We start from the raw sequence: 57008 nt of genomic DNA on the forward strand, positions 1-57008 counted from the left end.
TGCTGCAAAATTTTTCACAAGGCGTCGCCCGAGTCAAGCAACCGCTGCGTTTAAATCTCCCGCCAGGAGCTTGCCGGCCGGGGCCGAATTGGGCCGCGCTAGCCAACGGGCAAGAAACAACACCGACTATGCGCATTTAAAACGTTTGCAATTTGGATTGGACGCATTACAAACGTTTCAAACTTCGTTCGGGAGAAACGATGCCGGCCCGCGTTACCACCCTCAAGGAACTTGCTGCGCAGCTCGGCCTGTCGATTACCACCGTTTCGCGCGCCCTTGCCGGCCACGTGCAGATCGCCTTGAAAACGCGCCAACGTGTCGCCGAGGCTGCGCATCAGGCCGGCTATGTGCCGAACACCGCAGCCCGCACGCTGGTCTCCGGCCGCAGCGGCTTTGTCGGCATGGTGCTTCCGATCCGCGGCCCCAATCTGGTCGACTCCTTCCTCGGTGAATTCGTCACAGGCTCGGCGAAGGGCTGGTTTCGCACGGCTCCGACCTGATCCTGGCCGCAGCGGCGCAGGGCCAGTCGGAACTTTCCGTGCTTCGCCATGTCGTCGAATCGGGCCGCGCCGACGGGGTCGTCGTCACCCGCATCGCCGAGGTCGACGAGCGGCTTGCCTATCTGCGCCAGCGCAATTTCCCGTTCGTCGCGCATGGCCGGCTGCTCGACGGCGACTTTGCCTACCATTGGCTCGATACCGATGGCGCGCATGCTTTCGGCGAGGCCTTCGACATGCTCTACGATCTCGGACACCGCCATTTCGGCCTGGTGACGATTTCGGAGCCGATGACATTTCGCCATCTCAGGCAGGACGGGCTCGCCGCCGCGATCGCCCGCCGGGGCGATCCGTCCGTCAGTCTCGATGTGGCGACGGCGCCGCGTTTCGATCGCGGTGCCCGCATCCAGGCAATCAACCGGCTTCTGCACGCCACCGAGCGGCCGACGGCGATTATCGCACTGTTCGACGAGCTGGCGCTGACTGTGATGGAAGAGGCGGGGCGCGCCGGACTTGCCATTCCTCGCGACCTTTCGGTGATCGGCTTCGACAACATAGCCGCCTCCGCCTATGCGCCGCCGGGGCTGACCACTTTCGACGCCTCGATCCGCCAGTGCGCGCGCGAGATCGGCGAGATGCTGCTGACCGTCATCGGCGACAGGCCGGACGCGCCACTGACGCGGCTGGTCCGGCCGACACTTGTCTTGCGGGCAAGCCATGGCCCGGCACCCACAGGACGGAACTGACGCCTTAGCGGCGCACAACCAGGGAGGAAGACGACGATGAATGCGTTGAGGACATTGGCAGGTGCGGTGCTGGCGTTGTCGCTTGCTGCCGGCGCAGCACAAGCCCAGCAGGTGTTGTTCTGGTCGACACAGGCGCGACCAGTGGAAGAGACACAGAAGATGCGCAGCGAAGTGCTGAAGGGGTTTGACGGCCAGGTCGACTATCAGGTCGCCGAGGACGGGCCCTGGCTCACCCGCCTTCAGGCCGAACTGCAGGCCGGCGCCGGCACCATAGGCGTGCTCGGCGGCCTGCACGGAGACTTCTCCACCGTCGGCGCGAACCTTGTCGATCTCTCTGGCGTCGATCTCGGTGGCGTCAAGGTCAACGAGACCTACAAGAAGCTCGGCATGCTCGGCACCGGCGAGCAGAAGTACCTTCCATGGATGCAGGCCACCTTTCTGATGGCGGCCAACAAACAGGCGCTGCAATATCTGCCGGCCGGCACCGATCTCAACACCATCACTTATGACCAACTGATCGAGTGGGCGAAAAACATCGCTGAAAAGACCGGTTCGCCCAAATTCGGTTTTCCGGCCGGCCCGAAAGGGCTGAAGCACCGTTTCTTCGAGGGTTTTCTCCTTCCATCGTATACCGGCTCGATGGTGACGAAGTTCCGCTCGGCGGAGGCCGAAACGGCGTGGAACAAGTTCAAGGAATTGTGGCAATACACCAACCCGAATTCGACCAACTATGCCTTCATGCAGGAGCCGCTGCTGACCGGCGAAGTCTGGGTGGCATTCGATCACGTGGCGCGCCTCGCCGACGCCTTCAACCAGAAACCCGATGACTTCGTCGCCTTCCCGGCGCCGGCTGGCCCGTCAGGCCGCGGCTACATGCCGGTGGTGGCCGGCGTCGCTATCCCGAAGACCTCGCCCGACATGGACAAGGCCAAGGCGCTGGTCGCCTATATGCTGAAACCGGAAACCCAGATCGCGACGCTGAAGGCGACAAACTTCTTCCCCATCGTCGACGTCAAGCTGCCCGACGACATGCCGGCCTCGGTGAAGGCCTTCAGCCCAGTGATCGCCACCATGACCGGAGCTCCCGATGCATTGCCGGCGCTGCTGCCGATGGGACTTGGCGGCCTCGGCGGCAAGTTCAATCAGATCTACACCGACAGCTTCGAGCGCATCGTGCTCGGCGGCGAGGATGTGCACGGCGTGCTCGACGAACAGGCGACGGCGCTGAAAGCGATCATCGAACAGGCGAAGGCGCCGTGCTGGGCGCCCGACAAGCCCTCGCAGGGCGCCTGCCCGGTCGATTAAGAATCCTCCCGGGCGTCCGGATTTCCAGCGCGCCGGGCGCCCACCCCTTTTGAAGCTTCGAATAGAGAGCGCTCCATGCACAGCAAGGCCCTGCCCTATCTGCTGCTGACACCGGCGACGCTGTTCCTCTGCGTCTTCTTCCTCTACCCGTTCGTGTTGGTCGCCTTCGAGGCGTTCACCCGCGACGGCGGCTTTACGCTCGACAATTTCCGCACCATGGCGGGCAGCTGGAAGTTTCCGGTCACTGTCCGCAATACGCTACTGCTGAGCGTCGTCGTCGTGCCGATTCAGTTGGTCATGGCACTGCTGATGGCAACCGCGGTGTCGCGGCTCGAAACGGGACGCAGCGCCGCGCTTTATATCTTCGCCATTCCGCTCGGCATCTCCGATCTGGCCGCCGGGCTGATCTGGCTCGCCATCTTCGACCAGTCCGGCTTCCTGAACACCTTGCTCTCCAATCTCGGCGTCATCGACAGCCCGGTCATGTTCCTCGGCTACCAGAGCAAGCTGACGATCTTCATCGCCGTGGCGCTGGCCGAGATCTGGCGCGCGACCGCCATCATGATGGTCATTCTGGTCGCCGGCATGGGGCTGATCCCCCGGGAATACTACGAGGCGGCGGAGGTTTTTGGCGCTAGCCCGTGGAAGCGCTTCATCAAGATCACGCTGCCTCTGCTGCGCCCAAGCCTGCAGACGGCGATCATCCTGCGCGTCATCCTTGCCTTTGAGGTCTTTGCCGTGGTTGCAGCACTCGGCGGCACCAATCTGCCGGTGCTGATGGGCGAGACCTACAATTGGCAGTTCACGCTGCAGGACCACAATGTCGCCGCCGCCATGGCGCTGTTCATCCTCGCCATCTCGATCGGTTTCACACTGTTCTTCCTGCGTGTGCTGCGTGTGCCGAAGGAGGCGCGGATATGAGCACCGTCGCGGAGCTGTCGATCGCCGCGCCTGCGGCCCGCAAAGCCGGCAACTGGCTGCTGGTCGCAACGGTCATCCTGCTTTGCGTCTGGGTGCTGCTGCCGATCTATCTGCTGATCGTCAACGCGCTGTCGTCGCCGGAAGAGGTGACCGCCTTTCCCAAGCGCTTCTTCCCGTCATTCGATTTCGGCAGCCTTTCTTTCTTCATCAATTTCGCCGGCGTCGCCAAGGCGCTGTGGAACTCCGTTCTCGTCGCCACGCTGACGATGCTCCTCTCGATCGGCTTCGGCGCACCCGCGGGCTACGCACTGTCGCGCTTCGATTTCCCAGGCAAGGAAACGTTCCGTTTCCTCGTGCTGATGACCCGCGCCTTCCCGCTGCCGCTGCTGGCGCTGCCGCTGGCGGTGATGTTCATCCGCACCGGCCTCGACGACACCGCGATCGGGCTGGCGCTGGTCCACACCACGCTGGCGCTGCCGTTTGCGGTGCTGATCACCTTCTCGCTGTTCTCCGGCATTCCCGTCGAGTTGGAGGAGGCGGCCTGGACGCTCGGCTGCACGAGATTGCAGGCATTCCGAAAAGTCATTCTGCCGCTGGCGCTGCCGGGCATCGCGGCGTCCGCGGTGTTTGCCTTCACCATCTCCTGGAACGAGGTGTTTGCCGCCGCCGTGCTCACCATCGAGAACCGGACGCTGACCGCCTTCCTGCTGCAGAGCCTTGGCGAATCGCCGCTCTACCTCAAATTCACCGGCGGTGCTGCCTTGGTTATCCCGGCACTGATCTTCATTTTTGCCGTCCGCAAATATCTGTTCGCCATGTGGGGGATCGCCAATCGATGACGCGCACAAAAGAGAACGCCGATGGCTGAGATCGTCATCAAGCAGGTGGCAAAACGTTTCGGCGGCTTCACCGCGCTGCATTCGATCGACCTGACCATCGCCGACCAGGAATTCATGGTGCTGCTCGGCGCCTCGGGTTGCGGCAAGACCACGCTGCTGAGGATCGTCGCCGGGCTGGAAACGCCAAGCCAGGGCGAGGTCTGGATCGGCGGCCGTCGCGTCGACCATCTGCCGCCGCGCGAACGCGGCATCGCTATGGTGTTCCAGAATTACGCCGTGTTTCCGCACCTGACGGTATTCGAGAATATCGCCTTCGGCCTGCGCATGAAGAAGCTGCCGCAGCAGGAGGTCGACGGGCGCGTCAACCGCACCGCCGAGCTAATGCATATCGAACAGCTTTTGAACCGCTATTCGGGCCAGCTTTCCGGCGGTCAGCGCCAACGCGTGGCTGTGGCCCGCGCCCTGGCGATGGAGCCTGACGTGATCTTGATGGACGAGCCGCTGTCCAACCTGGACGCGCTGCTGCGGCTCGAAATGCGCGCCGAGCTCAAAGGTGTGCTCGCGGCGTCCAAGACCACCACCATCTACGTTACCCACGACCAGGTCGAGGCGATGAGCCTTGCCGACCGCATCGCCGTCATGCATCAGGGCCGTATCGTCCAGGCCGCCTCGCCGGTAGAGGTCTACCGCAATCCGGCGGCCCGCTTCGTCGGCTCCTTCATCGGCAACCCGCCGATGAATTTCATCCCGGCGACGAAGACGGCCGACGGCAGTTGGACCGTCGCCGGGCTGACGCTGCCCGGCCCCAAATCGGACAAGCAGACGATAGAATTCGCCATTCGCCCCGAGGATGTGGACGCCGGCAAGGAAGGTATTAACGCCACCGTGCGCGTTGTCGAGCCGCTCGGACCGCACACGCTAGTCACCTGCGACGTCGAGGGCGGCCTGTTCCGCGCCATCCTCGAATCGAATGCCACGGTCGCCGTCGGCGATCACTTGCGGCTTTCGCCCAAACCCGATCGCATCCGCTGGTTCGATCCCGAAACCACCAACGCCCTTTGATCCCCTTCGATTCTGAAAGTACGAACGCCCCGATGATATCTCTTGCTGTCGACGAAACCATCGCCCGCGCCGTCGAGGTGCTCAGGGAAAATGACCAAGGCACCTACACCATACCGACCAAGGGCCTCTACCCGTTTCAGTGGAACTGGGATTCCTGCCTGACCGCGCTCGGCCTTGCCCACTATGACGAGGCGCGCGCCTGGACCGAGATCGACACGCTGTTCGCCCACCAATGGCCAGACGGCATGGTGCCGCACATCGTCTTCCATGTCTGGAGCGACGGCTATTTCCCCGGGCCGGAGGTCTGGCGAACCAATCGCCCGACTGCCACCTCCGGCATCACCCAGCCGGCGGTCGCCGGCTTTGCCGTGCGCCGCTTGTTCGACCAGGCCAAGGACAAGACCCTGGCGGCCGAGCGCGCCCGCGCGCTGTTGCCGAAAATCGACGCCTGGCACCGCTGGTTCTACGAAAATCGCGACCCGGACGGCGAAGGGCTGGTCGCCATAATCCACCCATGGGAGTCCGGCCGCGACAACTCGATCGACTGGGACGAGGCGTTCGAGCGCGTGCCGACCGAAGGCGTCGAGCCCTACACCCGCCGCGACATCCTGCACGCCGATCCGGCGCATCGTCCAACCAAGGCACAGTATGACCGCTATGTCTGGCTGTTGCAGCATTTCCGCGGGCTTGGCTGGGATAATGCCCGGCTGCACGATGCCTCGCCATTCCAGGTCGTCGATCCCGGCTTCAACGCCATCCTGATCCGTTCCGCCGCCGACCTTGCCGATCTCGCCGAGGCACTTGGCGAAACCGAAATCGCAGAAGCCAATCGCGCCCGTGCCGAAAAGGGGCTTTCGGCAATGGAACGGCTGTGGAGCGACGCGCATGGCCAGTACATTTGTTTCGACCGAGTGGCCGGAAAGCATGTTGACAGCGCGTCGGTCGGCGGCATTCTGTCGGTATTTTCGGCCATCCCGGAAAGCCGGGCAGCGACCATCGCTGCAACGATCGAGCGCATCGCCGGCAAAGCGCGTTACATCGTCCCGTCGCACGATCCTGAGGATGGGCGCTTCGACCCAAAGCGCTACTGGCGCGGCCCGGTCTGGCTGGTGGTCAACTACATGATCGCCGACGGCCTTGCCGCCGCCGGCCACAGCCAAATCGCACAACGCATCACGCAATCCAGTCTCGAGCTGATCGCCGAGAGCGGTTTTGCCGAATATTACGATCCCCTCAACGGCGAGCCGCTCGGCGGCAATCGCTTCACCTGGACCGCGGCAATGGTGATCGAGTTCCTGAAGGGCAGAGCCTGAACGCTTCCGCCTAGGCCGCCGGCTACCAAAGCCCGTTCTGTCTGCCGAATAACAGTCGACCCCAGTTGCGTCTGAGGCATGTCCTGGCCCCATCAAAACAGGGCCAAGGCATGCCAATCTTCACCATGCCAGAGCTATAATAATTCTTCACAAACCGCTATCTATACTGCGTCGGGGCGGGGAGAAGCGCGGCTTGGAATTCGATCTGAAAACCATCGTCTACGCACCATGGATAGACTGGCAAGCAAGCATGAACGGGGAAGGCTTGCCCCACAAATCCCACTTCGTGCTAATCACCGACCTCTATGAAGGCGGCAATGGCCAGGAACTGCTGCGGCGGCTGGCGGCGCTGGTTCGATCCGGCGTCAATGTAGTCGTGCTTCTGGCGCTGACCGATCAGGGACGGCCCGGCTACGATCAGGTAAGCGCTTGCGGTCAAAGGTTTGACAAATAGCCGGCCGCGCCTATGGTCGACCTGTTACAGGAGCGACGCATGGCGAAGACAACCGGCTGTATTCTTGGCGGGTTTTCCGCACATTTGCTGAACAGTAGAAATCAGCCACGGCCGCTTTCACAGCCCTTGCCCTTCCCTCTCCCGGCCGCGTCGATGCGCCCGGGCCGTTCATGTCCTTGAGCTACATGTCGCGGAAAATTGCCGAGCTTCTGTCGCGGCTGGAAAAGCGGCTGGACAGGTCAGCGATTGTCTCGGCTGAGGAGGCCGGACCACGCTACCGGGAAGATCCCGATGGCAAGGACGGCGCGCCGCCGGCGATCGTCTTGCGTCCACGCACTGCCGGCGAGGTGTCGGACATTCTGCGCCTGTGCAACGAGGCCGGGCAGAGGCTCGTCGTCCAGGGTGGCCGCACCGGTCTTGCGGGCGCGGCGCGCATCCAGCGCGGCGAAGCGGTGCTGTCGCTGGAGCGCATGACTTCCGTTGAGGCTCTCGACCGCGAGGCGGCGACCATCATCGCCGAGGCCGGCGCGCCGCTGCAAGCGGTGCAGGAAGCCGCCGATGCGGCCGGCTTGCTGTTCGGCGTCGACATCGGAGCGCGCGGCACGGCCACCGTCGGCGGCAATGTCGCCACCAATGCCGGCGGCATCCGTGTGCTGCGCTACGGCATGTACCGGGCGCAGGTGCTTGGGCTGGAAGCGGTGCTTGCCGACGGCAGTATCCTGACCTCGCTCAAGGGTTTGGCGAAGGACAACTCCGGCTACGACCTCAGCCAATTGTTCATCGGCAGCGAAGGCACGCTCGGCGTGGTCACGCGCGCATGCCTGCGGCTGCATCCGAAGCCGGCCACCGAGATCAATGCCTTCTGCGCGCTTGCTTCGCTGGACGCGGCGATCACGTTGCTTGCGCTGCTCAGGCGGAAGCTCGGGCCCTTGCTATCGGCCTATGAGGTGAATTTCGCACCGCTCTATGGCGCCATGATCGCCGGCATGGAGGCGCCGGCACCGCTGCCGGTCGGCTCGCCCGTCTATGTGCTGGCCGAGATACAGGGCAGCGAGCCCGACCGCGACCGCGAACGTTTTGCCGCGGTGCTGATGCAGGCGGTTGAAGATGGCGTGATCGACGACGTGGTCGTCTCGCAATCGCCGCGCGAATTCCGGGCGCTCTGGGCGGTGCGCGAGGAGGCCAACCGTTTCCTGTTTTCGATGGCAGGCCTGATCGGCGTCGATATCAGCATCCCACTGGCGAGAATGGCGACTTTCCTGGGCGAAACAGAAGCCGTCATCAAGGCCGTCGACCGCAGCGCCGACATCTACGTCTTCGGCCATCTTGGCGATGGCAATCTGCATTATCAGGTTCGCACCGGGAATCCGGCGGCCGCATACGACATCGTCTACCGGCGCGTGGCCGCGGCTGGCGGCGGCGTCTCGGCCGAGCATGGCATCGGCCTGGACAAGAAGGAATGGCTGCACCTTGTGCGCAGCGACGCCGAGATCGCGGCCATGCGGCGCCTGAAAGCGGCCTTCGACCCGAACAACATCCTCAATGCCGGGCGCATCTTCGACCTCGCGCCGGGCTGAAATCGAAGGTGCGTAGCGCTGGCCGGGCGCTGTCTCTATCTGGTCGCGCCCTTCAATTCCGCATGCGCAACCGCGATGCGGGCAGCAAGCGCGGCGTTGTTGCGGACCAGCGCGATGTTGGCCTTCAGGCTGCGGCCTTGCGAAAGCTCATTGATGCGTGCGAGCAGAAACGGCGTCAGTTCCTTGCGCCCGATGCCGCGCTTCTCGGCCTCAGCCACGGCCGCTGCGATCGTGCCGTCGATGAACGCCGGATCGAGCGCGTCCGCTTCGGGAATAGGGTTGGCGACGAGAATGCCGGTGCCGGATTCCATCTCGTCATGCAGCAGCATGGCTCGCGCGATCTCGTCGGGCGTGTCGAGGCGATGATCGGCCTTGAGCCCGCTGGAGCGGGTGTAGAAAGCCGGAAAATCATCGCTCCCATAGGCGATCACCGGCACGCGCTGAGTTTCCAGATATTCCAGCGTCTTCGCAATATCGAGGATCGACTTAACTCCGGCGCAGACGACGGTCGTGCCGGTTTGGCCGAGTTCGGTCAGGTCGGCGGAGATATCGAAAGTGGCTTCGGCGCCGCGATGCACGCCGCCCACGCCGCCGGTCGCAAAAATGCCGATCCCGGCTAACGCGGCGATCCGCATCGTCGCCGAGACGGTGGTTCCGGCCGAGCCGCCGCGCACCATGATGGCGGCGAGATCGCGCCCGGAAGCCTTGACCACGCCCTTTGCCGCTGCCAGCTCTTCCAGCTCACGGTCGTCGAGGCCAACCTTGATCTTGCCGGCGACCACTGCGATTGTGGCGGGCACGGCGCCGTTTTCACGCACCACGGTCTCGACACCACGGGCAGTTTCCAGATTGGCCGGATAGGGCATGCCGTGGGTGATGATCGTCGATTCCAATGCCACCACCGCGCGGCCTTCATCAAGCGCAGCAGCGACTTCATCGTTCAGGTGGACAAGGAAAGGTTTCATATCATCTCGCTTTCAGGCAGGAATGCGGTACGTGCCGGCGGCAAGGAAGCGCGGCGACAGATCGGGATGGACGCTGGCTTCGCTCTCGGTGGTCAGTGTGGCAAGCAGCGCGCCGGTGCGCACGGCATGAGCGACCGGCTCACCCGAAAGCACCTTGTACAGAGTGCCGGCGATCATCGCGTCACCGGCGCCGGTGATGTCGACGGGCTTGGCCGGGACGGAGTGCATGGTCGTCACACCGCTCTCGGTCGCAACGGCAAATCCATGCGCGCCCACGGTCACGATCACCTCGCCGGCGCCGGCCGCGCGCAGCGCTGCCGCTGCTTCCTCGGGCGTCAGCCGCCTGTCGGCATCCGTCATGCCGAGCATCGTAATGGCCTCGTCATGATTGGTGAACAGAAGATCGATGCCGGTCAGGTCCTTCGGCAGGCGCGCTGATTTCGGCGCCGATACCGTGTCGACTGCGAGCTTGAAGCGCGCACCCTGCTTGCGCGACATCAGTGCTGCGAGGGTCGCGGCCGGCAGATTGCAGTCGATGAACACCCATGTCGCCGAAGCCAGATGCGGCCAGAAGCGGTCGAGATAGGACGACGAAAACAGATCGAAGATCTCCATGTCGGCAATGCCGAGCACGAGGTCGTTGTTGCGGTCGAGGATGGCCGCGTATTCCGCCGTCGGCCGTTCCGTGGTGGTGATGACCTGGCTGACATCGGCGCCGAGGTCGCGCAGATGCCGCACCAGTGAGCGGCCGGTTTCATCGTCGCCGACGATCGAGACGAAGCTTATGTCGACGCCGAGGCGGGCAAGGTTTTCGGCGACGTTGCGGGCAACCCCGCCGAAGCTGCGATAGCCGTCGACCGGGTTCGACGTCTCGAAAATCAGATCCTTCTTGGCGTGGTATTTGCGGTCGAGCACCGCGCCGCCGACGCAGACCATGCGCTTGGACGTCGGCAAGACGTAACCACGGCCGAGAATGTATCCCTTGTTGACGAGTTGCACGATGTGGGCCGCGACCGTCGAGCGGGCGATGCCGAGCACCGTTGCTATGTCCTGCTGGCCGGCGAATGGGTTCGCCGCAATGAGGTCGAGAACCGCTTGTTCCTGTGCTCCAAGGTCGTCCATTGTCTCACCCGGCCGTCAAATTCGAAGCTGAACGCTTTCGCAACAACAGATGACATTGTCAACATTTGTTTCGACCGGCGGCATTTGACCAATCGGCGCTCCCGCGACTCTCTGCCAGCCGGACGAAGAAAGCGGGTGAGCACATTGAAGAAAGCTATTTCACCAAGGAGGACGAAAGTTGCTCTTCGCGGCGTGCAGCGCCAGGGAGGAACTGAGGCCTTAACGCGAGACTGCGAACACCACTAAGCCTTCAGCACCGAGACGGCCAATTCGCTGTTGTGGACGTATTCGTTGGCGTCAGGCTGCTTCTGCACGAGCAGGATGAACAGCAGGTCGGTCAGTGTCAGTTGTGCATCACGCGCAGTTATTGATGACGAGCGCGCGCGCTCTTCATCGGCGATCGTGTGGAGGCGAATGTCGGCAACCCGGCTCAGCGGATTGTCGCGAAGTCCGGTGACGGCGATCACGGTGGTGCCGCGATTGCGGGCAAGTTCAGCTATCCGCAGGGTTTCGATGCTCGCCCCGGAATAGGAGAGCGCGAACAGCACGTCACCTCGTCCAAGCGTCGAGACATTGGCCATTTGCACATGGCTGTCGCTGTCGTGCAGCACGTTGCGGCCGAGCTTCATCAGCTTGTAGGAAAAGTCGCGCGCCACCAGCGAGGATGCGCCGACGCCGGCCAAATGAATGCGGCGGGCACCATTCAAGGCCTCGAGGACCTTGCCGATTTCCTGCTCGGTGTTGGCGGCGACGGTCTGTTGCATCGACAAAAGCTTGCTGCCGATCAGCTTGCGCAGGATGACCAGATAGCTGTCGCCGACCTCGATCGAACCGTGGATCATGCCGGCCGGCACGTGCCATTCCTGCGACTTGGCCTCACTGACGGCGAGCTTAAGCTCCTGATAGCTGGAATAGCCAAGCTTCTGGCTGAACTTGACGACGCTCGACTGGCTGCGGCCGATCTCGGCGGCAAGCGCCGCCGTCGACAGGCGGAGCATCTGGTCGGGGTTATCGACGATATACCGACCGATCTCGCGGTCGCCGGGCGCCATGACTTCGAGCTTGGCCTCGATCTTCTTCAGGATGGACATGCGTTCCTCCACTGCCTGTCATCGACAATGCCAAGCCAAGGAATAAATTATTCCGTCTCTGATTGACAGCCAAGAATGAACCATCAAATCTCGACTGGTGCGGTTGCGGCCCAGCCTTCGGGCATGTCGACGATTCGGACATCAAAGATCGTAGACTCGCCGACAGCTCGGGATTAGGTCAGAGCCATGGACAAATTGCGGATCGTCGGCGGGCACAGGCTTGAGGGCGCGGTGACGATCTCCGGCGCCAAGAACGCGGCCTTGCCGCAAATAGCGGCGGCGTTGCTCAGCCCCTATCCGCTGCAGCTGACCAACCTGCCTGAGGTGACGGATGTCGATAACATGCTTGGCGTCGTCGGCCTTCATGGGGCCGAAGTCACCAGATCGGCCCATGCCGCCACAATCGATACCAGTGCTGCCGTCTCCAGGGAGACAAGCTACGATACAGTCAGGCGCATGCGCGCGACGGTGCTGGTTCTCGGCCCACTGCTTGCCCGCTTCGGCCATGCCCGGGTCTCGCTGCCTGGCGGCTGTGCGATCGGCGCACGGCCGGTCGACATGCATGTCGCCGCACTTGCCGCACTTGGCGCCGATATCGCGATCGAAAACGGACTGATCGTCGCGTCTGCGCCGGGCGGACTGAAAGGCGCGCGCATCGTTTTGAGCTCGCCGTCGGTCGGCGCGACCGAAACGGCTATGATGGCGGCGACGACGGCAAACGGCGAGACCGAGATCCTCAACACGGCCCGCGAGCCGGAGGTGGCCGATCTTGCAGCCTGCCTGAACGACATGGGCGCGCGGATCGAGGGCGCCGGCACGCACCGCATCCTGATCGGGGGCAGCACAGACTGGCGCGCCGCCACGCACGACATCATTCCGGACCGGATAGAGGCTGGCACCTATGCCGTCGCAGCGGCCATCACCGGCGGTCAGCTCGAGCTGACCCACGCGCGGCTCGAGCACATGGCATCCGTCGTCCAGCTGCTCGAAGCAGCCGGTGTGAAAATATGGCCGGGCGACCGCGGGCTGATCGTATCGAGAGACGGGCCGCTCAAGGCGGTCGACGTGACGACGGAGCCCTATCCGGGCTTTCCGACCGATCTCCAGGCGCAGTTCATGGCGTTGATGTGCTGTGCCGAGGGCGCTTCGCTGTTGCGCGAGACGATCTTCGAGAACCGCTTCATGCATGTGCCTGAACTGATGCGGCTCGGCGCCAATATCAAGCTGCAAGGCACCATGGCGCTGGTGCGCGGAGGCGAGAAGCTGAAGGGCGCGCAAGTGATGGCGACCGACTTGCGCGCCTCCGTCTCGCTGGTGCTGGCAGCGCTGGTGTCGGAGGGCGAGACGACGATCAATCGCGTCTATCATCTCGACCGCGGGTACGAGCAGTTGGACCGCAAGCTCCGGCTGTGCGGCGCCCAGATCGAACGAATAAGGCAATGAGTGCCGGTGGGGCGTCTCCGCATTATTTCCTGGGCGTCGATGGCGGCGGAACCGGCTGCCGGGCGCGTATCGAAGACGAGGCAGGAACCGTGCTCGGGCAAGGCCTGTCGGGCCCGGCGACAACGCGACTCGGTATAGAGGTGGCCTGGGCCTCGATTGCCAAAGCCTTTGGCGCGGCGATCGAAGAGGCAGGGTTCGCGGCGGCGGAAATCGCCAGGATCCGCGCGGGTATCGGTGTTGCCGGCATCGGCCGTAAGGGTGCGCTCGAGGCGTTTCATGGCATCGAACAACCCTTTGCGAGCATCGACTTCGTCAGCGACGGCGTCGCGGCTTGCCTTGGCGCGCATTCGGGTCAAGACGGCGCCATCGTCATAGCCGGGACCGGTTCGATCGGGCTCGGCTTTGTCGAAGGGCGCAACCTGCGCGTCGGCGGCTACGGTTTTCCGATTTCCGACGAGGGCAGCGGCGCCGATCTCGGACTGAAGGCAGTGCAGCTTGCCTTGCGAGCCCATGACGGCCGGCATGAGCGGACGGCGCTGCTGGCCGAGGTGATGCAGCGCTTCAAGGACGATCCGTTCGAGGCGGTGGCCTGGATGGACCGCGCCAGCGCGACGGACTATGCCGCCATGGCGCCGATGGTGATCCGCCATGCCGACCAGGGCGATCCGGCCGGTCGGCGGATCGTGCAAGGCGCTGCCGAGCAGATCGACACCTTCGTGCGGGTGCTGTTCGAAAAAGGCGCGCCGCGGGTTACGCTGCTCGGAGGGTTGTCCAGCCCGCTTGAGCCATGGCTCGCTCCCGACGTCCGCCGACGGCTGAAGCCGGCCGACGGCGATGCGGTTTCGGGAGCCATAATCCTGGCCAGAAAATCCGTCTGCCGCCAGTGATGCCTTGCTCGGCAAGGAATATAATATTCCTACTTTCCGTTGACAGAGGGAATATCGAATTCTAAAAAGTTAACGAAACAGAACCGGCGCAGGCCGGTACGGAGCCGACGGCCAGGTGCAGGCACTGGACGCCGCTTGCCGCGGGCATCACAGTCCTGCTCGCAGTCGCACTTGAAAGTAAGCGAAGTGGTCGAACAAGGGTTGATGTCGGAGCTGGAGCGGCTGGTTTCCGAGGACCGGAACCCGAAAACCATGGACATCGATCTGTTGCCGACCCTCGAGGTGCTGCGCAAGATCAATGACGAGGACAAAGGCGTTGCGGCAGCCGTCGAGAAGGTCATCCCCGATATTGCTGCGGCCGTGGACCGGATCGTGAGCGCGTTCCAGAACGGTGCACGCCTTGTCTATATGGGGGCTGGCACCAGCGGCCGGCTCGGCGTCCTCGACGCCTCGGAATGTCCGCCGACCTTCGGCGTACCCGAGGACATGGTGGTGGGCCTGATCGCCGGCGGCGTCGACGCGCTGATGCACTCTGCGGAAGGCGCCGAGGACGATCCGAAACAGGGAATAAAGGCGCTGCAGGACATCAAGCTGACCGCTGGCGACGTGGTGGTCGGCATCGCTGTCAGCGGACGCACACCTTATGTGATCGGTGGCCTGACCTATGCCAAGGAAGTGGGAGCCACCACAGTTGCGTTGTCCTGCAATCGTCGATCAATCATTGCCGGCATTGCCGATATTGCCATCTCTCCGGTGGTTGGCCCGGAGGTCCTCACCGGCTCGACCCGGCTGAAATCGGGAACCGCGCAAAAGCTGGTGCTCAATATGCTGTCTACCGCCAGCATGATCCGCATCGGCAAGAGCTATCAGAACCTGATGGTTGACCTCAATCCAAGCAACAAGAAGCTTGTCGCAAGGGCGGTCAGGATCGTGATGCAGACGACCGGCTGCGCGGCACAGCAGGCACGACAGGCACTCGACCAGACCGGCAATGATGTAAAACTGGCAATCCTGGTGACGATCACCGGCATGGGTGTCGAAGAAGCACGTAAGGCGCTTGCCAACGCGGGAGGTTTCCTGCGCAAGGCGATAGGCGAAAAGACGGTGTAAAACCGCATGGATACTGGGCCGATGTTCCGGGGCGTGTGTCCCTTTGAAGCGGTCCGGGGAACTGCAAGGCATCTGGTTTAACAATAATGGGAGACGACAATGGTACGGCACATTGGCAAGAAACTGCTTTCCGGCATGACGCTCGCGGCAATGGTTGGCATCGCCGCGCTACCGGTGCAGGCGAGTGCGGCGACGCTGCATATGGCGTGGTCGCAGGACGCCACCGGTCTTGATCCGCACAAGCAGACGGCATTCTCCTCACTGCGGCTGCTGGAGCTGATCTACGAACCGCTGGTGCGGCTCGACGCAAACCTGCAAATCACGCCCGCGATTGCCGATTCATGGCAGTTCTCGCCGGACGGCAAGGAGCTGAGCTTCAAGCTCAATCCGAAAGCAAAATTCCAGAACGGCGCCGCCGTGACCTCGGCCGACGTCAAGGCATCGTTCGAGCGCATACTCGACGAGAAGACGGGTGCTGCGGCGCGCGCCAACTTTCTCTCGATCGCCAGCATCGACACGCCCGATCCCGCCACCGTCGTGTTCCACCTCTCGCAGCCGGACGTGCCGATCCTGACGGCGATGAGCGACGTCAATGCGGCGATCGTCCCGGCAAGCGAAATCGCGGCCGGCTCGATCGGCACGACAACGATCGGCTCGGGTCCGTTCAAGCTCGAAAAATGGGATCCGAATTCCAAGGAAGTGCTTGTCGCCAACAAGGACTGGGCAGGCGGCGCGACCGGCGTCGACGGCATCGAAATCAGCGTGCTGCCGGACGAGACGGCGATCCTGGCGGCGATGCGCACCAAGCAGATCGATTTTGCCCTGCTCAACGATCCGCTTGTCGCCACGCTGGTGCCCAAGGAAGCCAGCCTGCAGTTGAACCGCGTGCCGGTGCTTGCCTATCACGTGCTGCAGCTCAATCCCTCCCGCAAACCGATGACCGAACTCAAGGTGCGTCAGGCGATTTCCTGCGCCATCGACCGGCAGGAAGTGCTGGACACCGCCTCGCTCGGCGAAGGCAAGGTCACCGGCCCGCTGACCATCCCGGCACTGGCGACCGATCCGAAGCAGTTGTTCTGCTATAAGCGCGACATTGAGAAGGCCAAGCAGTTGATGGCCGAAGCCGGGTATGCCGACGGCTTTTCGGCGACCGTGATCGGCGCCACCGGCGAGCCGCCGACGGCAGCGGCGGAAGCCCAGGTCATCCAGTCGCAACTCGCAGAAATCGGCGTCAAGCTCGACATCAAGATGATGGAGCTCAACGTCTATGTCGACGCCTGGCTGAAGGGCGATTTCGACATGGCCGTCGCGCTGAACGGCGGCAGGGCCGATCCCTACACTATGTACAACCGCTACTGGACCAAGACGGGCAATCTGCAGAAGGTGGCGAACTATGTCGACGACACGCTGGACAGTCTTATGCAGAAGGGCCGCACCGAGACCGACCCGGCAGCGCGCAAAGCGATCTTCGCCGACTTCGAGAAGCACATCACTGAGATGTCGCCCTGGATCTGGCTCTACACGTCCTACAGCTACACGGCACAGCAGAAGAATATCGCAGGATTCGAACCGGTGCCGACAGGTTCGCTGTTCAGCCTCGCCAAGGTGACGATCCAGTAGCTGCTTTGATGCCGGACGAGAGGATATTCTTCGCGTGAACTATCTGATGCGGCGACTGGCGACCTTCCCTCTCGTCCTGCTTGGCGTGTCCATCGTGGTGTTCCTGGCGATCAGGATGGTTCCGGGCGATTCGATCACGGCAATGCTGGGGACCGAAGCCGGCCTGCTGACGCCGCAGCAGCGCGATGCGCTTGCAGCTTATTTCGGCATCGACCAGCCCTGGTTCATCCAGTACTGGCGCTGGCTGCTTGGTCTTTTCCAAGGCAATCTCGGCCTTTCGTCCACCTATGGCAGGCCGGTGCTCGACGTCATCCTCGAGCGTTTCCCGCTAACGTTGGAACTCGCCCTGCTGTCGATGGTCATCGCCCTGCTTGTCGGCATGCCGGCGGGGATCTTTGCCGCCACCCATAACGAAAAGCTGTCCGACCTCGGCGTGCGCGTTGTCGCAATGATCGGGCAGTCGACGCCGAACTTCGTCCTTGCCCTGCTGATCATCTACACGCTGTCGGCGGGGTTTGGCGTTTTGCCGGCGATGGGCGAGTTTTCGCCGCTGTGGCAGGATCCGCTGCGCAATCTCGGCCAGCTGTTGCTGCCTGCGGTCACGCTTGGATTTGCCTTCGCGGCTTCGGTGACCCGCATATCGCGTTCGGCTATGCTCGATGTGCTCAGCGACGACTATGTCAGGACGGCGCGCAGCAAGGGCGTTTCGGCGCGCGGCGTCATCTGGCGGCATGCCTTGCCCAACGCGCTCATCCCGGTCGTGACACTGAGCGGCATAGAGTTCGGCTACCTCCTGGGCGGAGCTGTCATCGTCGAGCAGATTTATGCGCTGCCCGGTCTCGGCCGCATGGTGCTGGATGCCATCCTGCAGCGCGACTACGCGCTGGTGCAGGGAAGCGTGCTGTTCATCGCCTTCAACTTCATGATCGTCAATCTCCTCGTCGACCTTGCCTATGTCGCGCTCGACCCGCGTATCCGGCTAAGCGAGCACTGATGGCGACATTGCGGGCTATATTTGCGCATCCCAGTGGCCGCATCGGTGGTGCGATCGTTGCGCTTTATCTGCTGCTTGCCGTGCTTGGCATGCTGGGGCTGACGCCGCACAATCCGCTGACGCAGCACCGGGTCGAACGGCTGCATGCGCCTGACGGCACCTACTGGATGGGCACGGACCTGTTCGGCCGCGATGTCGCAAGTCGGCTGATGACCGGGATCGGCCAGTCCTTCATCGTGGCCTTCTTTTCGGTCGCCGTCGCGACACTGGCCGGCACCGTGCTCGGGCTGGCGGCAGCCTGGTTCGGGCGCCGCTGGGACGGCCTAGTGATGCGCATCATGGACGTTGTGCTGGCGTTCCCGGCGATCCTGCTGGCGCTGCTGATCGTCGCGGTTGCGGGACCGGGAACCTCGACCAGCGTCATTGCCATCGCCATCGTCTACACACCGATCTTCACGCGCGTCGTGCGAGGTCCGGCTCTGTCGCTCAAGGCGCGCGAATTCGTCGACGCGGCCCGCACGTTCGGCAGCAGTGCGGGCTATATCGTAACACGGCATCTGCTGCTCAATCTGGTGGCGCCACTGACGGTTCAGGTGACGCTGGCGCTGGCCTGGGCACTGCTGACCGAAGCCGGCTTAAGCTTCCTCGGGCTCGGCACGCAGCCGCCCGCCGCGTCGCTCGGCCTGATGCTGAGCGACAGCCGCAATCTGATGGAGACAGCTCCCTGGCTGATGATCTTCCCGGGCGTGGCGATCATGATCGGCATCCTCGGTTTCAACCTGCTCGGCGATGCGTTGCGCGATGTCCTCGACCCGAAGATGCGGAGATCGATCGCATGATCCCGCTGCTGTCCGTCAGCGGATTGCGCGTCGGCTTCGGCCGCAACCCGCAAGCCAATGAGGTCGTGCGCGGCGTCAGCTTCGATCTCGCCGACGGCGAAACGCTGGCCATCGTCGGCGAAAGCGGCTCGGGCAAATCGGTTACGGCGCTGTCGATCAATCGCCTTGTCGATTATGGCGGCGGCCGCATCACCGGCGGGTCGATCAAGCTGAGGCGGGCCGACGGCAGCACCTTCGACCTGACAGCCGCAGCCGAGCCGCAATTGACGAAGATCCGCGGGGGCGAAATCGGCATGATCTTCCAGGAGCCGATGACCTCGCTCAATCCGGTGCTGACCATTGGCTGGCAGATCGAGGAATCGTTTCGCCTGCATCGCGGCCTGACCGGACGACAAGCAACGGCGGCAGCCAAGGACGCGCTCGACCGCGTCCGTATTCCCGACGCAGCGAGGCGGCTGAAATACACGCCCAACCAGCTGTCGGGCGGCATGCTGCAGCGGGTGATGATCGCCATGGCGATTGCGTGCAACCCGCGCCTGCTCATTGCCGACGAGCCAACGACGGCGCTGGATGTTACGGTGCAGGCGCAGATCATGGCGCTGCTCGCCGAATTAAAGCAGGAAACCGGGATGTCGATGATCTTCATCACCCACGACATCGGTCTGGTTGCAGGCATCGCCGACAAGGTGATGGTGATGCAGGGCGGAGAAGCTGTCGAGCAGGGCGCATTGAACCAGATATTGGACGATCCGCGGCATCCCTATACGCGGCATCTGCTTCATGCGGTGCCGCATTTCGCCGGCGGCAGTGCCGCACGCAAGGACGTGCAACGCGAAACGCAAAAAGCTGCCGACCCGGCGCTGAAGGTCGATGGCCTCGTAGTGCGGTTTCCGGTCAAGGCTGGGTTTTTCAGCCGCGCCAGCGGTGCCGTGCACGCGGTGGACGGGGTGGATTTCGAGCTAATGCCGGGCGAGACATTGGCGGTCGTCGGCGAGAGCGGTTCCGGAAAGTCCACTACCGCCCGCGCGATTCTGGGGCTGGTGCGCCCGACGCACGGCACAATCTCGGCCAGCACGCGCAAGCCCGTCGCCGGGCAGAGCGCCCTTCCCATGCAGATGGTGTTCCAGAATCCCTATGGCTCGCTCAATCCCAGACTCACCATCCAAAGCATCCTCGCAGAGCCTGTGATCGCTACCGGCGGACGGATAACTGCTGAAACGCGGGCGAAAATGGCCGCGCTGCTGAAACGCGTCGGCCTTCCGGAAAACAGCCTGCAGCGCTATCCGCACGAATTCTCCGGCGGCCAGCGGCAACGCCTGTGCATCGCTCGCGCGCTGATGCTCAATCCTTCGGTTGTCGTCCTCGACGAAGCGGTTTCGGCGCTCGATGTGTCGGTGCAGGCCAGGGTGTTGGAGCTTTTGATCGAGCTGCAGCGTGAATTCGGGCTGGCCTATCTGTTCATCTCGCATGACATGGCTGTCGTCGAGCGGATCGCCCATCGCATCGCGGTCATCTATGCCGGCCAGATTGTCGAGATCGGCGATGCCAGATCGGTGCTCTCGGAGCCGAAGCACTCCTATACCAAACAGCTTATCGCGGCCGTTCCTACTATAGACCGGCGGCATGAACGTTTCGAGCTGGACACGCGCCAAGTCCCCTCGCTCGTGCGTCCGCTGGGGTTTGAGCCGGGGCCGGCCAATTGGCAGCAATTCGGGCCGGATCATAGGGCACGGGTGGAAGCGTGATGATTGTCGCTCGAAAGCATGCAGAGTCAGACGGACAGCCCCTCGCTGCCTTCCAAACGGAGGCGTAGTTGATCGACCATGATCTCCTCTCCCGCGCATTCGCCCCGCTCGAAGCGGCCGTAGCCGCATCGCGCATTCCGGGCGGCGTGCTCGGCATAGTTGACGGGGACGGCGAACGCATCGTCCGGGCAATCGGTTGGGCTCAAACCGTGCCCAAGATACGGCCGATGCATGTCGGGACATGGTTCGACCTGGCCTCGCTGACCAAAATCATCTTCACCACGTCGCGTATCCTGGCACTGGCGGAAGAAGGCGTCATCGACCTCGACGCGCCGCTGATTTCCGTCCTGCCCGACCTTCGCCAATATGACGAAAAAGCCTGGGAACGGAACGTAACGTTTCGTCAGTGTCTCGGCCATCAGACACCGTTTCCCGCCGTCGCGCCGATCTACACCTATGGCCACGATCCGGACCTGCTGCGCGCCTTCATCCTGCAGCGCGAATGGCAGGCTGGCGAGCCGGTCTATTCTGATATCAACTTCATCCTGCTCGGCTTCGTCCTGGAGCGCCTGTCTGGCAAGACCATTCGCGACATAGATCCCGGTCCGGGCTTCGCGTTCTCCGCCGAACCGGATCAAGCGGCGGCGACCGAAGACTGCACATGGCGCCATCGCGTGCTCTGCGGCGAAGTCCACGACGACAATTGCTCGGCCTTGCAAGGTGCCGGTCACGCTGGCCTGTTCGGAACGGCGGCTTCGGTCCTCGACTTTGCGCAAGGGCTGCTGGACGGGACCGGCGCGTCGCAGCGTTCGATCGCGCTAATGCGCACGCCCTTGTCGGCAACCCGCACCCATGGCTGGGAGCGACCCTACGAAGGCTGGTCCGGCGGCCGGTTATGCAGCCCCGAAACCATCGGGCATACCGGCTTTACCGGTGTCGGGCTGTGGGTCGACTTCGACAAAGGCAGAGCCTGGACCTTGCTCACCAACCGGATCCATCCGACACGTCATTTCAACAGCGGGATCGCAGCGCTTCGCCAAGCGGTCGGCGATCTCGTCAACGGAGCCTGACAACCATGAATCCGAAAAATGGCGGACCCATGTGGGCCGTCGGCCTGATGACCGGCACCGTGCTGGACGGCAATATCGATGTCGCGCTGATCAAGACCGACGGCGAACGGATTGACGACTTCGGCATCTACACGCTGGCCCCCTACCCGCAGTCGATCCGGACCTTGCTGGAAGAGACGCTGCGGCAGGCAAGGAGCTGGAATTTCACAGGGCCGGAACCGGCAATCTTCCACGAGGCAGAGGAAGCGCTGACGCGCGCCCAGTCCGCGGCAGTCAAGGATCTGGTCGAAAGCCACGGGCTGACGATGGCCGATATAGGGGTCGTCGGCTTCCACGGCCAGACCGTGCTGCACCGTGCCCCGCAAGTGGGCCGACTGGGCCAGACCCGCCAGCTTGGCGACGGCGAGCTGATGCATGCCATCCTTGGCACCAGGGTCGCCTATGACTTCCGCTCGGCCGACATGCGCGCCGGCGGCCAGGGCGCGCCGCTGTCGGCCGCCTATCACGCCGCGCTGCTGCGCGAAGCCGACGCCACCGGCGACACGGCGGTGCTCAATCTCGGCGGCGTCGCCAACATCACCTGGTGGGACGGCACGGACAATGTTGTTGCCTTCGACACCGGGCCCGCCAACGCACCGCTGAACGATTTCATCAAATCGAAGGGGCTCGGCGAAATGGACCGCGACGGCGCCCTTGCCCGCGCCGGCACGGTCGACGAGGCACGGCTGGCCAAGCTCCTGCAGCATCCGTATTTGACCAAACCCTATCCGAAATCGCTGGACCGTTTCGATTTCGGCGCCTCGATGGCGGACGGAATGAACACCGAGGATGGCGCAGCCCTGCTGACGGCCTTCACCGCGGCCGCCGTCGGCAAGGCGCTCGATCTTCTGCCGCGCCGGCCGAAGCGGCTGGTGGTCAGCGGTGGCGGTCGACACAACCCAACGATCATGGCCATGCTTGCCAGCCGCGCTGGCGTGGAAGCGGTTCCGGCCGAGGCGCTTGGCTGGAAGGGCGATGCGGTGGAGGCGGAGTGTTTTGCGTTCCTGGCAGTGCGCGTGCTCAGGGGCTTGCCGATCAGCTTTCCCAGTACGACCGGCGTGCCCCAGCCGATGCGCGGCGGACGCCTTGCCGGCTAACTAAGCCAACAATTTCTTCTGCAGGAAGATACGGCTGCGGCCAATGGGGAAATCGGCAAGCACGCCGAAGGGCAAATAGCCCTGGCGCTCATAGGCCTTGGCGGCCTTGGGATTGAACGTGTCGATCCAGGCGCCGTGACAGTCGCGCGCGATCGCCTCCCTCTCGGCCGCCTGGAGCATCCTGCCGGCCATGCGGTGACCGCGCAGTTTTTCATCGACCCAGAGCCATTGCACATAGAGCCAGCCCCAGGCTGTATATCCCGAGATGCCGGCGACAATAGCGCCGTGCTCATCGCGCACGAACACGGCCAATGCCTTCCTGCAGGAGGCGCCGACATCACTGTCGTTGAACGCCGCAAGCCGCTCTCCGAGAAAAGCCAGCTCGTGCGGCAAGGGGTCGGCGGTTGTCTCAAGCGTTGTATTGTTCATCCGCCAAGCATCTATCGAAGGACGGGCCCGAGAAGCAAGCCTTGCTGCGCTATAGCTTCGGCGAACGCCACGCCGCTGCCGCAGCAGCGATCAGCATGAGCAAAGCTGCAATCACCGCCGATGGTGCAAAACCGAACGTGGAATAGAGCGGTCCGAACGCCGTGGTGCCGACGAACACCGCAAGATAGGTCACCGCGCTGTTCAAACCCATGATCGTGCCGCGACGCGCAGGGTCGAGCGCCGACAGGCGCATCACCAGGACGTTCAGCCCGAAATGATTGGCAAGGCCCCAGACGGCTATCACCACTATGGTCAGATGAAAACTACTGCTTGCCGCGGCAATCACTACATAGACGACCGCGACAAGCAGATAGGCAAATGGCATGACACGCCGCGCGCCTAAGCGGTCGATAACGCCGTCAAGAAGTGCCGCCGCGCCAAAGCCGACACCATAGGCGAGCGCGGCCAGCCCGTTGGCACTGACCGGCCGTCCCAAGCCGTTGTGAAGGTGATCGCCCAGATAGCCGTAGATGCCGTAGAACGCGGTCATGAAGGCCGCGCAGGCGACCAGCAGCGGCACTATGCCCGGAACGGCCAACGCACCCAGCGGCGTCGGTGCCGGACCGCTCTTCCTGACATCGCTGAGCGAGGTCAGCGACAGGCTGGCCAAGGCGAGTGCTGAGAGCACCGCGACCGCAGCGAATACGGCGCGCCAATGCACCAGATCGGCAAGCACGGCCGACAGCGAAACCCCGGCGACCATGCTCAGCGTCCAGCCGGTCAGCACGACGCCTATGGTGCCGCTTTCGCGGCCGGGCGGCGCAATCGCGGCGGAGCTGGCATAGATTGCCGGCATGGCGACACCTGCAGCGATGCCGGCGAGAAGCTGGGCCGCGACCAGCGCCGTCACGGTCGGCGCAGCGGCGCTGGCGACGAGCGCTATCGCCAGCAGCAGCAACGCCCCTTGCAGCATGCGGCGGGCGCCAAGCCGATCGATATAGCGCGCCAGGAACAAGGCGCTTGCCGACGTCCCGAGCCCGAACGCGGCCGACGCGATCATAACCGCCGGCACGCTTGTGCCGAAGGACGCGGCCACCGCCGGCGCGATCGGACCGAGCACCAGCGAGTTCGAGCCGATCACGGCAATGCACCCCGTCAGCAGGTAAGCGAGTGCCGGGATTGGCGGCCTGGGCGCCGCTGCGAATGTGACGACTTGATCAGTGTTCGACATATGGCAATAATGGCCGTATTAAATTCTGCATCAATCGGGAATTTTAATATGGATGAAGAAACAGATGGCATTCCGCAGAACAGGCCCGCCGCCCGCGATATCGATGCAACCGACCGAAAAATATTAGGCGTTCTGGTGGACGACGCCACGATCAGCTATGCCGAGCTCGGCGACCGCGTCGGCCTTTCACCGCCGGCAGCCCATGAACGCGTCAAGCGCCTCCGGCGCAGCGGCGCCATCCGCAACACCGCGGTCATCATCGATCCCAAGGCGGTGCACAAGCCGCTGCTTGCCTTCGTCCATATCGACACAAAGGGGTGGGGAAAGACGCCGGAGCTGATGGCAATCTCCGAACACCCCGAAGTCGAGGAGATCCATTCGGTGGCCGGCGACACATGCATGCTGATCAAGGTCCGCACCGAGGACACGCGGGCGCTCGAGGGCCTGCTGTCGCGCCTCTACGAAACACCCGGCGTCACCTCGACCCGAAGCTATGTGGTCCTGTCGACCTATCTCGAGCGGCCGGTGCAGCCGGGGATAACGACGGAATGGCCGACCCCCCGGCATATGGCCAAGCCGCTTTATTAGCTCAAATGGTCCTCACGCTTATCCAAAGTCGAACCGGAAACGTCTCAGGCAAGCATCCTGTGGTCATCCGTCGGGCCGGTTCGTTTGCGCCGGTTCTTGGATCCGACTGGATGCCTGTTGCGCAACCGGAGACACGCGATGAGAAAATTGATCGTGGGCAGCTTCATTTCGCTGGACGGCGGGCCAGGGCGCGGATCGCGCCATCGAGCGGCTGGTGATCCATCTGCCGCCCAAGGAGCGCGCCTGCGTCCTGCTCAAGGATGTCTTCGACTATTCGCTGGAAGAGATTGCCGATCTCGTCGGCTCGACCGTGGGTGGTGTCAAAGCTGCGTTGAACCGAGGCCGCTCTGGGCTGGTGCGGTGGTCGTTTCCAGGCCGGCCTGACCGGCAACAGGACATGCAAGTGTCCGGCATCAAGCTCAATGGAATGGGATCGATGCCGGACAAGACATAGGCGGCTTACTGAAGCTTCGCCTGCAAGGCGTTGACGTCATCCGTCGTCATTTCGCCGTCGGTCGTCACCTTGCCGTCGACGATCTTCCAGAGGCGGAACGGGCCGGTGATGTCGCCGTATTTGTCGAAGGCGACCGGGCCGATGACGCCTTCGTAGCGGATCGGCTTGCCATCCTTGATCAGGCCGAGCGCCTTGGCGAACTCGTCCTTGCCGGCATAGATCGGCGTGCCGGCCGGGTCGACCGCCTTGTACATCGCCTCCTTGATCTTGGCCGGATCCTCGGAGCCCGCAATGGCGATGGCCAGGCCGACGATGGCGCCGGCATCATACGACCGGTCGGCCGCCGGGTTCGACGGTTCGATGCCCGAAAATTCCTTATAGTTCTTGGTGAAATACTCGGTCGATGCGGTCGGGCTGGTGCCGGAGGAAGTGCCGTACGCATCCTTCAGATAATCCGCGCCAACGGATTCGATGAAGTCCGGGCTGTTCATGCCGTCATTGAGCAGGAATTTCTGGACACCGCCCTGCGAAATCCAGGTGCGGGCGATGGTTGCGCCGTCGACAGGCGTGCTGACGAGATAAAGCCCGTCGGGCTCGCCGGCCATCGCCGCCGTCACTTCCGAGGCATAGCTCGACTGCTTTTCATTGTAGGGCGTGTCGGAGACGATGGTGCCGCCGAGTGCCTTATAGGCGCGCGAAAATTCCGCCACCATGTTGACGCCGAAGTCGTTGTTGACGTGGATGACCGCCAGCTTCTTGAAGCCTTTGTCGATGGCATATTTGGCGGCGGCGACGCCCTGCAGCGCATCAGATGTGATGGTGCGGAAGAAGATGCCGTTGGTCTTGCCGTCGCGCCCGAGCGCCGTCAGCGTCGGCGACGAGGAAGCAGGCGACACCTGGACTATCTTGGCCGGAGCGGTGACCGAGGTCAGGATCGGGATCGACACCGAGGAGATGATGCCGCCGACGATCACTGGCACCTTCTTGACCTGCACGAGTTGCGTCGCGGCGTCGACCGCAATGTTGCCCTGGCTCTGGCTGTCGCGCGTGTCGGTTGCGAGATCGCAGCCGCGGACGCCACCCGCATCGTTGATGTCGCGGAAGGCCATCTCGACCGATTTGGCGCCGGCCTGGCCGTACTCGCCGGCCGGGCCTGTCAGTTCCATGACGAGGCCGACGGTGATCTTGCAATCGGCGGCTTGCGCTGCGCCGGCCGCTGTCAGCAGTGCGAGCGCGGTGGTGATCTGAAGTATGGTCTTTTTCATTGTTGTTCCCCTTTCGTTACACGACTCTCATTGATGTCTTGAGCCTGTTCAGCCTTCCGGCATCTGCAGCCAGGTTTCATGCAGATATCGCCATTCGACGCCGTTGGGCGCCGATGAACTGGTGGTGAAAACGGCACTTGAGCGGCGGCGGCTATGCTTGCCGGCGCGCTGCTGCGCTTCGATGTAGCTGACGACGATCGTGTCGCCTTGTTGCCAGCCGGCCCGGATTTCCTCGATCGAGATGGTGAAATTGCCGTCACAAGTGGCGCGGCTTGCCCTTACATGGTCGAGCACCGCGTCACGATCGAGGACCTGGCCATCCGGCACAACCATGCGGAAGCCTTCGCCCATGACGCGTTCGAAGCGCCTGAAATCTGAATTGTCCGCACTCGCCGCATTGAACCAGTCGACGAAGAAGCGGTGGAGATCGACCACCTCGGCGCTGGCGCGGGAAAGCAAGGAGGGCTTTTCGTCCATGGCCGCGTTCATTTCCTGCCTGCATTCAAATTGTAATGCATGATCGAGCCGTGGCGGCCGTGACGGTCGCGTTCCAAAGTGTAGACGTCGCCCAGCGGCCCACGGCTTTGCGCGATCACGGCAGCGATCCTCGCCCGGTCGTCGGCATCGAGCGCGACGTCCATGATTCTGGCATTGGCAAGGGCGTGCGCCTGGTTGCGAGCGCCGACGATGACGGCCGCCACTTGCGGCTGCTCCAGCACCCAGGCGCTGGCGATGGTGGCGATATCGACGCCGTGGCGGTCGGCGACGGCCTTCAGTGTGCGAAGCAACTCCTGGAAAAGCTCCCAGCCACCAAAGTCGTCAATGATCAGCTTGTATTTGACCAGCGATCGGTTTTCGAGCGGCGTCTGCGGCTCGGCAGCGCCAAGCCATTTTTCGCTGAGGAAGCCGCCCGCCACCGAACCGTAGCAGAGGAAACTGACGCCGTGCCGGCTGGCGAGCGCTGCAAGGCTGTTGGCTGGCCGCTGGTCGAGCACCGAGTATTGCAATTGCTGGCTGACCAGCGGCACACCGGCGGCCAGGATCTCGGCCAACCGCGGCGTGTCGAAGTTCGTGGTGCCGATGTTGCGCACCTTGCCTTCCCCGCGGATTTCGTTGAGCCAGCCCATCGCTTCGACATAGCCGGGCAGCGCATAGTCCCACCAGTGGAACTGCACGAGATCGAGCCGCTCGGTCTTCAGCCGCCGCAGCGACTGCTCGACGATGCTGCTGATGTAGTCGCGGCTGATCGTGGAAAGCCGTTCGAGGTCAGGCACTAGCTTGGTGTGCACCTTCATCTTGGCGGCAGCATCAAGGCCACGCTCATTGGCAAGGCGCAGGCGTGCCGCGCCGATCAGCTCCTCGACACCGGTATAGATATCGGCGCAATCATAGGTCCTGATGCCGGCGTCGAAGGTGGCGATCAGGTCGGTTACCGCCTGTTGGCGGTCGATCGCGCCGTGCCCGCCGGCAAGCTGCCAGCCGCCGCGAATAACGCGCGAGATCGTATAGCCGGGGCTGAGCTCGAAAGCCTTGGCGGTCATCTCCGGTCATTCTCCTTCGGCAGCGGCACCGCCGTCGTTTCGGCATGGCTGAACCGCCGCTTGCCGGTCCTGACGATCCTCAGCCGGCTGGCACAATTGGGATCCGGACAAGCGATCTCGGCGTCCGACGTCATCCAGTCGTTCCTGTGGGTCGGGCGCTGCTTTGCGGCCAGAAGCGGCAACACTGCCGCAATGGAATAGATCGAGAAACCTTGCCCCGCTGGCATCGACAGCATCTCGCCCTTCAACTCGAAATAGTCGCCGGGCTTGGCGCCGCAATAGATCGGCTTGCCCTCGGGGATAACCGCCTCGACGCGAAGGTCGAAGAGCTCAAAACTGTCGTCGGTCTCAGCCATTCAGATCTCCACCCGGGTGAAGGTGATGTCGCAGGCACCGTTGCGGCGGATCACGCCACAAGCGGCTGCGAATTTATCGCGATCCTCAGGCACCACCTGCGCGACGACGCTTCCGGCAAGCCAGCCGATCGGGAACAGCAGGCGTGCACCCGCTCCGTAGAACAGGCCGACGTCAAAGATGGCATTCGGGTTGCCGCCCCACATGCGCGGCGGCACGTAGGACAACACGATGTCGCCCGGCTGCGGCGTCAGCGTTGCGTTCTCCGCCGGCAAGGGCCTGGCATAGGTTTGGCCCTCAAGTTCGGCTGATGGAACCGGGCAGGAGATTTCCGGCCCCGTCCACATAGCATGGATGCCGGCAACGACGCGCGGCTGCTCGAGATAGGCCAGCAGGAAGGCAGCGTTGTCGGGCGCCTTTTCAGGCAACAGCAGCGCGGTCACGGAAAGCATCGAGCGTGGCTCGGTGATGCTGATGCCAGGCGCCGTCATGCCCTCAATCCTTCCTTGCTTGTGGATTGGAGCTTGTCGCGCAGAAAGGCGAAGGGCCGGCTGATGTCGGCCACCAGAGCCTCACGCGCCGCTTGCGCATCCTGCCTTGAAAGCGCTGCGACGATGCTGCGGTGGTAGTGGGCCGTATCGACCTCGCCGGCGTCGGAGAAGGCGTAAATGGCAACGCGGATGCAAGGCCCGGATTGCAACCACAGGCTCTCGATCATTGGGATCAGCACGGCGGAACCGCAGCAACGGTAGATCTCGAAGTGGAAGCTCTGGTTGAGCGTGGCCTCGCGGTCGATATCCTTCTTATGCTTCAGCGCCCGCATCTCGTCCCATTCGCCGAGCATCGCCTCGACCGAAGCGATCTGGCGCGGGTTCATGCGCGTGGCGGCCAGCGCGATCGCTTCGCCCTCGATCAGAGAGCGGGCGCGCAAGAGGTCGTCGATGCGCTCCAGCGTGATCGGCGGCACGCGCACCGAACGGTTGGGAAGCGCCTCCAGTGCCTTCTCGGTGATCAGCCGTCCGAGCGCCTCGCGCACCGGCATGGTGCTGGTGACCAGCGCGTCGGCGAGGCCGCGGATGGTCAGAACCTGGCTCGGCTCGAAAAGGCCGCCGATCAAGGCGCGGCGCAGCTCCGAATAGACGCGATCCTGCACGGTCTCGCGGCCGACCGGCGTAAGCTGGGCTGCGATCATCTCATTGTTCTTTTCGATGGCGGCCTTCTGCATAGGCAATCCCGGTCTTGGCCGTTTTCGGCTTGCGGAAGAAATTAAAGCCGAATAGCGTGATCAAAGCAAGCGTGATCACAAATCAAATCATAGGCGACGAAGATCGCTTTTCGGCCAGAGGAATTGATGAGCGACACGACGGAACGGCAGGAGGAGATCCGCACGCCGGTTCTGACGGCCAGGAACGTCCTCAGACGCTTCGGCGGCCTGGTCGCGGTCAACAATGTCTCGTTCGACGTCCGGCCGGGCGAAATACTTGGCCTTATCGGCCCGAACGGCGCCGGCAAGACCACGATGTTCGACCTGCTCGCCGGCAGCATTCTGCCGACCAGTGGCGAAATCCTCCTCAACGGCGTATCGGTGTCGGGGGAAGCTGCCCATCGCCGCATTGGCCGCGGCCTTGGCCGCACGTTCCAGATCCCCCGGCCCTTGCCTAACCTGACGCTGATCGAAAACGTCATGCTGGCCGCGCAAGGGCAGGCCGGAGAAAAACTGCTCGCCAATTTCCTGACGCCCCGGCGGGTCGCTGCCGAAGAAAGGGCTGCCGAGACAAGAGCCGTCGAACTGCTCGAGCTCGTCACGATCGCTCACCTCGCGCACGAACCTGCGCGCGTGCTTTCAGGCGGCCAGCGCAAGCTGCTCGAACTGGCCCGCGTGATGATGGCCGACCCGGCGATCATCCTGCTCGACGAGCCGGCGGCCGGGGTCAACGCAACCCTGCTCGAGATCATTATCGACCGCATCCGCGACATCAATGCGCGCGGCATCACCTTCCTGCTGATCGAGCACAATATCGACATGGTGACGCGGCTTTGCCACCGTGTGCTGGTCATGGCGAGCGGGCTGCTGCTGTGCGAAGGCACCCCGGAGGAGGTGGCGCGCGACCCGCGCGTCATCGAGGCCTACCTCGGAGGCGCGGCATGAGACAAAGGGTACTCGATGTCCGCGACCTTGAAGCCGGCTACGAGCCCGGCGTTCCGATCGTGCGCGGCGCTTCGATCACCGTCGACCAGGGCGAGATCGTCGTCGTTCTCGGTCCCAACGGCGCCGGCAAGTCGAGCCTTATCAAGGCGATCGCCGGCCTTGTCCCGATCACCGGCGGCACGGTGCTGCTGGACGGCAAGGATATCACGGCGTCGCCCGCTCACATCATGGTCCGCCGTGGCCTTGCTTTCGTGCCACAGACAGAGAACATCTTCCCGCTGATGTCGGTCGAGGACAATCTCAGGGTCGCCTGCGGCATCCTGAGGCCGCGCGAGGTCCCAGCCCGCATCGAGCAGATGTATGCGGCCTTTCCCGATCTCGCCCGTCAGCGCAGAACGGCCGCGGGCAATCTGTCGGGTGGACAGCGGCAGATGCTGGGCGTCGCCCGGGCGTTGATTGTCCATCCCAAGGTGCTGGTGCTCGACGAGCCGTCGGCCGGCCTGTCGCCGAAATTCGTGGCGATGGTGTTCGAGATGCTGGCCGGCATCCGAAAGTCCGGCGTCACCATCCTGCTGGTCGAACAGAACGCCAAGGCAGCGCTTGCCATTGGAGACCGCGCCTATGTGCTGGTTGAGGGCAAGGAGCGGCACCAAGGCGTCGCCTCCGAGCTCTGGAACGACCCGGTCGTCGCTGAACTCTATCTTGGCCAGCGCCGCCTCGACCTTGGACAAGGAAGCGCGGCATGAACCTGCAATTCGTCGTCGACGGACTGCTGGCAGGGTCGATGATCGGCCTCGGCGCCATCGGCGTGACACTCACCTATTCGATCCTGCGCTTCTCGAACTTCGCCCATGGCGACTTCATGGCCTGGGGCGCCTATGCGACGCTCGCCGTGGTTGGCGCCATTGGCGCGATTTTCGGCAAGATCGCGCCGATCGCGCCCCTCTCCTTCGGTTGGCCGTTGATCGTCGCGCTCATCATCGGCATGGCGGCCACCGGCCTGCTGGCGCTGGTGCTCGACATAGTGCTGTTCGCGCGGCTGCGGGCCAAGGGCCAGGCGATCATCGTGGTGATGGCCAGCTTCGGCGCCTCGATGGCGCTGAGAAGCCTGCTCGAATTCATCTTCACCTCGCGTCCGACCTATTTCAGCCGGGCGATCCAGATCGCCATGCCGATAGGTTTCGGCATCCGCATCACCCCGGACCAGATCGCGCTGCTGCTGCTGACCGCCGTGCTGGTGCTCGGCGTGCATCTCCTGATGACGCGGACCCAGACCGGCCGCTCGATGCAGGCATTGAGCCAGAACGCGGCACTTGCCCGCATCGTCGGCATCGACGTCGCCAGGGTGGTGCGCGTCACCTGGATCATCGGCGGCGCGCTGGCCTGCGTCGCCGGCGTCATGATCGGCATTCTCATCCAGATCCGCCCGTTCATGGGTTTCGAGATGCTGCTGCCGATGTTCGCGGCCGCCATCCTCGGCGGCATCGGCAGCGTGCCCGGCGCCGTTCTCGGCGGCCTGATCATCGGCATGGCCGAAGCGGCTGCCGTGCAATTGATCGGCGCCGAATGGCGGGCAGCCGTCTCGTTCATCATCCTGATGGCGGTGCTGTTCGTGCGGCCCATCGGCCTTTTCGGAGTGAGGGAACGCTGATGGATCTGCTCGGCTACGGCGCCTTCTTCCTGACCACCGCGCTGATCTTTTCGCTCATCACGCTCGGGCTCAATCTGCAATGGGGGCTGACCGGGCTTTTCAATGTCGGGGTCGCCGGCTTCGTTGCCATCGGCGCCTACACCTCGGCGCTGCTGACCACGCCCGACGATGCCGCGCGCCTGGGCGGCTTCGACCTGCCGATCCTTATCGGCTGGCTTGGCGCCATGCTGTTGGGCGGCGTCGCCGCCGCCATCACCGGCATTGCCACGCTACGTCTGAGATCGGACTATCTGGCGATCACTACTTTCGGCGTCGCCGTCGTCGTGCAACTGGTAGCGCTCAATGCCCAGAAGCTGACCGGCGGGCCGTTCGGCATCGGCTTCATTCCGCGTCCGTTCGGCGGTCTGGCCGAAACGCCGTTGCTGTTCAACCTTTCGAACCTTGCGATCGTCTCGGTGGTGACGCTGATCGTCTATCTCGCGCTGGAGCATCTGTCGCGCAGCCCGTGGGGGCGCGTGTTGAAGGCGCTTCGGGAGGATGAGCGGGCCGCGATATCCCTAGGCAAAAGCGCACGGTTCTACCGCGTCCAGGCCTTTGCCGTCGGTGGCGCCATCATGGCGCTTGCCGGTGCGCTGCAGGCGCATTTCACCGGCTTCATTGCCCCGGACAATTATTTGCCGGCGCTGACTTTCCAGGTCTGGGTGATGCTGATCGTCGGTGGCTCGGGCAGCAACATCGGCGCCGTCATCGGCAGCATCCTGGTCTGGGCGATATGGGCCGGATCGGGAGCCCTGACCAGTATGTTGTTCTCGCCGGAACAGCAGGCCCGCGCCGCTTCGCTGCAGATCGTCGCCATTGGCGTGATGCTGTGCGTCATCCTTCTGGTCAGGCCGAACGGCCTGTTTGGCGACAGGCCGCGGCGTCCAAGGTTCGGCAAGCGTGTACGCGTGGCCCCGAGCGAGAGCGGCTCATGAACGCTGTGACCCGGCCGCACGGCGTTTCCCTTTGGCATGCCGTCAGCCGCAGTCGCCGCGACCGGCCCACCCTCGAAGGCGCACTCGATGTCGATCTGGCAATTGTCGGCGGCGGGTTTTCAGGCCTTTCCACCGCGCTGCACAGTGCCGAGAAAGGCATCTCGGTTGCCGTCATCGAGGCGGAAATCATCGCCTGGGGGGCAACCGGCAGGAATGCCGGCTTCGTCGTCCCGAATTTCGCGAAAAGAGACCCCGACAATATCATTGCCCAGCTCGGGCCCGAACGCGGCGAACGCCTTGTCGATTTCGCTGCCGGCAGCGCCGACCTCGTCTTCGACCTGATCAGGCGGCATGCCATCGAATGCGATTCCGTCCAGAGCGGCTGGATACAACCAGCCCATTCACCGGCCGCTTTGCAAAAGACCAGATCGCGCGCCGAACAATGGGCACCACGCGGAAGGCCGGCTATTGCGCTGGATAGACAGGCGGTCGAAGAGCTGACCGGCGTTCGCGGTTATCTCGGCGGCTGGATCGACAGATCGGGTGGCGTCCTCAATCCGGTCGAATATGCGCGCGGATTGGCCGACGCGGCGGAAAAGGCCGGAGCGCGCATCTTCGAGCATACGCGTGTCGCGTCGATCGATCATATAGGCGATGGTTGGGCTTTGAAGACGGCCTCCGGTTCGGTACGGGCAGGAAAGGTGCTGGTCGCCACCAACGCCTATGGCGGGTCGCTGAACCGCACGCTTGAGCGAACCTACATCCCGCTGAAAATCTTCCAGATCGCGACGGCGCCGCTGCCGCGCGAAGTGCGCACTCGCCTGCTTCCTGGCGGGCAAGGCGTCGGCGACACAAGACGCAATCTCTTCACCTTCCGCTTCGACGGCGAAAACAGGCTGATCACCGGCGGCATGCATGTTTTTGGCCCCGGTGCCGACACGCGGGTGCCGCGGGCGATCTGGCGGCGGCTTGCCAGATATCTCGATCTCCCGGACATCCCGCCGCTTGAATACAGCTGGTCGGGGATGGCTGCCGTCGAGCCCGACTTCCTGCCGCACCTCGTCGATCTCGGCCCCGGGCTGATCGCCGGCTTCGCGTGCAACGGACGCGGCATCGCCATGACCACTGCGATGGGCAAGGTGCTTGCGGATTGGGCTGATGGAATAAAGCCTCAGGATTTGCCGCTGCCGTTTGCGCCGCCGTCGCCGATCCCGTTCCATAGCCTGATGCGGCATGCACCAAACATGGTGCTCCCCTGGAGCATGCTGCGCGACCGGCTGGATGGCTGATCGACGTGCGTCTCTGGCCGCCGTCCTGAAACCCGAACTGCTAGACTCGCCCACACCATGTTGTTAACGACAGCGGATGAAGCAGAACTATCTTTATCTCATCATCGGCGCTTTGGCCGTCGCCGTTATTGCGTTGGGGATTTACGTTTATCGCGAGGAGACTAGGCCGAAAGGCGTGGAACTTCGCATCGACGATTCCGGCATTTCAGTTCGGGAAAAATAGAGCGCGTAGTCCTGTTGCCCGACTTTGCACTGGAAGTCGGCTTGTACCGCCTCACCCCAGCTCCAACGTCGTTATCGCAAAAACTCCGGACTGCACGAGCTGCGGCGCCTTTCCCTTGTACATCCGAGCCGTCTCGAAGCCCGGTAGAAGGCCTGCGGACGACAGCAAGTCTGCAAATTGCCGGCTGGTTTCGGGAACGTCGAGATGGACGTTTCCGGGACCGGACATGTGCGCGAGCGCGGCGAAGAGATGGCTTGCCGCGTCCAGGCTGTCGGCAAAGAGCGGGCCGATCTTGCAGCCGTCCCGGCATTGGCGCGCGATGCCATATCCCGCAATGGCGCCGTGCTTGAGGATCGCAAGCGCCATGTGCGGCGGGCGCAGCCAGTGTTCCAGGAAGGATCGCCTCGGACCGGGAAAGAAGCGGCGGTCATAGTCCAGTATGTCCGGCACGAGTTCCGGCCCTATGGCGCGAACGTCGTTGCCGACGGCTGCCGGGACATTCGGTGACCCCATGAACCGGATCGTCCGGTAGGCCGGTGCAAAACCCATGCTGCGGTAGTTGGCCTGCTGTTCGACAACGCCGTCGAGGCCGATCGTGCGGTTGCCGAGCCGCGCTATGCCGGCATCCCAGACCGCCTTGCCATGACCTTGGGCACGCCTGTCCGGCCGGCAGATGTAGAGGCCGATGAAGCCGAAACCGTCGCCATAGGCAACGGCCGAAATGCCGGCCGCCATCTCGCCATCGATAAAGGCGCCGATGAAGCCCTGCGGGTCGGCTGCCTGAAACAGCGCGGCATCGTTAAGGCCGGGATTCCAGCCTTCCGCCGCCGCCCAATCGACAAGGGTTTGCACTTCTTCACGTGCGAGCGTTCGGATCGTTCGGGGCATTGCGATCACTCGGCGGCGCCAGGCGCGAAGGATTTCAACGCGCCATGATAAGACTTTGCCAACGGGCTTGCATAGGCGCCGCGCTTGGATGTCGTCAGGCCAAGGGCGATCAATGCCTCGGCCTGTTTCACGGCAGCGCCCACGCCGTCGATGACCGGAAGCCCGAATTCCCGCTGCAGCGCCGCCGCCAGATCGGCCATGCCGGCACAGCCGAGCACGATCGCCTCGGCGCGATCCTCGTCGATGGCGCGCGCAATCTCGCTGCGCAGCCTGAGCAGTGCGTCGGACGCCGGATCTTCGAGGGCAAGAACCGGGATGTCGGCGGCGCGCACGCGTGCCCGCCCCGCCATGCCATAGCGCTGCACCAGGCCTTCGACCGGCACGCGCGAACGTCCGGTGGTGGTGACGACGGTGAAGCGCTGGGCGATGAACGAGGCCGTGCTGAGCGATGCCTCGCAAATGCCGATGACCGGAATGTTGGCCATGGCGCGCGCGGCATCGAGGCCGGTGTCGTCGAAACAGGCAATGATCGCGGCTTGCGCGCCCGAGCGTTCGCCGGCGGCGATCTCGACCAGCAGGCCGGGCACGGCAAGTGCTTCATCGTAATAGCCTTCGATCGATACAGGTCCCATCGACGAGGTGACGGCAACGATCTTCGTCGATTGAGCAGCGACCGATCGGGCCGCCGCCGCGATAGTGTCAGTCATGCTGGCGGTGGTGTTGGGATTGACGACGAGGATCTGCACTGTCAGGCACGCTCGCGGCGGCGGCCGACATAGACGATTGCGCCGAGCGTCAGCAGGATCACCAGGAAGGAAAACACGGTCGTCACGGTGCCCAGCGCATAGAGCACCGGCGTCGTGACATTCGTCGTCATGCCGTAGATTTCGAGCGGCAACGTGTTGAACGTGCCCGAGGTCATCAGCGTGCGGGCGAACTCGTCATATGACAGAGTGAAGCCGAACAGGCCGACGCCGATCAGGCTGGGCGCGATCATCGGCAGCACGACATGGGCAAAGGTCTGCCACGACGATGCTCCGAGATCGCGCGCGGCTTCCTCATAGGCTGGCGAGAACCGGTTGAAGACAGCAAACATGATCAGCACGCCGAAAGGCAAGGTCCAGGTCAGATGGGCGCCGAAAGCGGAGGTGTACCAGGCGGGGCGGAAGCCGATCTGCTGGAAGACGACGCCGACGCCGAGACTGATGATGATCGACGGCACGACCAGGCTGGCGACGGCCAGATAGAACAGTGCGGTTGCGCCGCGAAATTTCTGCCGGAAGGCCAGGCCGGCGAGCAGCGACACGGCGACAGTGACGACCATCACCATCAGGCCAAGGACGAGCGAGCGTTTGAAGCTGCCGCCGAAGTCGCCGACCGCCTGGCGCTCGAACAAATTGGCGAACCAGTGCAGCGACACGCCGTTCAGCGGAAATGTCAGACCGCCGTTCTCGCCCTGGAAAGAGAGGATCAGGATCGCCGAAAGCGGGCCGTAGAGGAACAACACGAAAAGACCGAAGAACGCCGCCAACACATAGAATTCGAGGGTGCGCTTGTCCTGGCTCATCGCCTCACAGCTCCTTGCGGATGTCGACGATGCGCAGGATGCCCGCGACCATCAGCAGCACCAGCACCAAGAGCACGACGGCGTTGGCGGCGGCTGCCGGATATTGCAGCAGCGACATCTGGTTCTTCATCATCAGCGCGACGGAGGCGCTCTGCCCGCCGGACATCACCTGCACCGTCGAGAAGTCGGCCATCACCAGGGTGACGACGAAAATGGTGCCGATCGCCATGCCGGGCTTGGCGAGCGGAATGACGACGTTCCACAGAACCTGCCAGCCGGAAGCGCCGGCGTCGCGCGCGGCTTCTATCAACGACTTGTCGATGCGCATCAGCGTATTGAAGATCGGCGTCACCATGAACAGCGTATAGAGATGCACCATGGCCAGCACCACGGCGAATTCGGAATAGAGCAGCCATTCGATCGGCTTCGGGATCAGCCCCATTTGCACCAGCGTCGAGTTGACCAGGCCATTGCGGCCAAGCACCGGAATCCACGAGATCATGCGGATGATGTTAGAGGTCAGAAACGGCACCGTGCAGACAAGGAACAGCACCATCTGCATGGCCGTGGTCCTGATATGGAAGGCAAGGAAATAGGCGACCCAGAAACCGATGAACAGCGTCAGCGCCCAGACGATGGCGGCGTATTTCAGCGTATTCAAGTAGGTTTTCCAGGTGACCCAGGAGCCGAGCGTGTCGGAATAATTGGTGGTCAGGAAATCCGGATACATCGCTGCGAAATCGTAGTCCCAGAATGAGACCACGGCGATCATCAGGATCGGCAGCAGGAGGAACGCGCCGAGGATCAGCGCCAGCGGTGCCGCCTGGAGACCGGGTGCGATGGCGGCAAAGGAGCGCCTGCGTCTGGCAGGCTTTGCAGACGTAACGTGCGTGGATTGTTCGAGCGCTACTGCCATCTATATCTCGGTCGAAGTCGGCGATGCGACTGAGGGGTGTTCCCTTCTCCCCCTGTGGGAGAAGGTGGCCGAGCGAAGCTCGGTCGGATGAGGGGTGTTCCAGCTTGGCACCAACAGTGCTCCGTCCAGCACCCCTCAACCGTCTTGGCGCTGCGCGCCAATCCACCTTCTCCCACAAGGGGAGAAGGCAGAGGGCATCAAGCAGCGATGAACTCGTTCCAGCGCTTCACCATGTAGCGGTCCTCGTCCATGACCGAGTTCCAGCAGGCGACCTTGCCCATGCGCTCTTCGAACGAGCCGCCGTCACGCACGGCGCCAGCCTTTTCCATGACCTTGCCGTCCGGCGACAGGATATCGCCCTTTGCCGGCTTGCCTTCGATCCAGTAGCCCCACTCGTCCTCGGACATGAACTTCTTGGCCGACACCATGTTGGCCGAGTAATAGCCCTGACGGTTGAGATAGCCGCCAACCCAGCCGGACGTGTACCAGTTGATGTATTCATAGGCGGCATCGAGTTCGGCGCCGGAGAGATGGGCTGCCAGGCCAAGCCCGCCACCCCAGGAGCGGTAGCCTTCCTTGAGCGGCTGGAACCGGCACGCGATGCCCTTGGAGCGGACCGCGGCCACGGCCGGCGACCACATCGACTGGATTACGACTTCGCCTGAAGCCATCAGGTTGACGCTCTCGTCGAAGGATTTCCAGAAGGCGCGGAACTGGCCGGCTTGCTTGGCCTTGATCAGGAAGTCGATCGTCTTGTCGATCTCCTCCTTGGTCATGTTGCCCTTGTCGGCGTATTTGATGTTGCCCGTTGCCTCCATGATCATCGCCGCATCCATGATGCCGATCGACGGGATGTTGAGGATGGCGGTCTTGCCCTTGAAGGCCGGATCCATGATGTCGGCCCAGGTGGTGATATCGCGGCCGACGAGGTCGGGGCGGATGCCGAGCGTATCGGCATTGTAGATCGTCGGCACCATGGTGAACCAGTTGGTCGGCGCCTTGGCGAAGACCTTGCTGTCCTGCGCCTCGACGTAACCGACGGTATGCGGCGCGGTGCCCTGGGCAATGACGCTGTCCGGCGTCAGCTTGCCGGTTTTGAACAGCGGCACCAGCTCGTCGTAATATTTCAGCTTGCTGACATCCATCGGCTGCAGGACGCCTGTCGGGAACACCTTCTTGCAGATCCAGTATTCGATGTCGGCGATGTCGTAGCTGTCGGGCTGCGTCACGGCGCGCTGCGCGGCGGCGTCGGAATCGGTTGCTGTCATCTCCAGCGTGATGCCGAGGTCGGCCTTGCACTTGTCGGCGATGGCATTGAGGTTGGATACGCCGGTGCCGAACTGGCGCAGCGTGATGTTCGATTGCGCCCAGATGGTCGGAAAGCCTGATATGGCGCCGGAACCGGCGGCGAAACCGACGGCGGCGGCACCTGTCTTGAGCAGCGAACGTCGCGATATTCCAGTCTTCTTGTCGGTGGTGTTGGTCATGTTCAGTTCCCCTGTTTTGGTTGGTTATGCTGGATTTCAGGAATCGAGACGGCCAAGGACGATCGCGTCCTCGGCGTCCCAGGCGATCGGCACTGCGTCGCCGACGGCAACCGGCCTGGCGAAGAAGCTGGTGTCGTCGACGATCACCGTGAAATCCTCGATGCCGGCGCCATTGACCGAGAGCTTCACGGTCGAACCGCGGTACTCGACGTTTGCAATAATGCCGGTGAAGCCGAGCCCGGCTGCCGGCGGCTCGCCGATGCGCACGTGGTCGGTGCGAATGGCGATGTCGATGGGTTCCCCGGTCTCCCTGCCCTGCCCGCTGGCGGCGAGCGTGACGCCGCCGGGCACATCGAAAACGACCATGCCGTCGCGACTACCGGTGACACGGCCGGAGATGACATTGTGGTCGCCCATGAAACGAGCGACGAAGGCCGTGGCCGGCCGCTCGAACACCGTGCGAGGGTGCGCCGCCTGCTCGATACGGCCGTCGTTCATCACCACGATCAGGTCGGCCAGCGCCATCGCCTCTTCCTGGCTGTGGGTGACGTGGACGAAAGTGATGCCGAGCGACGTCTGCAGCTTCTTCAGTTCGGCTCGCATGCGGATCTTCAGGAAAGGATCGAGCGCCGAAAGCGGTTCGTCGAGCAACAGCGCCTCGGGATCGGTGATCAATGCGCGCGCAAGAGCAACGCGCTGCTGCTGCCCGCCGGAAAGCTGCGCCGGGCGGCGGCTGGCATAGGCCTCCATCTGCATCAGCTTCAGCATGTCGAGTGCCTTGGCGCGGCGCTCCTCCTTGCCGACGCCTTTCATCTTCAGGCTGAAGGCGACATTGTCGATCAGGTCGAGATGCGGAAACAGTGCGTAGGACTGGAACATCATGGCAGTGCCGCGCCTGGCCGGCGGCAGGTCGGTGACCACTGTGTTGCCGAGACGCACGTCGCCACTCGATATGCTCTCGTGCCCGGCGATCATGCGCAACGTCGAGGTCTTGCCACAGCCCGACGGACCGAGCAGGCAGCAATAGGTTCCCGCAGGGATTTTCAGGCTGATGCCTTCGACGGCAGTCGTCGCGCCATAGACTTTCGAAACGGACACAATGTCGATTTCGGCGGCTTTGGACATCCAGCTTCCCCTTTGGTCGGATTAGCCAAAGCATCATGCGTGCCAGTTGCGCGCCGCCGCACCAACCGACTGAATCCTCGAAGAAATCAGGGCCGCCTCTATATAGCTGCCGATACGTCGCCCTTGTGCAATGCACAAATTATAGGCGATTGCCGCCGATCTTCGCAAAGATCGTATGCAATCTTTTTCATCTCTGTATTCACTTTGTCTCTCGTCCAAGCGATGCGATTCAGGGTAGAAGAACGCAGGACCACTGCCATGAACATTGCCGACCAGACCTTCCCTGCTATCGAGGCCGCCAACGAGGATCGCGCGCAGGCGATCCGCGACCAGTTGCGCGACGCGATCGTCGATCGCCGGCTGGCGCCGGGAACAAAGCTTTCCGAAGGCGAAGTCGGCACGCTGTTCGATGTCAGCCGCACCGTGGCGCGTGCGGCACTGCAGATGCTTTCCTTCGAGGGATTGGTGCGCACCGAGCGCAATCGCGGCGCCTTCGTCGCCAACCCGTCGCCGGAGGAAGCGCGGCAGGTTTTTGCTTCGCGCCGGCTCATCGAACCAGGCATCGCGATTGCCGCCGCCGGACGGATGACGCCGGCGCATGTCGCCGCGTTCAAGGCCCAGCTCGACGAAGAAGGCCGTTTCATCGCCGAACGCGGACCGAACGCAAGGCGATCGGAGATCAAGGCGTCGGGGGATTTTCACCTGCTTCTGGCGTCGGTCGCGGGAAACGTCATCCTGCAGCGCTTCATGGAGGAATTGGTCGCTCGTTCATCGCTGGTGATCGCACTCTATGGCCGCTCGGGCATCTCGAGCTGCGGCCACAACGAACACACGCAGATCCTCGAGGCGCTGGAAAATGGCAATGCCGAACGCGCCAGCGCGCTGATGCTGCACCACATCGACCATATCGAGGCCGACCTCGATTTGCGCGTCAGGAGCGGCCCGGCACTCAGGCAGGCGCTCGAGTTCTGAAAATTTGCCGTTCGCGGCAACCTCGCCATGCCCATAATCACCTTTGCCCGACAAGCGCTTGCCTTGCGAAGCGCGCGCGGCCGCACGCCTTCCCCCAAAGCGCAAGATACGGCCGGCGGTTGAGGTGCCGTACACGATACGTAAGTGCACCCGCTCAATGATTGCGTCGAGATAAGCGTCACATGCTCGGGGCCGCATGTAGACGCATCGAGGTATCGAGCCGGGGATGTCGCAATGCGCAAGGGCCTTGCCGCGGTGCTTATGGATTTCGTCAAAACTCGTCGGTCGCGAGGAAGCTGCGCCTCGCTGGACCTTTCGTTTGGCCGGATTATCTCCGGAATGACAGCGGTGTCTTTCATCTTGCTGCCGACGGTGGGCTTCACCAGCGATCACATCTCCGCCTGGCGCCTGGGCGCCCGTATCGTCGCCGTCGGGCTGCCGGGCGTGGCCGGCGTGCGCGAGGTGGGGCGTTTTCATAATGGCGGACCGATACCGGGAAATCCGGAATTCCTGCTGACCACGCGCGAAGGACGTGTGCTCGATCCGCTTAGGGTTCTGGTCGCGGTAGGCATAAATTTCGGCGCGCCACCAGGCGATCTCGTCTTCAAACCTGGCGCGATCCTGTCAATCGATCCGCGCGGCGACAAATCGGGCACGATCCTGGTTCCGCAGGATCTCACCGACCAAGATCTAGCCGACTATGGCGGAGCGAGCCCAGTCCAGCTCTACACGGCGCAGAGCGAGCCATTCCTCAACCGGCGCTACAATGGCCAGGCTCGAACGGCGCGGCTGGCGGCGGCATCCGGACCGCGCTACATCTCGATCAACAACGCCTTTGGAAGGCCCTGGATCGCCAACGCGCCGAACGGATTGGCCGGCGAAGGCAGCGTCACCGTCGTCGACCCCGACGGAGCCCCGCTCGACAATGCGCCAAGCCGCGAGGCCGGCGGCGTGTTCGCCGGCCGGTCTACCGATCGCGAACAAGCGCAGATCGCTCAACCCACTGGATGGCTGGCGAGCGGCTGGCTGGCCAACGGATGGCTGGCGAAGCGGCTGAACTACCGGGCAAGCGGCCAACTGACGCCCGGCGGGCTGCAGACCGGTGCGCTCGGAACGGCGTTTCTCGGCCCGTCACCGGACGGCAGCGGATTTGCCGTGTTCGGCGCGGTCACTGCGGACGGCAGCGTGGTCCAGATCCATGTCCAGGACGGTGTCGACGGCCTATCCGGCCCTGGCACGGTGAGCATGGGCCGCAACAGCGGCGACGATCCCGGCGTCATCGGCATTGCCTTCAAGTGGAACCCGGACCGTGTTCTCTACATCGCCGACCCCGGCCGCGACCGGCTGGTGCTGCTGAAACTGCAAGACGACCGGCGGCATTTCACGGTCGCCGGGGCTGGCATGGTCTCGCTGCCGGAATTCGATCGTCCAGTCGACATTGCCGCCGCTGTCCCCGAGATCGCCAATCCGCACTTTTCGAGCCATACGACGCTTGCCGGGGGGTCGGACCTGTTCGTCGCCAATCGCGGCGACGGCTCGCTGCTGCGCATAAGCCAGGACGGCCGGCTTCTCGCCCGAGCGACGATCGACATCCCTGGCCTTGGGCCTCTCGGCGGCGATCGCCTGCGAGCCATCGCAATGTCGGCGGACGCGCAGCGGATCTGGATAACGATAGGCGGCGAGCTTCCCGGATTTCCCGGCCGCGACGGAGCGCTGCTCGAGGTCCCTGCTTTTGACGAGCACGGCGTGTCGGCGACGGCCCAGCAGACGCAAAATGCTGCCGCCAACCCCGATCTCGCCGCTCGCGGAAGGGAGCTGTTTCAGACCGATTTCACGCCGCGGACCGGTCTTGGACCATTGTTCAATGCGACGTCCTGCCTGTCCTGTCATCCCGGCCCCGGCGGTGCGAGCGCGGATGAGAACCGTTTCGCGCGCAGGATAGCCCATATGGATCCGGGATCCGGGCGCACGGTCCCGATCGATCATCCCAACAGCCCGGTCGCCCGGCGCTACATGCTGCGCGATGGTGCCGGCATCGCGGCTGAACCGGCTGCACTGCCGCAGCAGGCCAATGTCATCTCGCTGCGCATGCCGCCCAGCCTCTACGGCGTCGCTGGCATAGACGACATACCCGACAGCGTCATCGAGGCGCAGGCAGTCAGCAAAGGCGACGGGATCAAGGGCCGCCCGCACTATGTCCTCGATGCCAACGGCGCGACGCGCGTCGGCCGCTATGGCTGGAAGGCCGACATTGCGGTCCTCGAAGAGATGGTCGCCGACGCTTTCACCAGGGAGCTCGGCATCACCAGCGTCGTCTCCGGCCACAGCGGGACGGACACGCAACCCGTCGAACAAGGATCCGGAGAGATCGAGGCGGTGGCTGCCTATCTGCGAACGCTCACCCCGGCCGAGGAGGCCAGGCGATGAGCATCGCCCTGACGTTTTCGCATGCGCCGGAACAAGCGCGCTCGATCTTGCCCGGTATCGCCGTGGCGGCCGCGCTCGCCCTTGCGGGCGGCTGGATTGCCGGCGGATTGGGCGAGCCGCTGTCGCGCAATCCGGTCCTCGTCGCCATGCTCTTCGGGCTGCTGATCGGCAACAGCTTTGCCTGCCCCGACGTCCTGCGCCCGGGGCTCGACTTCACCAAGCGCTACCTGTTGCGCCTGGCGGTCGTCCTTGTCGGCTTCCGCGTCACGACGCGACTGTTCCTCGATCTCGGGCTGATGCCGCTCGCGGTGGCGGCCATCGAACTGATCCTGGTCGCGGCTTTGCTCTACGCCATCGCACGTAGGCTGTTCAGGCTGGAGGCCGAGATCGCGTTGCTGGTCGCGGTCGGAAGCGCCGTCTGCGGCGCAGCCGCCATTCTCTCAGTGGCTGCGCTGATGCGCGCACGCGACCAGAGCGCGGGGGTTGCGATCGCCCTGATCACGCTCAGCGGCACCGCGGCGCTGCTCGTCTATCCCGTGATGTTCCTGGGCGGCTGGCTGCCGCATCTCGACGACCGGCTCTACGGCGTGTTCGTCGGCGCGAGCATCTTCGAACTGGCGCAGGTCTACGGCGCCTCCTTCGCAGTCTCGGACGGGGCGCTGAACACCGCTACCCTCGTCAAGCTCAGCAAGGTGCTGATGCTCATCCCGCTTCTGCTGGCCATCGGCACGTTCTTTCGCGGCCGCAAGAGCGCGCCCGGAGCAACGCCGATCCCGTTCCCGTGGTTCATCGTCGCCTTCATCGGCGTGGTGATGCTCAATTCGCAAATCACGCTCGATCCGCAACTGCGCCGCGGCATTCTCGACGTCGACCAGTTCCTGTTCCTGATGGTGATGGTCGCGCTCGGGGTCACCACACGCATCGGCCGTCTCGGCGAAGCCGGCGGTGCGTGGCGCCTGATCGGCCTCGGCTCCAGCGGAGTGCTTTTGTCGGCAACCCTGGCCTATGGCGCACTGATCCCGTTCTCGGCCGGCTTCCTGGCCTCGCCGTCGGTCTCGAGCGAAAGCGCAATGCTGGCCAGCGATGGCGGAAGGCTCTTCGCTTCGGTCGGCTGCGCCAAATGCCATGTGCCGGCGCTGGCGGGCACAAACGGCGAAGTCAGGCTCTACTCGGACCTTTTGCTGCACGACATGGGATCGGCGCTCGACGACAAGATCATCCAGGGTAACGCCATCGGCGCCGAATGGCGGACAACGCCGCTGGTCGGCATCCGCCTGCGCCAGCGCTTCCTACATGACGGCCGCGCGACCACACTGCGCGATGCAGTGTTCGCGCATGGCGGCACGGCGCAGATCGTCCGCGACCGCTTCTTCGGCCTGGACGAGGCCGACCGCCAGGCGATCCTCGATTTCGTGAGCAGACTATGAACCGGCCGCGTCACGCCAAAACCGGACCGAATCGCCATGCATGAAGGCATCGTCGCGGAGCTGAACCATCTCGACGGACCCGAGCTGCTGGCGCCACTCGTCACCGACTTGTTCCGCGGAAAGGTAGCGCTCGTCTCCTCATTTGGCGCGGAATCTGCGGTGTTGCTGCATATGGCCGCATCGATCGACAGGTCGCTCCCCATCGTCACGCTCGATACCGGAAAGCTGTTTGCGGAAACGGTCGCCTATCGTACGCAATTGACGGCCTTGCTCGGCCTCACCGACGTGCGCATCGTCACGCCCCGGGCAAATGTCCTGCGGGTGCTCGACGGCTCTGGATCGCTGCACCGCAGCGATCCGGACCGGTGCTGCCACATCCGCAAGGTGCTGCCGCTCGAGAAGGCCCTGAGCGGTTTCAAGGCCTGGATTTCCGGCCGCAAGCGCTATCATGGCGGAGTTCGCACGGATGTTGCGACGCTGGAAGAAACTGACGGACGCCTGAAAATCGAGCCGCTCGCCCGCTTCACCCGGCAGCAGATCGAGGTCTATCTCGACCATCATCGCCTCCCCCGGCATCCGCTCATCGAAAAAGGCTATTTCTCGATCGGTTGTGCGCCCTGCACCGTCGCGTGCGGCAGTGCGGACAATCCGCGCGCGGGCCGCTGGAGCGGATTGTCGAAAACAGAGTGCGGGATCCACCGGTCGCCCATCCCCTCGCACAATCCGGTCCCGTCCGCTTCCCGATTTCCGGTTGCGTAAGGCAGCGAAGACCCGGGCGCCCAACAAGCCTTGAAAACTAGGCACGCTTGCGAAAACTGGGAGATCAATCGCCGGGAAACTAGGTGACCGTACCGATGTGCGCGGATGCCACTGCGCACAGGATGAGCTCGTGCGTTTGGAAAGGACTGCCAGGCAGCCCATGAGCTTGCCAATCGGAGGGAATAGCCATGATCAGGTCTTCTACCGGATTTGGAGCCGACGGTCGAAGACCGAGTGCGAGGTTCGCCCGCCGTCCATTGCCCAGTTTCAGGTTGCGCAACCATCGAGATCCGCCCTCCCGGGATCAGCCAGTGCCGCTTCATCTACGAAGCCCCCACGAATTGTCGCATGACTGCGCCAGGCTAACGTCAATCGGATCGGCGGGACGGTCATGGCAGCACGACCGTCGCTCGATGATTGGTCGAGCGGGAGCCCCCATGGCCGCCTTAGACGCCTTTGAAGCCGATGCGACGCAACCGCTCTCGGGCACAGGCCGGATCGCCAAGCTGGCGGCGCCGCGCAGCGCCAGGATATTGAGGCGGAACCGCGTTCTCGAAGCGATCGATCGGGTGTCGCGGTCGAGCGTATGCTGGGTGGCGGCACCGGCCGGCTACGGCAAGACGACCGCGGTCATCGATTATCTCGAAAGCGTCGAGGCGCCGCACATATGGTACCGTGTCGATGAGGGCGACCAGGATATAGCGCGGTTCTTTCAATATCTGGCGCAGTCGCTGGACTCAGTCTCGGCTGGAGACATGCCGGTCTTCGGCGTCGAGTATGCCGAGCAGCCGAAGGAGTTCGCCAGGCGCTTTTCCAGAGCCTATTTCGCTCGGCTAAAGCCCGGCACAATTCTGGTGCTCGATGATTTGCACGACGCCGATACCGCAGAATTTCGGGCGGTGCTTTCCGAGATGTTCCGTGAACTTCCTGACACCGTCCGCTGCATCTGTGTCTCACGCACGCTGCCCCAGGAGGAATTGGGCGACCTCATTCTCAAGGGCAAAATGGCTGTCATCGACCGCCACGCGCTCGAATTCTCGACCGCGGAAGCGCGCGATCTCGTCCACCTGCGTTCGAGGGACGCCGCTCGGGTCGATGTCGAGGCGGCGCGCGGTTGGGCGGTCGGGCTCGTCCTGCTCGCGGACCAAGGCACCAAAGCCGGACTGGACGGCACAACGGAGACGGTCCCCGGCGGGCAGAACGTGCTGCCCGACGTTCTCGGTCGTCATTTCTTCCTTTCCCTTCCCTCCGTCGACCAGGACATGCTGCTGAAACTCAATCTGCTGCCCGAAATCAGCGCCGGGTTGGCTGACGAGATGATCGGGTCGGGCGAAGCAGGAAAGCTGCTCGACAGGCTTTACAGGCGACAGTTTCTGGTCACGCGCTCGGAAAACAACCGCGATATCTTTCACCTTCATGACCTCTTGCGCGACTTCCTCGAGCGTCGTTTCGCACAGCAAATTGCCAGGGAAGAGCAGCAATCGCTCCGGCGAAAGGCGGCGAAGGTCCTTGCGGGGGCGGGCCGTCATGACGAAGCCATACGCCTCGCCTTACAGGCCGACGACTGGGACCAAGCGAGCGACCTGCTGCTGAGCCGCGCAGAGGACTTGCTGGCGCAAGGGAGCCGCGCGACCTTCATCGAGTGGTGCGGCCGATTGCCGGAAACCATCATGAATGGCTGGCATTTCTATTGGCTGGGCGTGGCCCACATGCCCGACGACGCTGCGGCGGAGCGTTGGCTGTCCAAGGCGTGGCAAGCCTTTGGCGAGGCCGACGATCTGCGCGGCCTGTGCCTCACTGTGTCGCGGGCGGTGTTGGTCAAGACTGCCAGCTGGCGCACGTACGAAGGTCTGTCCATGTGGACGCGACGGGCGTTCGAGCTGATCGAACGCGGGCTTCCGGAACTACCTTCCGAGGAAGCGATGCTGGTACGCATTGGCATGATGCGGGCGCTGAACTTCGGCGACGACTGCTATCGCAGCAGCCCCGCCGGACAAGCACTCGAAACCGAACTCCTGGAGCGGTTGACCCGGAATCCCGAGCACGATCCGAGCGGATTGCGGCTGCTTGCCAGCGAAACGCTGATCGATCTTTCGGTATCGACCATGCGCGCCGATCTGTTCGCCAAGGCCGTCGACAGCGTCGTTGACGATTTGAGTGACAAGAGCGTGCTGCCTTGGATTCTCGGCATGTGGCTGGTCGCCTTTGGTGCGGAAAGTGGACGTTATTTTCCCTACAAGAGAAGGGATTTTCCCTATCCGTCGGCCGAAGCGGCGTTGCGGGCGGCGATCGCGATTGGCGAGCGCGAATCGCTGAGGGGCGTGGAGTTCGGGGGGCTCTATCATTTGCAAATGCAGATGAAGGTCCGCAACGATTTTGCCGAGTTCCACCAAGTGGTCGAGCGTTTGGCCGAGATCGCCGACAGCCGTTTCACCACGCAGGTCGCCGTCGTCGCCGATTGCCACGCCGCGCTCCATGCCAGGCAAGGCGATTTCACGGCCGCTTACCAGGATTGCGAGCGCTTCATGACTGCCATCGAGGCGGCCAACGAGCCGATGATCGAGCGCTGGCCGCACTACATCACCCAGTTCCAGGTGCTGCTGGCGGACAGGAAGCCGCGCGAAGCCGCCGTGCTTCTCAGCGATCTGCTGCCGCGGCTGGACGGCGGCGCCCACAAGCGAACCGAGATATGCATTCTGGCAGCGGCCGCATTGGAGAACCTGTGGAGCGACGATCCGCACTATGGCGACCGGCTGCAGGCCTTCCTGGAAGCGCTGCGCGACATCAGCTGGCCAATGGTGCTGCTCAATGTCCCGGAATTGCTCGCCGAACTGCTTGGCGATGCGCTTGAGCGCGGCATCGAGCCCGAGTTCTGCCGGTCGTTGATCCGCGAACGCCGGCTCGAGCCGCCGCCCCGGCGGCCCGCCGCCTGGCCCTGGCCGCTCAGGGTCCACGTCCTCGGAGGCTTTCGGCTCGAACTCGATGCAAACCCTCTCGCGCTCGGCGCGAAGCCGCCGACGAAGGCCCTCGACATCCTGCGAGTGCTGGCGATCTCAAAGGAAAATACCTGCTCGCTGGAGACCATTCAGGACTGGCTGTGGCCCAACCTCGACGGCGACCAGGCGCGGGCGGCGTGCGACCAGGCGCTTCATCGGCTGCGCAAGCTGTTGGGACGGACCGACCTCATCGTCCAGCGCGAAGGCAAGCTTCGCCTTGCATCGGACAAGGTCTGGGTCGACCTCGCCGACTGGGAAGCACGGCTCAAGACTGTCGCAAAGGTCAATGCGGAGGGATTGCGGCCAGACGCGGAGGCGCTCTTCCATGCATTCCCGGGTCCGTTGTTGTTGCACGAGCGAACCGCTTCCTGGTCGCTCCCGACTTGCGAGCGCGTGCGTCGCGAACTGATCGATCTTGGGCTGCGGCTCGGCCAGCGGCTGGAGGCGGCCGACCAAGCCGACAAAGCACGGGCGATATATTTAGGGGTATTGGACTTCTATCCAGATGCCGGACCGATCTGCAAAGCGCTGATAAAGGAGCAACTGTGCCGCAATGATTTCGAAGGCGCAGTTGACGAATATGGGCGCTACGAGCGCGCATTGCGTGCTGCCGGTGACGTAGCGGCCGCAGACATACGCGCGCTGGTGGCTCCCTATCTCGCGCGACGGGCGTCCCGACACTCGTATTGAAACGACACGTTCTTATGGCCATGGTACTGGCGGAATTTTCACCCGCCAGCGCTCAACGCACGATCCTCACGCACATCGGCGTGCCAATATCGATGGATCGGCCGGTGTCGGTCAGCCGGCCGGTTGCGGCATCACGGGCGAAAATCGAGATGCGGTCGGCATTCTGGTTGGCCGAGAACAGATGGCCGCCCGAGGGCGTCAGTGCCAGGTTGCGCGGCGTGGCGCCGCCGCAAGGCGTATAGCCGACAGGGGCAAGCCTGCCGGTTTGCTGGTCGATCGAAAACACCACAATGCTGTCATGGCCGCGGTTGGAGCCGTAGAGAAAGCGGCCGTCAGGCGAGATCTGGATGTCGGCGCAGTGATTGCCGTCGCGCGCCTCGGGCGGCACGGCCGGCTTGCTGTCGATCGCCGTAAGCTTGCCTGATGCTTCGTCCAGCGCCAGCGGGACAACCGTCGAATCCAGCTCGTTCATGACGAACACGAAGCGACCGCCCGGATGCAGTGCGAGATGGCGCGGACCCGCGCCTGGCGCAAGCGCCGACTCGGCGAGCTTCGTCAGGCTGCCGTCTGAGCCGATGCGATAGGACACCAGCCGGTCGATGCCGAGGTCAGCGACGATCGCCATGCCGCCGGCAACCGTCTCGGTTACGCTATGGGCATGCGGCCGCTCCTGGCGGGCAGGATCTGGTCCGGTCCCGCTATGGACAACGCTCGACAACGGCGCTGTCAGGCCGCCATTCTCACCCAACCCATAGACCACGACCGAGCGATCGGGGCCGCCCTCGCCCATGCCGTAATTGGCGACCAGCAGCTTGGTCCCGTCGCGCGTGATGGTGTTGTGCGCCGTGATGCTGCCCAGCGCCGGCTGCTTGTTGATGTAGGACAGCGTGGCGGTCTGCCTGTCGAAACGGTAGGCCGAGACCACCCCTTCTCGCCAGGTGAACACTTCTGAGTTGGCATAGATGTGGGAGCCGTCCGGCGTCACCGACAGGAAGGTGGGATTGTCGATGTCTCCCGTCTCGGCCAGTTTCTTCGTCTGCAGCGTCCCTTCGTCGAAACTGTAGACACCCAGCCCGATGCCGCGCGCGCCCTGAAAATACGGGGCGTCGCGATTGAGGCTGCCGACGAAAACCAGACAGGCATTCTGCATCACTTCCTCCCTTGTTCCGCCGGCATTGGCCCCAACGGAGCAGGCAAAATTTCGCCTGTTCACGCTTGCAACACAACCCCATATGTGAAAATACTATTCACAAAAGAAGATTGACGGGAGGATCGATCATGCATTTCGCTGGTCTGCGGCGCGCCCTGATGGACGATTCCCGCTCCCAGAGGAAGTCGTCATGAGCGGTTTCGCGCCAACCGTGGGCGTGGCATCGACACACCCCGCCAACATGCCTAGGGATCACGCCGACCTTCCTGTCTGGAACGCGGAGAACTGGTTCTACGAAGACTGGCCGGTCGGCCAGAAGATCCGCTCGCTGCGCCGGACCATTGCCGAGGGCGACAGCCATCTCTTCAACACGCTGGTGCTCGACATCCATCCATACGTGCAGGACCAGATGTTCGCCGAGACGCAAGGCATTTTCGGCAAGCGGCTGGTGGCAGGGGCCTTCGTGTTCTCGGCCGGGCTCGGTCTCGTCGCCACCAATTGCGTCAACGCCTTTTCGTATGGCTACGACAAATTGCGCTTCATCAAGCCGGTGTTCATCGGCGACACGATCTATTCAATCCGCTCCAACCTCGACAAGAAGCCAAAATACAAGGAAATGGGGCTGATCCGCGCCAGCTATGAAGTCTTCAAGGGTGAAGGCGAGCTCGTGCTTTATTGCGAGCACCTGCAGACGGTGAAGTACCGCAATCCGGCCGATTTCGCCGGTAAGACGGAGAAATAGGCAATGGCTGCCATTGCCGAACTGCCGCTGACCGGGCTCATCGTTGTCGATATGAGCCAGTTCTTGTCCGGGCCTTACTGCTCGCTGCGACTGCTCGACCTCGGCGCTCGGGTCATCAAGATCGAACGGCCTGACGGCGGCGACCTGTCGCGCCGGCTCTATCTCAGCGACACCGAGATCGGCGGCGATTCCACCATTTTCCATGCGATCAACCGCGCCAAGGAAAGCCTTGCCATCGACTTGAAGGACGAGGCCGACCTTGCGGCGCTGCGCGGCCTGCTGGCCAAGGCCGACGTGCTGATCCAGAATTTCAGGCCCGGCGTCATCGAACGCCTGGGCTTCGATTACGAGGCGGTGCGCAAGATCAATCCGCGCCTGGTCTATGCCTCGATCAGCGGCTATGGCGAGGAAGGCCCGTGGGTCAAGCGGCCCGGGCAGGATCTGCTGGCGCAGGCCCGCTCCGGCGTGATGTGGCTGAACGGCGACGAGGACCAAGGGCCGGTGCCCTTCGGCCTGGCGATCGCCGACATGCTGGCGGGTTCCGCCGCCGCGCAAGGCATCCTCGCCGCACTGGTGCGGCGCGGCGTGACCGGCAACGGCAGCCATGTCGAGACCAGCCTGCTCGAAGCGCTGGTCGACTTCCAGTTCGAGGTGCTGACCACGCATCTCAATGACGGGCGCCGGCTGCCGCGGCGGTCGAGCTTCCGCAGCGCGCACGCCTATCTCTCGGCGCCCTACGGCGTCTATCCGGCCAAGGACGGCTATCTGGCGATCGCCATGACGCCGATCTCGAAACTCGCCGATCTCCTCGGGCTCGAGGAGCTTGCGCCCTATCGCGACCAGCCGTCGACCTGGTTCACCGCCCGCGACGAGATCAAGGCGATCATCGCGCAAAAGATCGCAACGAAGACCGTCAACGAATGGCTTGCCGTTCTCGAGCCTGCCGACATCTGGTGCGCCAAGGTTTTGACCTGGCCGGAAATGATGGCCAGCGAAGGCTTCCAAGTCCTCGACATGCTGCAGACGGTGACGCGCGAGGATGACGTTTCGATCCTCACCACGCGCTCGCCGCTCAGGGTAGACGGCATCCGCGCCAAGGTCGAGCGGGCCGCGCCGCGCATCGGCGAGCACAGCGCAAAAATCCGCGCGGAGTTCGGGCTGTGAGCGACGTCACGCTCAAAGGCATGACCTGGAGCCATCCGCGCGGCTATGACCCGATGGTCGCCTGTTCGAGACTGTGGAAGCAACAAACTGGCATCGCCGTTGAATGGGACAAGCGCTCGCTGCAGGATTTCGAATCCTTCCCGGTCGAGGAACTGGCCCGTGCCTACGACCTGATCGTCGTCGACCATCCGCATGTCGGCCAGATCACCGCCGAGAATTGCCTGGCGCCGCTCGATGTCGCCGGCCGGCAAGCCGAACGTGCAGCACTTGCGGCGAGCAGTGTCGGCCCGTCCTTTCCGAGCTACAACTGGCAAGGCCGGCAGTGGGCGTTTCCGATCGACGCGGCCAGCCAGGTGCAGGCATGGCGGCCCGACATGCTTTCGGCTGCGCCGGCGAGCTGGGCCGATGCCCTCGATCTGGCGCGGCAAGGCCACGTGCTGTTGCCGCTGAGGCCGCCGCATTCGCTGATGGTGTTCTACACGCTTGCCGGCAATCTCGGCCGGCCCGCCGGTGAAGGCACTGGCGACCACGTGGATCCGGCAGCGGGCAAGCAGGTCTTCGAGATGATGCGCGAGATCGCAGCCCTCGTCGACCCGGCCTGTCTTGGCATGGATCCGATCGCGGTTCTGGAGCAAATGGCCGGATCCGGCTCGCGGATCGCCTGCGCGCCGCTGATCTATGGCTATGTCTCCTATGCCATCGCCGGGTTTCGACCCACCCGCCTGGCTTTCGCGGATATCCCGGCCGCTGGCAATGCCGGCCCCAAAGGCTCGGCGCTCGGCGGGACCGGCATCGCCGTGTCGGCCTTCTCGAAGGCCGGACAGGAAGCAATCGACTTCGCCTACTGGATCGCCAGCGGTGACGTGCAGCGCGGCCCTTACGCCTCGGCCGGCGGCCAGCCCGGCCATGCGGCAGCCTGGGCGGATGCCGCCGTCAACGCCGCCGCCGGCAATTTCTACAAGGACACGCGGACTACGCTCGAAGGTGCCTGGGTGAGGCCGCGGCACGACGGCTACATGGCGTTCCAGCAGGCGGCGTCCGATCGCATCAATCTCGGCCTGAGCGAAAGGCACAATGCCGCTCGCGTCGTTGCCGATCTCAATCGCCTGTTTCGGGAGAGCCTTTCGACGCAGGTGTCCGGCGTTGCCGGCGGAGGAGCCTGAAACAACCGAACGGAGGAGAACATGAACAGCCTGATCCGCGGCCTTATGGCCGCAACCGCACTTGCATCGGTCACGACCATAGCTTGCGCTCAAGACGTTTCGGGCGTGATTGCTGGATTGCCGACCGAACTGAAGGCACAATATGACGGCGCGCCGCAAAAGGTGCTGCCGTCGGCCTGGGATAATTTCACGCCGCCGTCAAAGCCGTGGAAATGGTGCCACTCCGAGTCCTACCAGGGCAATCCGTGGCGCGTCACCGTGACCAAGGAGTTGAAGCGGCTGGTCGACGGCCTGATCGCCGACGGCACCGTGGCGAGCTTCGAGGTATCGGATTCCAACAACGACGCCAGTCAGCAGATCAACCAGATCCGCGCCTTCATCGACAAGAAATGCTCGATCATCACCTCGATCCCCGGCTCGGCGACGGCGCTGGACGATGCCATCGATGCCGCAGCCAAAGCCGGCATCCCCTTCATCACGGCAGCTGGGTCGGTGACCAGCCCGAATTCGATCAATGTCGATTCCAACTATGCGCGCTGGGGCTACGACATGATGACCGCGATCGGCAAAGCAATGCCGGACGGCGGCAGCGTGCTTCTGGTCGAAGGCATTGCCGGTCACCCGATCGTCGTGCAGGAGCGCCGGGGCGGCGACAAGGCGCTGGCCGAAAATTCAAAGCTCAAGGTCTCGCGCAGCGTCAACGGTAACTGGACGGCCAACGTCACCAAGACGGCGGTGCTGCAGGCGATCGCTACCAATCCGGCGCCGATCGATGCGGTGTGGACGACGGGCAGCGAAAGCCGCGTCGTCGCCGAGGCCTTTGCCGAGGCCGGCGGCCCTGCCCCGCTGATCACCGGCTCGATCACCGGCGATGCGCTCGGCTACTGGAAGGCCAATCCCGACAAATACCGCTTCGAAGGCCATGCGGTTCTGCCGCACTGGACGGCCGAGACGCTGTTTCGTGTCGGCGTGCGCATGCTCGACGGACAGAAGGCGAAGCTCAACACGCTGCTGATCCCGATTCCGCCGGTCCACAATGCCGACCTCGGCGCCTGGTACAAGGACTGCATGACGCCGGACGCCGTCTCGATCTTCCCGGTCCCGCCGAAGGATCCGATGCCGGAGGAATGGCTCGATGCCTACTTCGCCAATCCGGCACCCACCAAGGGCTGGGATTATTCGAAGGTGCCGGACGCCTGCGCCAAGTAGGATACGAAGGCCGGCTCCGCACGGGCGGTGCCGGCTTTCTCTATCAGGATTGCTCATGCTGGAAGTCCAGGCCATCTCGAAACGCTACGGCGAAACGATTGCGCTGGCCAATGCCTCAATCGCATTCCGCGCCGGCACGATCCACACCATCCTGGGCGAGAATGGTTCGGGCAAGAGCACGCTGGTCAAGCTGCTGTCGGGGATAGTCCAGCCGGACAGCGGCGCGATCCTGCTCGACGGAGCGCCCTTTACCGGCCTCTCGCCGGCAGCGTTCCAGACCGCCGGATTGGCCACCGTGTTCCAGGAAGTGCTGATCGCGCCTGACCGTTCGGTGACGGACAATATCCTGCTCGGCCTCGACGGCCTGCTGACGCGCACCGTGCCGCGCGCCGAGCGGCGGCAACGCGCGCAAGCGGTGCTGAAGCGCTTCGCGGTGACCGAGATCCCGCTCGACCAGTTGGCCGGGCAATTGCCGCTTGCGGTTCAGCAATTGGTAGTGCTCGCCCGCGCCGTGGTGCGCAGCCCGCGCATTCTCATCCTTGACGAGGTTACGGCTGCGCTCGACTTTGCCGATCGCGAGGCGGTCTTCGCCATGATGCGCAAGCTTGCCTCCGAAGGCTGCCTGATCCTGTTCATCACCCATCGCATGGACGAGGTTATGTCGCTTTCGGACCGGATTTCCGTCCTGCGCGGCGGCAGCGTGGTGACGACTGAGGAACGCGGCACGTCCACCGCATCCGAACTTCTCAGAGCGATGGCGCCACGCACGGCGGCGGAGCTGGCGCATGGCTGATGGCGCCAGCCTTTCGGTGCGCGGCCTGGTGATCGCGCCGGGCGCAAGCCCCATGACGCAAACCATTGCGCCGGGCGAGATCGTCGGCCTTGCCGGCCTCGACGGCCACGGACAGGAGCGGTTCCTGAAAGTGCTGGCCGGCCTGGAACGCCCGGCCGGCGGCGAGGTGACCGTCGAGGCGCCAACCGGAGCGCGCGCGATCACCAATTTCCGCAAGGCGGTCGCCGGCGGCATCGCCTATTTGCCGCGCGACCGGCGCACCACCGGCATTTTTCCGACCCAATCGGTGCTCGACAATTTTGCCGTCTCGACGCTGTCGCGCGATATGCGTTTCGGCCTGCTCAGCTTCGCCGCGCGGCGGCAGCGCTATGAACGCTATCGGGACAGACTGTCGATCATCGCGCCACGGCCGGACGCCCCGATCACCACGCTTTCCGGCGGCAATCAGCAGAAGGTGCTGCTGGCCCGCGCACTGGCGCTGGAACCGGCGATCCTGCTCCTCAACGATCCGACGCGCGGTGTCGACGTGGCGACGCGCCATGTCCTCTACGATGTGTTTCGTGGACTGGCGGCGGACGGCATGGCGCTGGTCATCCTGTCGAGCGAGATCGAGGAGATCCTGCTGCTTTGCCATCGCGTGCTGGTGTTC

Annotated in this window: 55 protein-coding genes (1 of these 55 cut by a window edge); 37 read left to right on the forward strand and 18 right to left on the reverse strand. The window is 63.6% G+C overall.

Features of this window, described 5'->3' with window-relative positions; translation table 11 throughout:
• Positions 1-200 precede the first annotated feature (200 nt).
• The 9 genes from NKH28_RS09530 (at position 201) to NKH28_RS09570 (ending at position 8714) form a co-directional block, all read left to right on the forward strand.
• On the forward strand, positions 201-500 hold the full coding sequence (locus NKH28_RS09530; protein ID WP_352978606.1) for a LacI family DNA-binding transcriptional regulator: 300 nt from the start codon (positions 201-203) through the stop codon (positions 498-500).
• Between the two features lie 2 nt (positions 501-502).
• Positions 503-1243, forward strand: a complete 741-nt coding sequence (locus tag NKH28_RS09535) for a substrate-binding domain-containing protein (protein WP_352978737.1) — start codon at positions 503-505, stop codon at positions 1241-1243.
• 36 nt (positions 1244-1279) lie between these two features.
• Positions 1280-2548, forward strand: a complete 1269-nt coding sequence (locus tag NKH28_RS09540; RefSeq protein WP_352612236.1) for an ABC transporter substrate-binding protein — start codon at positions 1280-1282, stop codon at positions 2546-2548.
• A 75-nt stretch (positions 2549-2623) separates the two neighbouring features.
• The gene (locus NKH28_RS09545) at positions 2624-3469 is read left to right on the forward strand and encodes a carbohydrate ABC transporter permease (protein WP_352472253.1); all 846 of its coding nucleotides are present in this window, start codon (positions 2624-2626) and stop codon (positions 3467-3469) included.
• Positions 3466-4308, forward strand: a complete 843-nt coding sequence (locus NKH28_RS09550; protein ID WP_352502993.1) for a carbohydrate ABC transporter permease — start codon at positions 3466-3468, stop codon at positions 4306-4308. Before NKH28_RS09545 ends, NKH28_RS09550 begins: the two co-directional genes overlap by 4 nt.
• A 21-nt stretch (positions 4309-4329) precedes the next feature.
• Positions 4330-5370 carry an ABC transporter ATP-binding protein gene (locus NKH28_RS09555; RefSeq protein ID WP_352978608.1) on the forward strand — a complete coding sequence of 347 codons (1041 nt, stop codon included), beginning with the start codon at positions 4330-4332 and terminating at the stop codon, positions 5368-5370.
• A 32-nt stretch (positions 5371-5402) separates the two neighbouring features.
• Positions 5403-6683: an amylo-alpha-1,6-glucosidase gene (locus NKH28_RS09560; RefSeq protein ID WP_352978610.1), complete on the forward strand. Its 1281-nt coding sequence runs from the start codon at positions 5403-5405 to the stop codon at positions 6681-6683.
• Between the two features lie 193 nt (positions 6684-6876).
• Positions 6877-7137 (forward strand): VWA domain-containing protein, encoded by a 261-nt coding sequence (locus NKH28_RS09565; protein WP_502906614.1) that lies wholly within the window; start codon positions 6877-6879, stop codon positions 7135-7137.
• Between the two features lie 170 nt (positions 7138-7307).
• Entirely contained in the window at positions 7308-8714 is a 1407-nt protein-coding gene (locus tag NKH28_RS09570; RefSeq protein WP_502906615.1) for an FAD-binding oxidoreductase, read from the forward strand.
• Between the two features lie 35 nt (positions 8715-8749).
• Here the strand turns inward: NKH28_RS09570 and NKH28_RS09575 are convergent, their stop codons facing one another.
• From NKH28_RS09575 to NKH28_RS09585, 3 genes are all read right to left on the reverse strand, one after another.
• On the reverse strand, positions 8750-9679 hold the full coding sequence (locus NKH28_RS09575; protein ID WP_352502990.1) for a pseudouridine-5'-phosphate glycosidase: 930 nt from the start codon (positions 9677-9679) through the stop codon (positions 8750-8752).
• A gap of 12 nt (positions 9680-9691) precedes the next feature.
• Positions 9692-10801, reverse strand: coding sequence for a carbohydrate kinase (locus NKH28_RS09580; protein WP_352978612.1), 1110 nt, complete (start codon positions 10799-10801; stop codon positions 9692-9694).
• Between the two features lie 242 nt (positions 10802-11043).
• A complete protein-coding gene (locus NKH28_RS09585; protein ID WP_352978614.1) occupies positions 11044-11892 on the reverse strand; it encodes a MurR/RpiR family transcriptional regulator in 849 nt (282 codons plus the stop codon).
• 186 nt (positions 11893-12078) lie between these two features.
• Here NKH28_RS09585 and murA point away from each other — a divergent pair, with 186 nt between their 5' ends.
• The 9 genes from murA to NKH28_RS09630 all read left to right on the forward strand — a co-directional run bounded on the left by murA (position 12079) and on the right by NKH28_RS09630 (position 22736).
• The gene (gene murA, locus NKH28_RS09590; protein ID WP_352978616.1) at positions 12079-13335 is read left to right on the forward strand and encodes a UDP-N-acetylglucosamine 1-carboxyvinyltransferase; all 1257 of its coding nucleotides are present in this window, start codon (positions 12079-12081) and stop codon (positions 13333-13335) included.
• Positions 13332-14222: a glucosamine kinase nucleotide-binding domain-containing protein gene (locus NKH28_RS09595; RefSeq protein WP_352978618.1), complete on the forward strand. Its 891-nt coding sequence runs from the start codon at positions 13332-13334 to the stop codon at positions 14220-14222. Before murA ends, NKH28_RS09595 begins: the two co-directional genes overlap by 4 nt.
• Positions 14223-14408: 186 nt before the next feature.
• Positions 14409-15332, forward strand: coding sequence for an N-acetylmuramic acid 6-phosphate etherase (murQ, locus tag NKH28_RS09600; protein ID WP_352978741.1), 924 nt, complete (start codon positions 14409-14411; stop codon positions 15330-15332).
• Positions 15333-15431: 99 nt separating this feature from the next.
• Positions 15432-16952: an ABC transporter substrate-binding protein gene (locus NKH28_RS09605; protein ID WP_352978620.1), complete on the forward strand. Its 1521-nt coding sequence runs from the start codon at positions 15432-15434 to the stop codon at positions 16950-16952.
• A 34-nt stretch (positions 16953-16986) separates the two neighbouring features.
• Entirely contained in the window at positions 16987-17946 is a 960-nt protein-coding gene (locus tag NKH28_RS09610) for an ABC transporter permease (protein WP_352819084.1), read from the forward strand.
• Entirely contained in the window at positions 17946-18785 is an 840-nt protein-coding gene (locus NKH28_RS09615) for an ABC transporter permease (protein ID WP_352452396.1), read from the forward strand. Before NKH28_RS09610 ends, NKH28_RS09615 begins: the two co-directional genes overlap by 1 nt.
• Positions 18782-20530, forward strand: a complete 1749-nt coding sequence (locus NKH28_RS09620; protein WP_352978623.1) for an ABC transporter ATP-binding protein — start codon at positions 18782-18784, stop codon at positions 20528-20530. Before NKH28_RS09615 ends, NKH28_RS09620 begins: the two co-directional genes overlap by 4 nt.
• A gap of 68 nt (positions 20531-20598) precedes the next feature.
• On the forward strand, positions 20599-21600 hold the full coding sequence (locus tag NKH28_RS09625) for a serine hydrolase domain-containing protein (RefSeq protein WP_352819080.1): 1002 nt from the start codon (positions 20599-20601) through the stop codon (positions 21598-21600).
• Between the two features lie 5 nt (positions 21601-21605).
• Complete coding sequence (locus tag NKH28_RS09630; RefSeq protein WP_352819078.1) at positions 21606-22736, forward strand: anhydro-N-acetylmuramic acid kinase; 1131 nt, start codon at positions 21606-21608, stop codon at positions 22734-22736.
• Here NKH28_RS09630 and NKH28_RS09635 read toward each other — a convergent pair whose 3' ends face one another.
• Together NKH28_RS09635 and NKH28_RS09640 are read right to left on the reverse strand one after the other, a co-directional pair.
• Positions 22737-23165 (reverse strand): GNAT family N-acetyltransferase, encoded by a 429-nt coding sequence (locus tag NKH28_RS09635; protein ID WP_352612217.1) that lies wholly within the window; start codon positions 23163-23165, stop codon positions 22737-22739.
• 49 nt (positions 23166-23214) lie between these two features.
• Positions 23215-24396: an MFS transporter gene (locus NKH28_RS09640; protein ID WP_352978626.1), complete on the reverse strand. Its 1182-nt coding sequence runs from the start codon at positions 24394-24396 to the stop codon at positions 23215-23217.
• Positions 24397-24444: 48 nt separating this feature from the next.
• On the opposite strand from NKH28_RS09640, the gene NKH28_RS09645 reads away from it, so the two are divergent.
• Positions 24445-24984: an Lrp/AsnC family transcriptional regulator gene (locus tag NKH28_RS09645; protein WP_352452390.1), complete on the forward strand. Its 540-nt coding sequence runs from the start codon at positions 24445-24447 to the stop codon at positions 24982-24984.
• Between the two features lie 202 nt (positions 24985-25186).
• Positions 25187-25438, forward strand: coding sequence for a sigma factor-like helix-turn-helix DNA-binding protein (locus NKH28_RS09650; protein ID WP_502893733.1), 252 nt, complete (start codon positions 25187-25189; stop codon positions 25436-25438).
• 5 nt (positions 25439-25443) lie between these two features.
• Here the strand turns inward: NKH28_RS09650 and NKH28_RS09655 are convergent, their stop codons facing one another.
• From NKH28_RS09655 to NKH28_RS09680, 6 genes are read right to left on the reverse strand one after another with little or no spacing between them, the layout of a single operon-like run.
• Positions 25444-26703, reverse strand: coding sequence for an ABC transporter substrate-binding protein (locus NKH28_RS09655; protein WP_352978630.1), 1260 nt, complete (start codon positions 26701-26703; stop codon positions 25444-25446).
• A 48-nt stretch (positions 26704-26751) separates the two neighbouring features.
• Positions 26752-27192 carry a DUF4440 domain-containing protein gene (locus NKH28_RS09660; protein WP_352978633.1) on the reverse strand — a complete coding sequence of 147 codons (441 nt, stop codon included), beginning with the start codon at positions 27190-27192 and terminating at the stop codon, positions 26752-26754.
• Positions 27189-28244, reverse strand: coding sequence for an aldo/keto reductase (locus tag NKH28_RS09665; RefSeq protein WP_352978634.1), 1056 nt, complete (start codon positions 28242-28244; stop codon positions 27189-27191). Before NKH28_RS09665 ends, NKH28_RS09660 begins: the two co-directional genes overlap by 4 nt.
• Positions 28241-28600: a TIGR04076 family protein gene (locus NKH28_RS09670; protein ID WP_352472221.1), complete on the reverse strand. Its 360-nt coding sequence runs from the start codon at positions 28598-28600 to the stop codon at positions 28241-28243. The genes NKH28_RS09665 and NKH28_RS09670 overlap by 4 nt, the downstream gene beginning before the upstream one ends.
• A complete protein-coding gene (locus NKH28_RS09675) occupies positions 28601-29089 on the reverse strand; it encodes a DUF3830 family protein (protein WP_352978636.1) in 489 nt (162 codons plus the stop codon).
• A complete protein-coding gene (locus NKH28_RS09680) occupies positions 29086-29823 on the reverse strand; it encodes a GntR family transcriptional regulator (RefSeq protein WP_352505374.1) in 738 nt (245 codons plus the stop codon). The genes NKH28_RS09675 and NKH28_RS09680 overlap by 4 nt, the downstream gene beginning before the upstream one ends.
• Positions 29824-29949: 126 nt before the next feature.
• Here NKH28_RS09680 and NKH28_RS09685 point away from each other — a divergent pair, with 126 nt between their 5' ends.
• From NKH28_RS09685 to NKH28_RS09710, 6 genes are all read left to right on the forward strand, one after another.
• On the forward strand, positions 29950-30747 hold the full coding sequence (locus NKH28_RS09685) for an ABC transporter ATP-binding protein (protein WP_352978638.1): 798 nt from the start codon (positions 29950-29952) through the stop codon (positions 30745-30747).
• Positions 30744-31493: an ABC transporter ATP-binding protein gene (locus NKH28_RS09690; protein ID WP_352978640.1), complete on the forward strand. Its 750-nt coding sequence runs from the start codon at positions 30744-30746 to the stop codon at positions 31491-31493. The genes NKH28_RS09685 and NKH28_RS09690 overlap by 4 nt, the downstream gene beginning before the upstream one ends.
• On the forward strand, positions 31490-32398 hold the full coding sequence (locus tag NKH28_RS09695) for a branched-chain amino acid ABC transporter permease (protein ID WP_352978642.1): 909 nt from the start codon (positions 31490-31492) through the stop codon (positions 32396-32398). The genes NKH28_RS09690 and NKH28_RS09695 overlap by 4 nt, the downstream gene beginning before the upstream one ends.
• Positions 32395-33372: a branched-chain amino acid ABC transporter permease gene (locus NKH28_RS09700; RefSeq protein ID WP_352978743.1), complete on the forward strand. Its 978-nt coding sequence runs from the start codon at positions 32395-32397 to the stop codon at positions 33370-33372. The genes NKH28_RS09695 and NKH28_RS09700 overlap by 4 nt, the downstream gene beginning before the upstream one ends.
• Complete coding sequence (locus NKH28_RS09705; protein WP_352978644.1) at positions 33369-34661, forward strand: NAD(P)/FAD-dependent oxidoreductase; 1293 nt, start codon at positions 33369-33371, stop codon at positions 34659-34661. The genes NKH28_RS09700 and NKH28_RS09705 overlap by 4 nt, the downstream gene beginning before the upstream one ends.
• Before the next feature lie 76 nt (positions 34662-34737).
• The gene (locus NKH28_RS09710) at positions 34738-34884 is read left to right on the forward strand and encodes a hypothetical protein (protein WP_352612199.1); all 147 of its coding nucleotides are present in this window, start codon (positions 34738-34740) and stop codon (positions 34882-34884) included.
• A gap of 51 nt (positions 34885-34935) precedes the next feature.
• On the opposite strand, the gene NKH28_RS09715 is transcribed toward NKH28_RS09710, so the two are convergent.
• The 6 genes from NKH28_RS09715 to NKH28_RS09740 all read right to left on the reverse strand — a co-directional run bounded on the left by NKH28_RS09715 (position 34936) and on the right by NKH28_RS09740 (position 40867).
• Entirely contained in the window at positions 34936-35772 is an 837-nt protein-coding gene (locus NKH28_RS09715; RefSeq protein ID WP_352978646.1) for a GNAT family N-acetyltransferase, read from the reverse strand.
• 5 nt (positions 35773-35777) lie between these two features.
• Positions 35778-36518, reverse strand: coding sequence for an aspartate/glutamate racemase family protein (locus tag NKH28_RS09720; RefSeq protein ID WP_352472211.1), 741 nt, complete (start codon positions 36516-36518; stop codon positions 35778-35780).
• 2 nt (positions 36519-36520) lie between these two features.
• The gene (locus NKH28_RS09725) at positions 36521-37339 is read right to left on the reverse strand and encodes an ABC transporter permease (RefSeq protein WP_352978648.1); all 819 of its coding nucleotides are present in this window, start codon (positions 37337-37339) and stop codon (positions 36521-36523) included.
• A gap of 4 nt (positions 37340-37343) precedes the next feature.
• The gene (locus NKH28_RS09730; protein ID WP_352978650.1) at positions 37344-38255 is read right to left on the reverse strand and encodes an ABC transporter permease; all 912 of its coding nucleotides are present in this window, start codon (positions 38253-38255) and stop codon (positions 37344-37346) included.
• A 197-nt stretch (positions 38256-38452) separates the two neighbouring features.
• Positions 38453-39742 (reverse strand): ABC transporter substrate-binding protein, encoded by a 1290-nt coding sequence (locus tag NKH28_RS09735; protein WP_352472208.1) that lies wholly within the window; start codon positions 39740-39742, stop codon positions 38453-38455.
• A gap of 36 nt (positions 39743-39778) precedes the next feature.
• Positions 39779-40867, reverse strand: coding sequence for an ABC transporter ATP-binding protein (locus NKH28_RS09740; protein ID WP_352978652.1), 1089 nt, complete (start codon positions 40865-40867; stop codon positions 39779-39781).
• A gap of 258 nt (positions 40868-41125) precedes the next feature.
• Between NKH28_RS09740 and NKH28_RS09745 the strand changes: the two genes are divergently transcribed.
• From NKH28_RS09745 to NKH28_RS09765, 5 genes are all read left to right on the forward strand, one after another.
• Entirely contained in the window at positions 41126-41839 is a 714-nt protein-coding gene (locus tag NKH28_RS09745; protein ID WP_023676076.1) for a GntR family transcriptional regulator, read from the forward strand.
• Positions 41840-42178: 339 nt separating this feature from the next.
• Entirely contained in the window at positions 42179-44266 is a 2088-nt protein-coding gene (locus NKH28_RS09750) for a di-heme oxidoredictase family protein (RefSeq protein ID WP_352978654.1), read from the forward strand.
• Positions 44263-45693 carry a putative sulfate exporter family transporter gene (locus tag NKH28_RS09755; RefSeq protein ID WP_352978656.1) on the forward strand — a complete coding sequence of 477 codons (1431 nt, stop codon included), beginning with the start codon at positions 44263-44265 and terminating at the stop codon, positions 45691-45693. Before NKH28_RS09750 ends, NKH28_RS09755 begins: the two co-directional genes overlap by 4 nt.
• Positions 45694-45729: 36 nt before the next feature.
• A complete protein-coding gene (locus NKH28_RS09760) occupies positions 45730-46452 on the forward strand; it encodes a phosphoadenylyl-sulfate reductase (protein WP_352768401.1) in 723 nt (240 codons plus the stop codon).
• 437 nt (positions 46453-46889) lie between these two features.
• The gene (locus NKH28_RS09765; RefSeq protein ID WP_352971038.1) at positions 46890-50138 is read left to right on the forward strand and encodes an AfsR/SARP family transcriptional regulator; all 3249 of its coding nucleotides are present in this window, start codon (positions 46890-46892) and stop codon (positions 50136-50138) included.
• 52 nt (positions 50139-50190) lie between these two features.
• Here NKH28_RS09765 and NKH28_RS09770 read toward each other — a convergent pair whose 3' ends face one another.
• Positions 50191-51288: a lactonase family protein gene (locus tag NKH28_RS09770; RefSeq protein WP_352978658.1), complete on the reverse strand. Its 1098-nt coding sequence runs from the start codon at positions 51286-51288 to the stop codon at positions 50191-50193.
• A gap of 190 nt (positions 51289-51478) precedes the next feature.
• On the opposite strand from NKH28_RS09770, the gene NKH28_RS09775 reads away from it, so the two are divergent.
• The 6 genes in view from NKH28_RS09775 to NKH28_RS09800 are tightly spaced (at most 55 nt apart) and all read left to right on the forward strand, a layout consistent with a single transcriptional unit that may run on beyond the window.
• A complete protein-coding gene (locus tag NKH28_RS09775; protein WP_352768395.1) occupies positions 51479-52030 on the forward strand; it encodes a MaoC family dehydratase in 552 nt (183 codons plus the stop codon).
• 3 nt (positions 52031-52033) lie between these two features.
• Entirely contained in the window at positions 52034-53194 is a 1161-nt protein-coding gene (locus NKH28_RS09780; protein WP_352978660.1) for a CaiB/BaiF CoA transferase family protein, read from the forward strand.
• Between the two features lie 20 nt (positions 53195-53214).
• Complete coding sequence (locus tag NKH28_RS09785) at positions 53215-54357, forward strand: extracellular solute-binding protein (RefSeq protein ID WP_352978745.1); 1143 nt, start codon at positions 53215-53217, stop codon at positions 54355-54357.
• A 21-nt stretch (positions 54358-54378) separates the two neighbouring features.
• Entirely contained in the window at positions 54379-55566 is a 1188-nt protein-coding gene (locus NKH28_RS09790; protein ID WP_352978662.1) for an ABC transporter substrate-binding protein, read from the forward strand.
• Between the two features lie 55 nt (positions 55567-55621).
• Entirely contained in the window at positions 55622-56359 is a 738-nt protein-coding gene (locus tag NKH28_RS09795; RefSeq protein ID WP_352874745.1) for an ATP-binding cassette domain-containing protein, read from the forward strand.
• A protein-coding gene (locus tag NKH28_RS09800) for an ATP-binding cassette domain-containing protein (protein WP_352978664.1) crosses the window boundary here: on the forward strand, positions 56352-57008 show its 5' portion. It continues 87 nt past the right edge of the window; only the first 657 of its 744 coding nucleotides appear in the window; it begins with the start codon at positions 56352-56354; its stop codon lies beyond the right edge, outside the window. Before NKH28_RS09795 ends, NKH28_RS09800 begins: the two co-directional genes overlap by 8 nt.

Origin of the sequence: Mesorhizobium sp. M1227, assembly GCF_040318315.1 — a bacterium.
GTDB lineage: Bacteria > Pseudomonadota > Alphaproteobacteria > Rhizobiales > Rhizobiaceae > Mesorhizobium.

Coding starts and splice junctions, on each gene's coding strand:
- NKH28_RS09530 (WP_352978606.1), top strand. CDS start 201: ATGCCGGCCCGCGTTACCACCCTCAAGGAACTTGCTGCGCAGCTCGGC.
- NKH28_RS09540 (WP_352612236.1), top strand. CDS start 1,280: ATGAATGCGTTGAGGACATTGGCAGGTGCGGTGCTGGCGTTGTCGCTT.
- NKH28_RS09545 (WP_352472253.1), top strand. CDS start 2,624: ATGCACAGCAAGGCCCTGCCCTATCTGCTGCTGACACCGGCGACGCTG.
- NKH28_RS09550 (WP_352502993.1), top strand. CDS start 3,466: ATGAGCACCGTCGCGGAGCTGTCGATCGCCGCGCCTGCGGCCCGCAAA.
- NKH28_RS09555 (WP_352978608.1), top strand. CDS start 4,330: ATGGCTGAGATCGTCATCAAGCAGGTGGCAAAACGTTTCGGCGGCTTC.
- NKH28_RS09560 (WP_352978610.1), top strand. CDS start 5,403: ATGATATCTCTTGCTGTCGACGAAACCATCGCCCGCGCCGTCGAGGTG.
- NKH28_RS09570 (WP_502906615.1), top strand. CDS start 7,308: ATGTCCTTGAGCTACATGTCGCGGAAAATTGCCGAGCTTCTGTCGCGG.
- NKH28_RS09575 (WP_352502990.1), bottom strand. CDS start 9,679: ATGAAACCTTTCCTTGTCCACCTGAACGATGAAGTCGCTGCTGCGCTT.
- NKH28_RS09580 (WP_352978612.1), bottom strand. CDS start 10,801: ATGGACGACCTTGGAGCACAGGAACAAGCGGTTCTCGACCTCATTGCG.
- NKH28_RS09585 (WP_352978614.1), bottom strand. CDS start 11,892: ATGTCCATCCTGAAGAAGATCGAGGCCAAGCTCGAAGTCATGGCGCCC.
- murA (WP_352978616.1), top strand. CDS start 12,079: ATGGACAAATTGCGGATCGTCGGCGGGCACAGGCTTGAGGGCGCGGTG.
- NKH28_RS09595 (WP_352978618.1), top strand. CDS start 13,332: ATGAGTGCCGGTGGGGCGTCTCCGCATTATTTCCTGGGCGTCGATGGC.
- NKH28_RS09605 (WP_352978620.1), top strand. CDS start 15,432: ATGGTACGGCACATTGGCAAGAAACTGCTTTCCGGCATGACGCTCGCG.
- NKH28_RS09615 (WP_352452396.1), top strand. CDS start 17,946: ATGGCGACATTGCGGGCTATATTTGCGCATCCCAGTGGCCGCATCGGT.
- NKH28_RS09620 (WP_352978623.1), top strand. CDS start 18,782: ATGATCCCGCTGCTGTCCGTCAGCGGATTGCGCGTCGGCTTCGGCCGC.
- NKH28_RS09630 (WP_352819078.1), top strand. CDS start 21,606: ATGAATCCGAAAAATGGCGGACCCATGTGGGCCGTCGGCCTGATGACC.
- NKH28_RS09635 (WP_352612217.1), bottom strand. CDS start 23,165: ATGAACAATACAACGCTTGAGACAACCGCCGACCCCTTGCCGCACGAG.
- NKH28_RS09640 (WP_352978626.1), bottom strand. CDS start 24,396: ATGTCGAACACTGATCAAGTCGTCACATTCGCAGCGGCGCCCAGGCCG.
- NKH28_RS09645 (WP_352452390.1), top strand. CDS start 24,445: ATGGATGAAGAAACAGATGGCATTCCGCAGAACAGGCCCGCCGCCCGC.
- NKH28_RS09655 (WP_352978630.1), bottom strand. CDS start 26,703: ATGAAAAAGACCATACTTCAGATCACCACCGCGCTCGCACTGCTGACA.
- NKH28_RS09660 (WP_352978633.1), bottom strand. CDS start 27,192: ATGAACGCGGCCATGGACGAAAAGCCCTCCTTGCTTTCCCGCGCCAGC.
- NKH28_RS09665 (WP_352978634.1), bottom strand. CDS start 28,244: ATGACCGCCAAGGCTTTCGAGCTCAGCCCCGGCTATACGATCTCGCGC.
- NKH28_RS09670 (WP_352472221.1), bottom strand. CDS start 28,600: ATGGCTGAGACCGACGACAGTTTTGAGCTCTTCGACCTTCGCGTCGAG.
- NKH28_RS09675 (WP_352978636.1), bottom strand. CDS start 29,089: ATGACGGCGCCTGGCATCAGCATCACCGAGCCACGCTCGATGCTTTCC.
- NKH28_RS09680 (WP_352505374.1), bottom strand. CDS start 29,823: ATGCAGAAGGCCGCCATCGAAAAGAACAATGAGATGATCGCAGCCCAG.
- NKH28_RS09685 (WP_352978638.1), top strand. CDS start 29,950: ATGAGCGACACGACGGAACGGCAGGAGGAGATCCGCACGCCGGTTCTG.
- NKH28_RS09690 (WP_352978640.1), top strand. CDS start 30,744: ATGAGACAAAGGGTACTCGATGTCCGCGACCTTGAAGCCGGCTACGAG.
- NKH28_RS09695 (WP_352978642.1), top strand. CDS start 31,490: ATGAACCTGCAATTCGTCGTCGACGGACTGCTGGCAGGGTCGATGATC.
- NKH28_RS09705 (WP_352978644.1), top strand. CDS start 33,369: ATGAACGCTGTGACCCGGCCGCACGGCGTTTCCCTTTGGCATGCCGTC.
- NKH28_RS09710 (WP_352612199.1), top strand. CDS start 34,738: ATGAAGCAGAACTATCTTTATCTCATCATCGGCGCTTTGGCCGTCGCC.
- NKH28_RS09715 (WP_352978646.1), bottom strand. CDS start 35,772: ATGCCCCGAACGATCCGAACGCTCGCACGTGAAGAAGTGCAAACCCTT.
- NKH28_RS09725 (WP_352978648.1), bottom strand. CDS start 37,339: ATGAGCCAGGACAAGCGCACCCTCGAATTCTATGTGTTGGCGGCGTTC.
- NKH28_RS09730 (WP_352978650.1), bottom strand. CDS start 38,255: ATGGCAGTAGCGCTCGAACAATCCACGCACGTTACGTCTGCAAAGCCT.
- NKH28_RS09735 (WP_352472208.1), bottom strand. CDS start 39,742: ATGACCAACACCACCGACAAGAAGACTGGAATATCGCGACGTTCGCTG.
- NKH28_RS09740 (WP_352978652.1), bottom strand. CDS start 40,867: ATGTCCAAAGCCGCCGAAATCGACATTGTGTCCGTTTCGAAAGTCTAT.
- NKH28_RS09745 (WP_023676076.1), top strand. CDS start 41,126: ATGAACATTGCCGACCAGACCTTCCCTGCTATCGAGGCCGCCAACGAG.
- NKH28_RS09750 (WP_352978654.1), top strand. CDS start 42,179: ATGACAGCGGTGTCTTTCATCTTGCTGCCGACGGTGGGCTTCACCAGC.
- NKH28_RS09755 (WP_352978656.1), top strand. CDS start 44,263: ATGAGCATCGCCCTGACGTTTTCGCATGCGCCGGAACAAGCGCGCTCG.
- NKH28_RS09760 (WP_352768401.1), top strand. CDS start 45,730: ATGCATGAAGGCATCGTCGCGGAGCTGAACCATCTCGACGGACCCGAG.
- NKH28_RS09765 (WP_352971038.1), top strand. CDS start 46,890: ATGGCCGCCTTAGACGCCTTTGAAGCCGATGCGACGCAACCGCTCTCG.
- NKH28_RS09770 (WP_352978658.1), bottom strand. CDS start 51,288: ATGCAGAATGCCTGTCTGGTTTTCGTCGGCAGCCTCAATCGCGACGCC.
- NKH28_RS09775 (WP_352768395.1), top strand. CDS start 51,479: ATGAGCGGTTTCGCGCCAACCGTGGGCGTGGCATCGACACACCCCGCC.
- NKH28_RS09780 (WP_352978660.1), top strand. CDS start 52,034: ATGGCTGCCATTGCCGAACTGCCGCTGACCGGGCTCATCGTTGTCGAT.
- NKH28_RS09785 (WP_352978745.1), top strand. CDS start 53,215: ATGACCTGGAGCCATCCGCGCGGCTATGACCCGATGGTCGCCTGTTCG.
- NKH28_RS09790 (WP_352978662.1), top strand. CDS start 54,379: ATGAACAGCCTGATCCGCGGCCTTATGGCCGCAACCGCACTTGCATCG.
- NKH28_RS09795 (WP_352874745.1), top strand. CDS start 55,622: ATGCTGGAAGTCCAGGCCATCTCGAAACGCTACGGCGAAACGATTGCG.